The 57671-nt window shown below is 38.6% G+C and carries 47 protein-coding genes, 3 pseudogenes and 1 riboswitch (1 of these 51 running past the window's edge); of the genes and pseudogenes, 4 read left to right on the top strand and 46 right to left on the bottom strand.

Features of this window, described 5'->3' with window-relative positions; all coding sequences use genetic code 11:
• The 4 genes in view from prmC to O3633_RS00940 are tightly spaced (at most 10 nt apart) and all read right to left on the bottom strand, a layout consistent with a single transcriptional unit that may run on beyond the window.
• A protein-coding gene (prmC, locus tag O3633_RS00925) for a peptide chain release factor N(5)-glutamine methyltransferase (protein ID WP_049529567.1) crosses the window boundary here: on the bottom strand, positions 1-135 show its start. 702 nt of this gene lie to the left of the window's left edge; the window shows 135 of its 837 coding nt (coding positions 1-135); it begins with the start codon at positions 133-135; its stop codon lies off the left edge, out of view.
• On the bottom strand, positions 135-1214 hold the full coding sequence (gene prfA, locus O3633_RS00930) for a peptide chain release factor 1 (protein WP_001028810.1): 1080 nt from the start codon (positions 1212-1214) through the stop codon (positions 135-137). Before prfA ends, prmC begins: the two co-directional genes overlap by 1 nt.
• Before the next feature lie 10 nt (positions 1215-1224).
• On the bottom strand, positions 1225-1704 hold the full coding sequence (locus tag O3633_RS00935; protein ID WP_049529566.1) for a GNAT family N-acetyltransferase: 480 nt from the start codon (positions 1702-1704) through the stop codon (positions 1225-1227).
• Positions 1694-2293 (bottom strand): thymidine kinase, encoded by a 600-nt coding sequence (locus tag O3633_RS00940; protein WP_049504679.1) that lies wholly within the window; start codon positions 2291-2293, stop codon positions 1694-1696. Before O3633_RS00940 ends, O3633_RS00935 begins: the two co-directional genes overlap by 11 nt.
• A 123-nt stretch (positions 2294-2416) precedes the next feature.
• Here O3633_RS00940 and O3633_RS00945 point away from each other — a divergent pair, with 123 nt between their 5' ends.
• Complete coding sequence (locus O3633_RS00945; RefSeq protein WP_001117401.1) at positions 2417-2599, top strand: 4-oxalocrotonate tautomerase; 183 nt, start codon at positions 2417-2419, stop codon at positions 2597-2599.
• 122 nt (positions 2600-2721) lie between these two features.
• Entirely contained in the window at positions 2722-4095 is a 1374-nt protein-coding gene (gene mnmE / locus O3633_RS00950; RefSeq protein ID WP_371620071.1) for a tRNA uridine-5-carboxymethylaminomethyl(34) synthesis GTPase MnmE, read from the top strand.
• A gap of 290 nt (positions 4096-4385) precedes the next feature.
• On the opposite strand, the gene hemH is transcribed toward mnmE, so the two are convergent.
• Positions 4386-5480: a ferrochelatase gene (gene hemH, locus O3633_RS00955; protein ID WP_371620072.1), complete on the bottom strand. Its 1095-nt coding sequence runs from the start codon at positions 5478-5480 to the stop codon at positions 4386-4388.
• A 154-nt stretch (positions 5481-5634) separates the two neighbouring features.
• On the opposite strand from hemH, the gene pepT reads away from it, so the two are divergent.
• The gene (gene pepT / locus O3633_RS00960; protein ID WP_371620073.1) at positions 5635-6858 is read left to right on the top strand and encodes a peptidase T; all 1224 of its coding nucleotides are present in this window, start codon (positions 5635-5637) and stop codon (positions 6856-6858) included.
• A gap of 76 nt (positions 6859-6934) precedes the next feature.
• On the opposite strand, the gene O3633_RS00965 is transcribed toward pepT, so the two are convergent.
• From O3633_RS00965 to eno, 27 genes and pseudogenes are all read right to left on the bottom strand, one after another.
• Complete coding sequence (locus O3633_RS00965; RefSeq protein ID WP_371620074.1) at positions 6935-10147, bottom strand: pneumococcal-type histidine triad protein; 3213 nt, start codon at positions 10145-10147, stop codon at positions 6935-6937.
• Between the two features lie 7 nt (positions 10148-10154).
• On the bottom strand, positions 10155-11084 hold the full coding sequence (locus O3633_RS00970) for a metal ABC transporter solute-binding protein, Zn/Mn family (RefSeq protein ID WP_000747385.1): 930 nt from the start codon (positions 11082-11084) through the stop codon (positions 10155-10157).
• 228 nt (positions 11085-11312) lie between these two features.
• Entirely contained in the window at positions 11313-14393 is a 3081-nt protein-coding gene (locus O3633_RS00975; RefSeq protein ID WP_371620075.1) for a pneumococcal-type histidine triad protein, read from the bottom strand.
• Between the two features lie 347 nt (positions 14394-14740).
• Positions 14741-16147, bottom strand: a complete 1407-nt coding sequence (gene lacG, locus O3633_RS00980) for a 6-phospho-beta-galactosidase (RefSeq protein WP_371620076.1) — start codon at positions 16145-16147, stop codon at positions 14741-14743.
• A gap of 282 nt (positions 16148-16429) precedes the next feature.
• Entirely contained in the window at positions 16430-18121 is a 1692-nt protein-coding gene (locus O3633_RS00985) for a lactose-specific PTS transporter subunit EIIC (protein ID WP_371620077.1), read from the bottom strand.
• Entirely contained in the window at positions 18121-18438 is a 318-nt protein-coding gene (locus O3633_RS00990; protein ID WP_049529558.1) for a PTS lactose/cellobiose transporter subunit IIA, read from the bottom strand. The genes O3633_RS00985 and O3633_RS00990 overlap by 1 nt, the downstream gene beginning before the upstream one ends.
• A gap of 35 nt (positions 18439-18473) precedes the next feature.
• On the bottom strand, positions 18474-19310 hold the full coding sequence (locus O3633_RS00995; protein WP_006147554.1) for a PRD domain-containing protein: 837 nt from the start codon (positions 19308-19310) through the stop codon (positions 18474-18476).
• A gap of 233 nt (positions 19311-19543) precedes the next feature.
• Positions 19544-20524, bottom strand: coding sequence for a tagatose-bisphosphate aldolase (gene lacD, locus O3633_RS01000; protein WP_049529557.1), 981 nt, complete (start codon positions 20522-20524; stop codon positions 19544-19546).
• A gap of 1 nt (position 20525) precedes the next feature.
• Positions 20526-21455, bottom strand: a complete 930-nt coding sequence (locus tag O3633_RS01005; protein ID WP_049529556.1) for a tagatose-6-phosphate kinase — start codon at positions 21453-21455, stop codon at positions 20526-20528.
• Between the two features lie 10 nt (positions 21456-21465).
• Positions 21466-21981, bottom strand: coding sequence for a galactose-6-phosphate isomerase subunit LacB (lacB, locus tag O3633_RS01010; protein WP_001216925.1), 516 nt, complete (start codon positions 21979-21981; stop codon positions 21466-21468).
• Between the two features lie 148 nt (positions 21982-22129).
• Entirely contained in the window at positions 22130-22555 is a 426-nt protein-coding gene (gene lacA, locus O3633_RS01015) for a galactose-6-phosphate isomerase subunit LacA (protein ID WP_000029280.1), read from the bottom strand.
• Between the two features lie 256 nt (positions 22556-22811).
• Positions 22812-23705, bottom strand: coding sequence for an aldose 1-epimerase family protein (locus tag O3633_RS01020; protein ID WP_080982596.1), 894 nt, complete (start codon positions 23703-23705; stop codon positions 22812-22814).
• A 103-nt stretch (positions 23706-23808) separates the two neighbouring features.
• Positions 23809-25284, bottom strand: a complete 1476-nt coding sequence (locus O3633_RS01025; protein WP_049529555.1) for a PTS galactitol transporter subunit IIC — start codon at positions 25282-25284, stop codon at positions 23809-23811.
• 45 nt (positions 25285-25329) lie between these two features.
• Positions 25330-25635 carry a PTS sugar transporter subunit IIB gene (locus O3633_RS01030; protein WP_000590576.1) on the bottom strand — a complete coding sequence of 102 codons (306 nt, stop codon included), beginning with the start codon at positions 25633-25635 and terminating at the stop codon, positions 25330-25332.
• A gap of 39 nt (positions 25636-25674) precedes the next feature.
• Complete coding sequence (locus tag O3633_RS01035) at positions 25675-26151, bottom strand: PTS sugar transporter subunit IIA (RefSeq protein ID WP_049529554.1); 477 nt, start codon at positions 26149-26151, stop codon at positions 25675-25677.
• Between the two features lie 198 nt (positions 26152-26349).
• Positions 26350-26805: pseudogene (locus O3633_RS01040) on the bottom strand (hypothetical protein); the annotation flags it as partial.
• A 213-nt stretch (positions 26806-27018) separates the two neighbouring features.
• Entirely contained in the window at positions 27019-27216 is a 198-nt protein-coding gene (locus O3633_RS01045) for a hypothetical protein (protein ID WP_074189455.1), read from the bottom strand.
• A gap of 184 nt (positions 27217-27400) precedes the next feature.
• Positions 27401-27618 (bottom strand): annotated as a pseudogene (locus O3633_RS01050) (hypothetical protein); the annotation flags it as partial.
• A 298-nt stretch (positions 27619-27916) separates the two neighbouring features.
• Positions 27917-29740 carry a translation elongation factor 4 gene (gene lepA, locus O3633_RS01055; protein ID WP_371620078.1) on the bottom strand — a complete coding sequence of 608 codons (1824 nt, stop codon included), beginning with the start codon at positions 29738-29740 and terminating at the stop codon, positions 27917-27919.
• A 78-nt stretch (positions 29741-29818) separates the two neighbouring features.
• Positions 29819-30547 carry a metallophosphoesterase family protein gene (locus tag O3633_RS01060; protein ID WP_371620079.1) on the bottom strand — a complete coding sequence of 243 codons (729 nt, stop codon included), beginning with the start codon at positions 30545-30547 and terminating at the stop codon, positions 29819-29821.
• Positions 30548-32215, bottom strand: a complete 1668-nt coding sequence (gene recN, locus O3633_RS01065) for a DNA repair protein RecN (RefSeq protein ID WP_371620080.1) — start codon at positions 32213-32215, stop codon at positions 30548-30550. It abuts the gene before it with no gap.
• A 6-nt stretch (positions 32216-32221) separates the two neighbouring features.
• Positions 32222-32653: an arginine repressor gene (locus tag O3633_RS01070; protein WP_371620081.1), complete on the bottom strand. Its 432-nt coding sequence runs from the start codon at positions 32651-32653 to the stop codon at positions 32222-32224.
• The gene (locus O3633_RS01075) at positions 32646-33461 is read right to left on the bottom strand and encodes a TlyA family RNA methyltransferase (RefSeq protein ID WP_371620082.1); all 816 of its coding nucleotides are present in this window, start codon (positions 33459-33461) and stop codon (positions 32646-32648) included. The genes O3633_RS01070 and O3633_RS01075 overlap by 8 nt, the downstream gene beginning before the upstream one ends.
• The gene (locus tag O3633_RS01080) at positions 33454-34329 is read right to left on the bottom strand and encodes a polyprenyl synthetase family protein (protein ID WP_371620083.1); all 876 of its coding nucleotides are present in this window, start codon (positions 34327-34329) and stop codon (positions 33454-33456) included. Before O3633_RS01080 ends, O3633_RS01075 begins: the two co-directional genes overlap by 8 nt.
• Positions 34326-34538, bottom strand: coding sequence for an exodeoxyribonuclease VII small subunit (locus O3633_RS01085; protein WP_000043228.1), 213 nt, complete (start codon positions 34536-34538; stop codon positions 34326-34328). Before O3633_RS01085 ends, O3633_RS01080 begins: the two co-directional genes overlap by 4 nt.
• Complete coding sequence (gene xseA / locus O3633_RS01090; protein WP_371620084.1) at positions 34516-35856, bottom strand: exodeoxyribonuclease VII large subunit; 1341 nt, start codon at positions 35854-35856, stop codon at positions 34516-34518. Before xseA ends, O3633_RS01085 begins: the two co-directional genes overlap by 23 nt.
• 251 nt (positions 35857-36107) lie before the next feature.
• The gene (gene eno / locus O3633_RS01095; RefSeq protein ID WP_371620085.1) at positions 36108-37412 is read right to left on the bottom strand and encodes a surface-displayed alpha-enolase; all 1305 of its coding nucleotides are present in this window, start codon (positions 37410-37412) and stop codon (positions 36108-36110) included.
• Positions 37413-37576: 164 nt separating this feature from the next.
• Between eno and O3633_RS01100 the strand changes: the two genes are divergently transcribed.
• Entirely contained in the window at positions 37577-38023 is a 447-nt protein-coding gene (locus O3633_RS01100) for a DUF1694 domain-containing protein (RefSeq protein ID WP_371620086.1), read from the top strand.
• On the opposite strand, the gene O3633_RS01105 is transcribed toward O3633_RS01100, so the two are convergent.
• The 14 genes and pseudogenes from O3633_RS01105 to O3633_RS01170 form a co-directional block, all read right to left on the bottom strand.
• Positions 38020-39135 carry a glycerate kinase gene (locus O3633_RS01105; protein WP_371620087.1) on the bottom strand — a complete coding sequence of 372 codons (1116 nt, stop codon included), beginning with the start codon at positions 39133-39135 and terminating at the stop codon, positions 38020-38022. The two genes, O3633_RS01100 and O3633_RS01105, sit on opposite strands and share 4 nt — an antisense overlap.
• A 16-nt stretch (positions 39136-39151) precedes the next feature.
• Positions 39152-39793 (bottom strand): phosphoserine phosphatase SerB, encoded by a 642-nt coding sequence (gene serB, locus O3633_RS01110; protein ID WP_371620088.1) that lies wholly within the window; start codon positions 39791-39793, stop codon positions 39152-39154.
• A gap of 62 nt (positions 39794-39855) precedes the next feature.
• Positions 39856-41289, bottom strand: a complete 1434-nt coding sequence (gene glgA, locus O3633_RS01115) for a glycogen synthase GlgA (protein ID WP_371620089.1) — start codon at positions 41287-41289, stop codon at positions 39856-39858.
• Complete coding sequence (glgD, locus tag O3633_RS01120) at positions 41286-42425, bottom strand: glucose-1-phosphate adenylyltransferase subunit GlgD (RefSeq protein ID WP_371620090.1); 1140 nt, start codon at positions 42423-42425, stop codon at positions 41286-41288. The genes glgA and glgD overlap by 4 nt, the downstream gene beginning before the upstream one ends.
• Complete coding sequence (locus O3633_RS01125; RefSeq protein WP_371620091.1) at positions 42415-43557, bottom strand: glucose-1-phosphate adenylyltransferase; 1143 nt, start codon at positions 43555-43557, stop codon at positions 42415-42417. Before O3633_RS01125 ends, glgD begins: the two co-directional genes overlap by 11 nt.
• Positions 43547-45475 (bottom strand): 1,4-alpha-glucan branching protein GlgB, encoded by a 1929-nt coding sequence (glgB, locus tag O3633_RS01130; RefSeq protein ID WP_371620092.1) that lies wholly within the window; start codon positions 45473-45475, stop codon positions 43547-43549. Before glgB ends, O3633_RS01125 begins: the two co-directional genes overlap by 11 nt.
• Positions 45476-45871: 396 nt before the next feature.
• Positions 45872-48154: a type I pullulanase gene (gene pulA / locus O3633_RS01135; RefSeq protein WP_371620093.1), complete on the bottom strand. Its 2283-nt coding sequence runs from the start codon at positions 48152-48154 to the stop codon at positions 45872-45874.
• A 49-nt stretch (positions 48155-48203) separates the two neighbouring features.
• Positions 48204-49136: a diacylglycerol kinase family lipid kinase gene (locus O3633_RS01140; RefSeq protein ID WP_371620094.1), complete on the bottom strand. Its 933-nt coding sequence runs from the start codon at positions 49134-49136 to the stop codon at positions 48204-48206.
• A 3-nt stretch (positions 49137-49139) separates the two neighbouring features.
• Positions 49140-51098: an NAD-dependent DNA ligase LigA gene (gene ligA / locus O3633_RS01145; protein ID WP_371620095.1), complete on the bottom strand. Its 1959-nt coding sequence runs from the start codon at positions 51096-51098 to the stop codon at positions 49140-49142.
• A 94-nt stretch (positions 51099-51192) separates the two neighbouring features.
• Positions 51193-52452, bottom strand: a complete 1260-nt coding sequence (locus tag O3633_RS01150) for a nucleobase:cation symporter-2 family protein (protein WP_301559285.1) — start codon at positions 52450-52452, stop codon at positions 51193-51195.
• Positions 52452-53033 carry a xanthine phosphoribosyltransferase gene (locus O3633_RS01155; protein ID WP_371620096.1) on the bottom strand — a complete coding sequence of 194 codons (582 nt, stop codon included), beginning with the start codon at positions 53031-53033 and terminating at the stop codon, positions 52452-52454. Before O3633_RS01155 ends, O3633_RS01150 begins: the two co-directional genes overlap by 1 nt.
• A gap of 76 nt (positions 53034-53109) precedes the next feature.
• Positions 53110-53206, bottom strand: a riboswitch (purine riboswitch).
• Positions 53199-54182 carry a GMP reductase gene (guaC, locus tag O3633_RS01160; protein ID WP_371620097.1) on the bottom strand — a complete coding sequence of 328 codons (984 nt, stop codon included), beginning with the start codon at positions 54180-54182 and terminating at the stop codon, positions 53199-53201. It overlaps the preceding riboswitch by 8 nt.
• A 146-nt stretch (positions 54183-54328) precedes the next feature.
• Positions 54329-55680 (bottom strand): annotated as a pseudogene (locus O3633_RS01165) (McrC family protein).
• Entirely contained in the window at positions 55667-57607 is a 1941-nt protein-coding gene (locus tag O3633_RS01170) for an McrB family protein (RefSeq protein ID WP_371620098.1), read from the bottom strand. The pseudogene O3633_RS01165 and the gene O3633_RS01170 overlap by 14 nt, the downstream one beginning before the upstream one ends.
• Positions 57608-57671: the final 64 nt, after the last annotated feature.

Consider the following 57671-nt stretch of genomic DNA (forward strand, 5'->3'; position numbering starts at 1 on the left):
TTGCTGGAGTGCAAAGACAAAGTCAGTAAAAGAGAGATTTTTCAGGCTACGATAGACAAAGGAGAGGCTTTCTGCTTCCTCTCCTTGTGCTATCAACTTTTCCTCAAAATCCTTAAAAATTTGAGCTAGTTTCATTATTTGTTTAATTCTTCCAATTTTTGCGTTTGATCATAAAGAACCAAGGCATCCACAACTTCATCTAGTTTACCAGACAAAATAGTATCAAGTTTTTGAAGGGTTAAGCCAATACGGTGGTCTGTCACACGGTTTTGTGGGAAGTTATAGGTACGGATACGTTCTGAACGGTCTCCTGTACCGATAGTAGACTTGCGCTCTGCGTCCTGCTCATCTTGGGCAATTTGAGCAAAGTGATCTGCCACACGCGCACGGATGATCTTCATAGCTTTTTCACGGTTTTTCTGCTGGGTACGTTCTTCCTGCATTTCAACCTTGATATTGGTTGGCAAGTGAACGATACGAACGGCAGTCGCAACCTTGTTGACGTTCTGTCCACCAGCACCAGATGCGTGGTAGATATCCACACGAAGGTCTTTTGGATCAATATCATATTCTACCTCTTCCACTTCAGGCATAACGAGAACTGTCGCTGTAGAGGTATGCACACGCCCTTGGCTTTCTGTCACAGGGACACGTTGCACACGATGGGCACCAGACTCATACTTAAGCTTAGAGTATACAGACTGACCTGATACCATAGCAACCACTTCCTTGAAACCACCGACACCGTTCATAGAAGCCTCCATGACTTCAAAGCGCCAACCTTGGGCTTCAGCATATTTTTGGTACATGGTTAGCAAATCACCAGCGAAAAGTGCTGCTTCGTCTCCACCAGCTGCTCCTCGGATTTCAAGGATGATGTTCTTGTCATCGTTTGGATCTTTAGGAAGGAGCAAGATCTTCAATTTTTCTTCGTACTCTTCTTTTTCAGCTTTGGCATCTTTGAGTTCTTGCTTAGCCATTTCTTCCAAGTCCGCATCTCCGCCTGATTCTTTAATCATCTCTTCGGCATCAATGATATTTTGAAGGACTTGTTTGTATTCGCGGTAGGCAGTTACGGTATCACGAGTAGAAGCTTCCTCTTTTGAAAGCTCCATGAAACGCTTGGTATCAGAGACCACATCAGGGTCGCTCAGCAATTCTCCCAACTCTTCATAACGGTCTTCTACAGCTTGTAGTTGATCATAGATGTTCATTTTTTTCTCCTTATTTTTCAATTGTTAAATCGTATATGGCTACTACTTCGTTCTCAAATATTTCCCCAGTTTCTTTAAATCCATAACTGAGGTAGCAAGATCTTGCATGTTCATTTTCTGCTTCATAAGACAACCAAAGTTTATTGGATAAACCTGCTGGCGCTGTCCGAACATAGTCTAGCACCTTATCCATAATTGGTTTAAAATATCCTCGATCTTGAAAATGCTTATCAATCATGAAACGAAATAGTAAATAATTTTCATTACTAATTCCGATTTTTTTATCATAAGCTAACATCACAAAACCTATGATTGCATCATTATCGTAAACTGCCAATGGAGCTACAAAATCTCCATTTTTAGTGTAGACATATGCTTCAGCTAAACTAATTGCGTTGGTAGCAATAAATTGTTTTTGATATTCCTTAACATCCAAATGCAGAACATCAAAATAATTTTCCATTGTAACATCTCTTAGTTCAATTGTCATAGTCTTGTTCCTTTTTAGATGTTATCAGTGGTGCGAAATAATGTTTACGGCAAACCGAGATATAGGTTTCATTCCCACCTATCTGGATCTGCTCACCATCATAGACTGGCAGACCATTCTGCGTACGCAACACCATGGTTGCTTTTTTCTTGCAATACTGACAAATGGTCTTGATTTCGTCAATCTTATCTGCTAAGAGCAGAAGATATTTTGAACCTTCGAATAGTTCATTACGAAAGTCATTTTTTAAACCAAATGCCATAACAGGTATGTCTAACTCATCCACAACACGAGCTAAGTCGTAAACATGGTGACGCTTTAAAAACTGGGCTTCATCGACAAGTACACAGTAAGGCATTTCAGGTAAATCTCGGATAAATCCAAAGATATCCGTTGTTTCCTCAATAGCAACTGCTGGTCTTTTCATCCCAATTCGACTTGAAACATAGCCAACACCGTCACGCGTATCCAGAGCCGAAGTCATAATCACAACTCCCTTTCCTTGCTCCTCATAGTTATAGGCTACTTTGAGAATCTCAATCGTTTTTCCTGAGTTCATGGTCCCATAACGATAATACAACTGTGCCATGCTTCTATTTCACGTCCATTTCTAAATTTTTGCTACATTCTAGTATACCATATTTTCTCAAAGCTTTAAACGGCAAATTGTGGTAAAATAGAAGAAATCAAATAACTAGTGGAGGACGCAATTATGCCATTTGTACGCATCGATTTATTTGAAGGACGCACGCTAGAGCAAAAGAAAGCCCTAGCCAAGGAAGTTACGGAAGCTGTTGTTCGCAACACTGGTGCACCTCAGTCTGCTGTTCATGTCATTATCAACGATATGCCTGAAGGAACCTATTTCCCACAAGGTGAAATGCGCACTAAGTAAAGCTTAAGCAATCTGCTTAGGCTTTTCTTTATAAGTAACATTCATTGAAGAAAATACTAAAATTTGTTACAATTTTAAGAGATATTAGTCTATACAAACAAATAAACTATAAAGGAATTGAAATGATTACACGGGAATTTGATACCATTGCAGCCATCTCTACACCGCTTGGTGAAGGAGCTATTGGGATTGTTCGTTTAAGCGGAACGGATAGTTTTGCCATTGCGCAGAAAATCTTTAAAGGCAAGGACTTGAGCAAGGTTGCTAGCCACACTCTTAACTACGGCCACATTGTTGATCCTGTGACAGGGAAAGTCATGGATGAGGTTATGGTTGGGGCTATGAAGTCTCCAAAGACCTTCACTCGTGAAGACATTATCGAGATTAACACCCACGGTGGAATCGCCGTAACCAATGAAATTCTCCAACTGGCTATCCGTGAAGGTGCACGTATGGCAGAACCTGGAGAATTTACCAAGCGTGCCTTCCTCAACGGTCGTGTGGACTTGACTCAGGCTGAAGCTGTTATGGATATCATCCGCGCCAAGACTGATAAGGCTATGAATATAGCGGTCAAACAATTAGACGGTTCTCTATCTGACCTTATCAACAATACTCGTCAGGAAATCCTCAATACACTAGCACAAGTAGAGGTTAATATCGACTATCCTGAATACGACGATGTTGAAGAAGCCACTACTGCTGTTGTCCGTGAAAAAACTATGGAGTTTGAACAACTCTTAACCAATCTCTTAAAAACGGCACGTCGTGGGAAGATTCTCCGTGAAGGGATTTCAACGGCTATCATTGGTCGTCCAAACGTTGGGAAATCCAGTCTACTCAACAACCTCCTACGTGAAGACAAGGCCATTGTAACGGATATTGCAGGAACTACTCGAGATGTCATCGAAGAATACGTCAACATCAATGGTGTACCACTTAAGTTGATTGATACTGCGGGTATCCGTGAAACAGATGACATCGTCGAACAAATCGGTGTCGAGCGCTCCAAAAAAGCTCTCAAGGAAGCTGATTTGGTTTTACTTGTCTTAAACGCCAGTGAACCTCTAACTGCCCAAGACCGACAACTTCTTGAAATCAGCCAAGATACCAACCGTATCATCCTACTTAACAAAACTGACCTACCTGAGGCTATTGAAACTCAGGAACTTCCTGAAGATGTCATCCGTATTTCAGTCCTTAAAAATCAAAACATTGATAAGATTGAAGAACGGATTAACAATCTCTTCTTTGAAAATGCTGGCTTGGTCGAACAAGATGCTACCTATCTATCCAACGCCCGTCATATTTCATTAATCGAAAAGGCTGTTGAAAGCTTACAAGCTGTAAACGAAGGCCTCGAACTAGGAATGCCAGTTGATTTGCTTCAAGTTGATTTGACACGTACTTGGGAAATCCTCGGAGAAATCACTGGTGATGCTGCTCCAGATGAACTCATTACACAGTTGTTCAGCCAATTTTGTCTGGGTAAATAACATAAAAACTAGGTCAAAAAAATGCTAGTCACCTAAAAAGAGGTTGGGACAAAAAGATCCCGACCTCACTTTTTATTATCAATCATAATAATTTGACGCGGTAGCTGATTGAACTTTTTGTTCGTCTTTTAGACTCCAAGAAGCTCCTAATCATCCTCGCGGGGCTGGGACTACGAAATCAAGACTTTGTCTATCGATTTCTGTCCACCGCCTTTTCTTTCACCTTCTAAGTTATATCCTGCCTTAGCAGATATTTAAAACAAACCTTACCAGTTCTTTTCTATTTTCACTTAGTCTTTGGGTAATTTGCCAGCTTTTTCAAGCATTTTTTTGATTAAATAAGGCATCTTGACATTTTCACGACCTTTTTTCTCAATTAATTTTTTAACAAATTCTGGCATTTGTAAGTCTTGTGATTCATCTAAAATATTCTTAGTTTCATCCGAAGGGACTAATTCATCAAAGGTTTCTTCTTCTGGGAGGAATTCTTTAAATTCTTTATGTTCGTTAGCTCGGACAATATTGACCAAGGCATCAATCAAACGAGAATCTGTATTTGGCATTGGTGGACGATGGTAGTTCACCTCCAATTCCTGACACAAGTCTTGACATTCCACATCGTTGTCAAACAATACTTCAATATGCTCACTGATAAAACTAATAGGCACAAAAATATAATGCTCTGGATGTTCTTCCTGTTCTCTAAGATACTCCAATACATCTGGTTTAATCCAAGGAATACCAATATCGCTTTCACTCTGCCAAGTGTTGGTATATTGCTCTGGTTTCAAGCCTAATTTCTCAGCAATTAACTTGCTATTTTCGAAAATCTGGTCGATATAGGGATCACCAAAATCCAAGGCAAAAATGGGCACACTGTGGGCAGAAAAGATGACTTTAAAACTATCCTGTTTCACCTTTTCTTTTAAAATCTTAGCAATTTCAGTTGTCCAATAGTTTAATAGTGCTTCTTCTTGATACCAGTCCTTAATAACTAAAAACTGAATTTGTTTGCTTTCCAGAAACTTTTCGTACCCCATAACAGAGTAAAAGGAATAGTGTGGCTCCAAAATCAAGCAAATACACTTTTCAATTCCATCTGCTTCCATTTTCCGAATTATATCTGGAATAAAAGGGGTTGAAAATTTATTGGCAAAATAGACACTATATTCATTTCCTAATCTAGCTTCTACCAAGGCAACTTCTTCACGGGTAATTTTTTGAAGTGGAGTTCCTCCAATTCGAACATAATTATCATAGAGTGTTTGAATCTCGTGATCTTGAGGTCGAACTCCACGACGAATGTTGGTAAAAAAGTCGGCTACTCCTTCAAAGGTAATCTCTTCTGGTGAACCAAATGTCATCATTAAAATCGCTTTTTTCATATTTGCATCCTTGTGATATTTTTATCTTTTTTATTGTATCACTAAAGTAGCCATAAGTAAACGCTAACATAAGGATTTTATCTTCCTTCTGACTTTTGTTTTTCTCTTCTTTCTATGATACAATGGTTTTAAAAGAAGGAAATAAGGAGTTTTTATGAAATACCAAACATTGTTAGAGCGTTTTTTGACTTATGTCAAAGTTAATACACGTTCTGACGAACATTCAACCACTACACCAAGCACTCAGAGTCAAGTAGACTTTGCGACTAACATCCTCATCCCAGAAATGAAACGTGTCGGTTTGCAAAATGTCTATTATTTGCCAAACGGTTTTGCTATCGGTACTCTTCCAGCTAACGATCCTAGTTTGACTCGTAAGATTGGCTTTATCTCCCACATGGATACAGCAGATTTTAATGCTGAAGGTGTTAACCCGCAAGTTATTGAAAATTATGACGGTGGCCTTATCGAACTAGGTAATTCTGGTTTCAAGCTAGATCCTGCCGATTTCAAGAGTTTAGAGAAATATCATGGACAAACATTGATAACTACTGATGGAACTACCCTTCTCGGGGCTGATGATAAATCTGGTATCGCTGAAATCATGACAGCTATCGAATACTTGACTGCTCATCCTGAGATTAAACACTGTGAAATCCGTGTCGGCTTCGGACCTGATGAAGAAATCGGTGTTGGTGCCAATAAATTTGATGCAGAAGATTTCAATGTTGACTTTGCTTATACAGTTGACGGTGGACCTCTTGGTGAATTGCAATACGAAACCTTCTCTGCTGCAGGTGCAGAACTTCACTTCCAAGGTCGTAATGTTCACCCAGGAACAGCTAAAGGACAAATGGTCAATGCCCTTCAATTAGCCATTGACTTCCACAACCAACTCCCAGCTGGTGACCGACCTGAGTTGACTGAGGGGTACCAAGGTTTCTACCATCTCATGGATGTATCTGGTAGTGTTGAGGAAGCGCGTGCTAGCTATATCATTCGTGACTTTGAAAAAGAAAGCTTCGAAGCGCGTAAAGCTACTATGCAAGCTATTGCTGATAAGATGAACCAAGAACTTGGTAGTGATCGTGTTACTTTAACATTGACAGACCAGTATTACAACATGAAGGAAGTCATCGAAAAAGATATGACTCCAATCACCATCGCTAAAGCAGTCATGGAAAGTCTTGATATTACACCAATTATCGAGCCTATTCGTGGAGGAACGGACGGTTCTAAAATTTCCTTTATGGGAATTCCTACGCCAAATATCTTTGCTGGTGGTGAAAATATGCATGGACGTTTTGAATACGTCAGTCTACAAACAATGGAACGTGCAGTTGACACCATTATTGGAATTGTAGCTTATAAAGACTAAAGAGATCGGGAAAAATTCCCGACCTCTTTTTTTTTCAGCAGTCTACTTTTGACACGGTAGCTGACTGAACTTTTTGTTATTCTGCTACTTTTTCTCTTGTTTCTGGAGATGTAGTTGCAGCGATTAAGGTTGACTCAGCTTGTTTATCATTTGTTTCTTTATTTGCTGTTTCGGTGCTAGCTTCAGCTGGCTTGACTTTGGATTGAAATTCCTGGTTTAATGAGACAATTTCTTGTGCAAGAGCTAGAAGAGCTTGCTTGTCTTTGCTTGCTGCACTAAGCTTATCAAATAAGGCGTCTACTTTTTCAAAGTCAGCATCAGAACCATTATTCATTTCTAAATAAGTATGAAGGGCAATGACACCATTGTAAAGTTTTTGGTAGAGAACTAAAACCTCTGGGTCTTGTTTGACATTCTCACGTTCATTCTGAATGGTTTGTGAAATACGCTTCAGAAGATCTTGGACTTGCGTGTTTAATTCATCAAGGTCTGCATCGTCTTTATCTAGAGCAGCTTTCAGATTTTTAACTTCGTCAGCAAGTGAAGCTTTAACTCCCTCTTCTTTGACTTGAGCCACTAATTCTTCAGCTTTTGTTAAGAGTTCTTCTACTTGACCTTTTCGAACATGATTACTTTGTTCCTCAGGCTTAATATCATCATACAAACCTTTCAAAAATTCATAGACTGCCGTTTTAGCACTATGACCATCCACTTTTTCAGTGTCTAGGATCGTTTCAGAAGGTTTATGAGCAACTGATTCATTCTTCACTGCTTCTTCTACCTCTAATTTTGTTTGATAGATTTCAGGGAAGAGTTTGTTTAAGTCAGTCGCCTTGAGGAAGGATTGTGATTGATAAAGTGTCCAAGTTAAGTTAGCAACTTTATTTCTAAGAGTGTCATTTAAGTGATTATCAGATAAATGTTGATAGAAATACTTAATGTACTCGACTGTTGTAACTCCAGTACGATCATTAAAGTCTTGAAGAGCTTCTAGTTTAGCTTCAACTGCATCTAAACCAGCCTCATCTTGAGCCAATTTATTTTCTTGGAGTTGAGTCAAGAGATCCTTTTTAGGAAGTCCATAAGCATCCGTATCCAAGGTATTAATCTTATCTACTAAAGCTTGATATTTCTTGTCTAAAGGACTGATTTCTGTTGGTTTTACACTAGAGTCAACGTGGATGTACTGCTTGTCAAAAAGATCTAAAGCAGCCAGATAACCAGCTGTAGAGTTTGTTGAGAGCTTCTTCATATTTTCAGAGAATTGTCCCAAGGCAAGTTCAATCTGTCTTTGTAAAATTGGTTTATCCTTGTAAACTTCGCGACTTTCTGCTAAAAGTTGATCAACCTTATTTTGAACAGTAGCTTCATCAAAGGCACCTGGTTGATAGTTGGATTGTAAGGCAGGAATCTTATGTTTCAAAGCCACTTCATAACCTTTAGTCTGCACTTTAATGTAGTGATTATGGTCTCCGTGAGGAATGACGAAGCTGCCATTTTCCACCTGCAAACTATATGGAGAGATACCATCCCGAAGTGCAGTTGTATAGAGTTCGTTTAGGAAATCAAGTTCTGCATCGCCTGTTTGAAGCGGAATACGAACGTGTTCCTTTCGAACTGCATAAGGGTGAATGTGAGTTGGGTCATAAGCCTGGTCTGGATTTCCAAATACAAAGAATCCATTTGAAATTCGGATCGCTTCAAGCGGAACACCATAGGTTTTAGAGATATAAGCTATCTTTTCTTCATCGCTGGCATCTCGAGAGAAACTTTCTACAGTCTTGGCAAGAGGTTTTACAGGCTCTGCCTGATGGTGCCCATGTAAATGATCTTGCGCTGCCTTTATCTGCTCTGCTGACAAATCTTTTTTAAAGAAATAGTGAGCATGGTCTCCATGTGAAACCACAAAACCTTGCTCATCCTCACTAATCACTCTCTCAGCGGCAAAGCCGTGATCATGTTCATCTTCATGATGCTCGTGTTTCACTTCATTCTCTTTATGAGTGTTTTGATTATCTTTTGGAACTTCTGTTCGGCCATGACCATGCAAATGTTCTTGCGCTGCCTTTATCTGCTCTGCTGACAAATCTTTTTTAAAGAAATAATGTGCATGATCTCCATGTGAAACTACAAAACCTTGCTCATCTTCACTTATCACTCGATCTGCTGCAAATCCATGATCGTGTTCATCTTCATGATGGGTGTTATGAGTTACATTTTCATGGTCACGCTGAACTGTTGGTTTATTTTGATTTTCTAACGGTTTTGTTGGTGTTAGAACACCTCCAAGTGGTATCAAACGAGCAATTTTTTGCTCCAAAGCAGACATACTACTATAAGGAATGAAATGGTAGTGATTACCGTGTGGAATCGCAACTCCTGATGGTGTACGACTAGTAATTTTAGCTGGGTCAAATACCAAACCATCAGATTCTTGATAGCGTTGACTAACTGGTAAAGCATATAACTGAGCGAGAAGACTTTGGAGGCTATCCTCTTTATCTACTGGGATGCTTGTTGCTGGGCTATCAGCTTGAGAACTTGGTGTAACACTTGGATTTGGTTTATAATCAGTCAGGCTTGGTTGACTTCCTCTTCCAGCTAGATAGGCTTGAGCTGCTGCTAATTCACTTGAAGATAGAGCACTCTTTGGAACGTAGTGATAATGCCCACCATGAGGAACGATATAGGCATCACCTGTATCTTCTATGATATCTGCAGCATTAAAGACATAACCATCATCTGTTGTATATCTACCTTGTGCTCTGGCAACAAGAACTTCCTTACTTGCACTGCCACTATCTGATGTATGTTCTTGTTTTTGTTGCTCGATTTGGTCTTTCGTCCGGACATTATCAGCATGGCTTGCATCTTTTAGATAGACATAGTATTTGCCATCCACTTTGATGATATAGCCACCTTTAATCTCATTGACAATATCTTGATCACGCAACTGATAGTTTGGATCTTTCATGACCAGTTCTTCACTAAAGATAGCATCATAAGGAACCTTGCCATTATAATAATGGAAATGATCACCGTGGGAAGTCACATAACCTTGATCAGTGATTTTGGTAACAATCTGTTCAGCTTCTATGCCTTCCTTCTTGCTAACTTGGTCTGGTGTCAGAGTTTCATTCTTTTTAGCTTCAGACTCTTTACCATCAACGTAGGATACACGGTTATCATCTTTTTTCTCAGGTGCTTGATGTTGATTTAAAGCATAAGCACAGACACTTAAGGCAAGGACCACTGCAGATCCCGCTAGATATTTTTTATTAATCTTCATAATCTCCTCATTTCAATTCTTCAGCTAAGATAGCCATATTTTCTTCTAGATTTTCTAAGTAGGACTTGTCATTTTGTGGGTCTGCCTCTAAAGGATTGAGGGTTTTAAGACTCACACCTGTTGATTTGACAAGTGTGTCCGCTACCTTAGATGATGCATTGCTCTCTGTAAAGATGGTTTTGACCTTATAAGTCTTTACAAATTCCTGGATTTCAGTCAATTGTCTTGGGCTTGGTTCTTGATCAGGAGATATTCCTGCAATCCCAAGCTGATTTAGTCCAAATCGTTTTGCCAAATATGAAAAAGCTGTGTGTTGGGTCACAAATGTCTTTTGATTATCCTTTTCAAAGATGGGTTGGTATTTCTTTGTCAAATCATGAGCTTTAGCACTAAAACTTTGTGCGTTTTTCTGATAGGTATCCTTGTTAGCACTGTCTAATTCTGATAACTTATCAGCAATTATCTGTGCTTCTTCAGCAACTTTTTCAGGATCTAACCAAGTATGAGGATCATACAAGGTTTTCTCATCAATCCCATCTCCTGCCTGCATATCTTCTAAGCCAGGCACGCGCTCCAAGGTCATACCTTCTGATGCTTCTAAGACCTTTACCTTGGATTTTTGCAGGCTTGGATCTAAACTTCCCGCCCATGACTCTAGTGTATGAGAATGATAGACAAAAACATCGGCATCATAGATGGCTGCAATATCATTTGCAGAAGGTTCAAAGGAATGGATACCAGAACTAGACTGAATCATCCGAACATCATTCAAGTCACCAGATACTTCCTTGACCATGGCATAGATAGGATAAAAACTGGTCACAATTTTCATCCCTTTAGTTTCATCACTCTTGTCTTGACTGGTCTTTTGTCCACATGCTCCTATGGTAAGAGCAAAGAAGGCAAGTATAAGCCATAGGATACTTCTTTTTTTCATAACAACTCCTTAACTAGTATTTAACCATTTAATTAACTGGTAAATAGTTTAACTTTTTTTATTTAATAAGTCAAGATTTTTAGTCGTCAAAAATAAAATTATTGTTTTAGAACTTCTTGATTCAATTTTTAAGACTGCAAATTTCAGCTTTTTAATAAAGAAAAGGACATTATTCAATCAAAAATCGAACAATATCCTTTCGAGTAGATTATAATTAATAAAAATATTTTAAGGTTTTATTTGTTTTAGTGTCTTAATGTCATACATCACTAATTCACCATTTTTATTGTAAAACTGAACACCTTCTGGCTGAAAAATTAGAAACTTAGGATCGATTTGTGCAATTTTTGCTAACTTTTCTATATGTTCATTTAAAGTTACTTTATCCAATCCGTAGTCTGGTAAATCATCGTCACTTTCTTCTTTGGAGTTTTCTTTATCTTCAACCTTGTTTTCTGAAGGAATTTCGTTGGTTGTACCAGTCTCATTTACACCTATATTATTCTTCGGTTGCTCCTCAGTTTTATCTACAACCGTCTTATTTTTATCAATATTTTTAAGATTGTTTGAATCAGGTTTTAATTCTTCATTATTATTCGTAAACGTCCCATTTTGGGATTCTTTTTCTTTCATTCTTTTAGCTATCAACTCTTGAGCTTGTTTCCATTCTACTTCTGACAAGTCGGATTTAGTGATACTTCTCAATGAACCACCTCCCGCTCTTGGAATACTAAATGATTTGTCTTCCCATACAAAAGTTTCTTTTGCCAATACATCTTTCGGATCAAAAATATAACCATCTGGAGTTGCAAATCGACCTTCTGCAAGAGCTTTCTGAACTTCTTCAGCAGAATGGATAATTTGCCAATTCTGCATTCCAGCGTGTTTTTCAAGAGGCGTTACATTAGCAATAACAGATCCAGCATCATCATGACCTGGTTTTGACCAAACTTCAGGACGCACATCAGGATGTTGCATTACATATTTTATAGTTGCAATTTGCTCACTATTTAACCAAGAATAAGGTACGACGTGAATGTGATCGATATGAGGAATAATGAAAGAAGTTCCAGTATCATACGTAGTATTGGCTGCATGCATAGGCAAGCTAGATACATCAACAGCTAATCTTGGTTTAATTTCTGTTTCTACAATATCATAACGATAATTATCTTTATCTTTAAGCATTAGTTCCTGCTCAGAAAAAGCTATTTGAGTAAGATCGAGTTCTTCACGTGAATAAAAATAATCTTTACCACCTTCATTAATTATATAACCAACTTTACTATTTCTAGAAATTTTATTTGTTACTTTTTTATAATCAAACTTTGGTCTTTCCTCCTCATCTGAGTGAACTAAAGAAACGATGGAATCTGGATTTTTACCAGTTTCTTGAATCCATTTAGCAACTTCATCCAATTCGAATTGTTCTAATTCACCATATCCCATATAATGGAAATGATCTCCGTGTTTGGCAATAACACCTGATTTATCAACAGAATCGATGGAATCTTTGGTAAATATATATCCATCGCTCGTATCATAAGGTTTGCCATCTAAACCTTTTCCATAAGCTTTGATTGGTTGTCCTAAGAACTTATGAACTACTTCTTTTGATGCTAAAGGTTTAATATCTGTAACAATTTCGTTTAATCCATTTTGCCCTTTTAACGGAATCATTCTTGCAATCTTCTGCTCTAAATCAGACATTTGTGAATAAGGAATAAAGTGATAATGGTCTCCGTGAGGAACTGCGACACCGTTAGCTGTACGTTTGATAATTTGTGCCGGATCAAAGACTAGACCATCCGATTCCACATGGCGTTCTGATAAAGGTTTCGCATACAATTCACTTAAAAGTGTTGAAATGTCTTCCCCTTGATTTTGATGATAAGTTGGTGTGACAGTCAGATTAGGAGTCTCTGTCAAACTTGGTTGAGCTGGCTTAGAATTATCACTACTTGGTTTACTTGAACTTGTAGAGGAATGTGCACCTTGTTTACCATTCCAATAAGCTTGAGCAGCAGCCAATTCTCCTGCTGACAAATCACTCTTAGGGATATAGTGGAAATGATTGCCGTGCGGTACAACAAAAGCGTCTCCTGTATCTTCAATCACATCTGTCGGACTAAAGACATACCCATCATCCGTTGTATAGGCTCCTCCAGTTCCTCGATTCGGTGCCGGCGTATTGAAATTAAAGTTTGGTTTAATGGCTGAACTTGGTTTCTCAGAACTGCTTGGTTTCGGATTATCAGCATGACTTTGAATTGGCTGACCTCCAATTGGCAGATTTCGAGCCAATTTTTCTTCCAAAGCAGACATTTGCGAATACGGAATGAAATGGAAATGATCCCCGTGAGGAACTGCCACACCATTTGCAGTACGTTTTGTAATCTGTGCTGGGTCAAATACTAATCCATCAGACTCCACATGACGTTGGCTAAGTGGCAAAGCGTACAATTCTTGAAGGAGACTAGCTAAATCCTCATTTTGGCTCTCCGGAGCTGTTGCAGGATTTTGAGGAGTTTCAGATGGACTAGTTCTCACACTAGATCTTGTTTCTCCTCTGCTTGAACGATATTCAACGGTACTTAATTGGCCACCTTTTCCAGATAAGAAGGCTTGGGCAGCAGCTAATTCACTGGCAGACAAATCACTCTTAGGAATATAGTGGAAGTGATTGCCATGTGGAACGATATAAGCATCACCTGTATCTTCTATGATATCAGAGGCATTAAAGATATACCCATCATCCGTTGTATAGCGTCCTTGAGCTCTGGCTGCAACTACTGCTTGATCGTTAGAACCACCCCCGTGATTACTACTATGTTCCTGCTTCTGACGTTTAATCTCTTCTTTTGTACGAATATTGTCCGCATGAGCCGCATCCTTAAGGTAAACATAGTATTTCCCGTCTACCTTAATCACATAACCACCCTTAACTTCGCTGACAATATCCTCATTACGAAGTTGATAATTCGGATCCTTCATCAAAAGTTCTTCGCTGAAAATAGCATCATAAGGAACCTTGCCATTAAAGTAATGATAATGGTCCCCATGTGAAGTCACGTAACCTTGATCGGTAATTTTAACAACAATTTGTTCAGCATTAATACCTTCTCGCTGACTAACTTCATCAGGCGTCAGATTTTCAGTCTTAGTACTAGCCTGATTCCCTTCTATATAAGCCACACGATTAGGCTCTTTGCTAGTCTGTACCGCTTGGAAACGCCCCAGTTCATAACTTGAAAGGCTTAATGCTAAAAGAGCTACCGAACCAAGAACATATTTTTTATTGATTTTCATCTAAACACACTTCCTATTTCATTTATTCGTTAAATAAAGGACTACACCTTTTTCTAAAGAATTTTCTTAACTGGTTAAGTATATAACTGAAAAACGAAATCACTTTTAAAACTCCTCCTTCTATTTTCTATTTATCAAACAAGATTTGAGCGAGTGAGTTAGTTCTCCATATAATTAACCGGTTATTTAACTAGTTAAGATTTTACTCCTATCACATAAATCTGTCAAGAATTTTTTTAACTTTCAGGTAAAATCTAGATAAAAAGGGTTTAGCTCTGCCATATGCAAAACTAACCCCCATATTGTTTATATCAGTAATAGTAAGCTATTTTTATTCTTCGATTAGCTTATTCAATAATCTGTGTCTCAGCTAGTTTTTTGTACCAATGTGCAGATTTCTTTGGATAGCGTTCTTGTGTATCGAAGTCAACATAGAAGAGTCCATAACGTTTTTCATAACCATTAGACCATGAAAAGACGTCCATGAGTGACCAGATGAAGTAGCCTTTGACTACTGCACCATCTGCAATCGCATCAGACAATACTTCCAAGTGTTGTTTCACATAATCAATACGACCATCATCGTAAACAGTGTTGTCCACAAATTCATCTTTGTAACCAAGACCATTTTCTGTGATGTAGATTTTCTTGTAGTTTGGATAATCCTTTTTCACGCGCATGATTTGGTCATATAATCCTTGAGGATAGATAATCCAGTCCCAGTCAGTGCGAGGTACATAGTCAGGAGCTACACGACGACCAACACCTTTAATTTGGTACTTAGAGCTTCCTTTCTCCCCTTTACCATTATGAATGATTTCTGTTTCACCATCAAAGGCTTCCATCCAGTCACTCATATAGTAATTGATTCCAAGGAAATCATTCAGATCTTTAGCTGCTTCAAGCGCTACAAAGTCTTCGTCACGAAAATCTAGGCTACCACCATTGACTGATAAGATGTGGTTTACACCTTCCATGGTTTCATCGGAATAGTGTCCAAGGTAGGTGGCATCTAGAATAAACTTGTTATGGATGATATCTTCCAACTCAGCCGCCCGAACGTCTGCTGGGTTTTTAGGATCTAATGGATACTTAGTTGGAAGAGCGTGCACAACTCCAATTTCACCTTCATACCCTTTGTCTTTATACAATTTCACAGCACGCGCATGAGACACCATCATATTGTGGTGTGATTGGAAAACTTTGGCAAGGTCATACTGAATCCCTGGAGGGAATTTACCGACCAAGTATTGACCGTCACCGATTGGACCAATTTCATTAAAGGTTGTCCAGTAGTTGACTTCTGGGAATTCTTCAAAACAGAATGCAGCATAATCTACAAAGTGTTCGATGTTTTCACGATTCAAGAAGTCTCCATTTGAGTGAAGAGCTTCAGGTGTATCAAAATGGTGAAGAGTTACGAACGGTTCTACATGACGTTTATGACATTCTGCAAATAAGTTATGATAGAATTCTACCCCTTTTGGATTTACTTCACCATAACCAGTTGGAAAAATACGTGACCAAGCAATTGAAATACGGATACCGTTTACCCCATATTCCTCAGCCAACTTTAAATCCACTGGATATTTATGGTAGAAATCACTCGCTGGTTCAGCTGTGTACCAATAGTTATCTGCTAGGTATTTGTCCCAGGCAACAGGACCTTTACCATCTGTATGCGTAGCTCCTTCTGCTTGATAAGCCGCTGTTGCGCCACCGAAAATAAAATCTTTTGGAAGTGTTTTTGTCATTTTTTCACCTATTTCTTGATTGGATAAAATGAAAAGCGAGCGGAGAGGAGCTAGTGAGCTATCCATCTCCGTCTCACTTCTTGTACAAAGTCACCAAATAGTGACATAAAGGGGGAAAACAAATATATAATCCGGAGACTCTTTTACAGTCCCCAAGGTCAGTCGAATTGTGACATGAGGAGGTAAAAACGATATTTTTTTACCGACGAATTAATAAGGCGATTAGGAAATTCGCCATAGCGATTTCCGTGATGATAGGAGACTGTTTTACAGTCCCTGTCATCAATCGAATTGTGCCTGAACAAAAGCAAGGGCACCTTTCCCATCACGAGTCAATTTAATGTATTGAGCACCTTCTGTTTTTGCCAATTTGATTCCAAGTTTATCTGTTTCAGCCTTCATGTCCTCATAGTTTGATGCTACTTGAGGAGCAAGGATAACAAGGTCAAATTCTGGCAACATTTCACGGTGAGCACCGTAACCACCTGCAGCGGCCTTCACAGGAACATTGTATTCTGCAGCAGCTTTATTCAAAGCATTTGCAAGAAGTCCACTAGTTCCACCACCTGCACAAAGTACAAGTACGTTAGTTTCTTTAGTAATTGTGTTTTGAGCACCTTCAACGCCAGCTTTTTCAAGGATGGCATCAGCTTTTGCTGTATTAAAGTTTGCTGCTACTTTTTCTTTCAATTCATCGTTTGATTTACCAGAACGTTCTTCTTCAAGAATTTGTTCATCATAAACTTTAAGGAATGGGTAGTAAATGACTACGTCCACTACAATGAGTAATGCAGCAAGGATGAATGATAGAAGTTGGAAGTTAGTACCAAGGACTAGACCAAGTGGTGCTGGAGTTGTCCATGGTAGGTTAGCAGTAAATGAGTTCATTCCAAGTGTTTCGATAAAGAATTTGAAAATCCAAACGTTTGCAATTGGAGCAAAGATAAATGGAATGAAGAAGATTGGATTCAATACCAATGGAGCACCGAACAAGATTGGTTCGTTAACACCAAAGAATGTTGGAACTACAGATGCACGTCCGATTGCACGGTTACGTTTAGATTTTGTTAACCACATGAACATAAATGGAACAACAAGAGTCGCACCAGTACCACCCATCGTAACGATAAACATTTGGGTACCTGAAGTAAGAATCTTATCAGCATGCATTCCTTGTTGAATCAAGTTCAAGTTTACTTCAGCATTTGCATAAGTAATAGCTGCGATAGCTGGTTCAACGATTGAAGGACCGTGGATCCCTACGAACCAGAAGAAGGCGAAGGCACCAAAGATGATTGTTATTCCAAGGTAACCATCAGCAGCAGAGAAGAGTGGTGCAAAGAATTTACCAATTGATTCTGCAACACTTGCACCAACAAAATGGCGTGCAAGTAAGTCTAGAGCATAAAGAGAAACAACTGAAAGTGTGAAAGGAATAACGTCTTTAAAGACTTGTGAAATATTCGGTGGAACTTCGTCAGGCATGCGAATTGTCACATTGTTTTTCACACAGACTTTATAGATGCTTACTGTTACAAATGCAGCAAGAAAGGCTGAGAGCAAACCTTTAGTTCCTAAGAATCCAGTAGCAAAACCGTTCTCAATAGGGTCAGCTGCTAACATCAACAAACCAACAATAGCTGCCAATAGTGTTGACATGTAGTTGATTTGATTTGTTTTTTCCATGCTACGGTTTACAGAGTCTGTTAACGATTTTGCAGTTGTACCAGCAACCAAGACAGCTAGAATCCCCATTGAATAGCTGTAAGGTTTCATAAGAAAGGCAACAGTTTCGTCAGACCATTTGAAACCCCATGAGTTTGGTACAAAAGCAATCAAGATAAAGATACTTGAGAAAAGGATAACTGGCATTCCAGCGATGAAACCATCACGAATAGCACGCAAATAGATGTTACGTGACAGTTTCTCAAAGAAAGGCTTCCCTTTCTCGATAAAAGCGATTAATTTATTCATTATTTAACTCCCCGTTTGTAAAGTTCGATTAAGTGATGCATTAAATCTTTTAGCAAGATTGTTGTCATCAAGTGATCTTGCCCATGTATCATAGTGATACTATAGGCAATATCCTCACCCGCAGCCTCTTTAGTCAATAGGCTTGTTTGAGCATGGTGAGCATCTGCAATGCAAGCATTAGCTTCTTCAACTAAAGCGTCTGCTTTATCAAAATCACCAGCTTCAGCAGCCTTCAAAGCTTCCAATAATTTTGAACGAGCATCACCTGCATAGGCAACGATTTCAAAACCTAACAATGTTACTTCTTCTCTATTCATGATAGAATTCTCCTTATATATTTTTTAGTAAAGCGTTATGACAATAAACGTTGGATGTGTAGAACAAGATAAACTCGTTCACTCTTGTAGAGGTCAAGACTAGTTTCCTGAGCAATGACCTCATAAATTTTACTACCAATCTCGAATGCTTCTGGATAGGTATTCTTTATATGTTCTTCCATATCAAGCAAGGATTGATTATCATCGCGACTACGATCCAGATAATCCAAAAAATAATTTAGATGAATCATAAAGCGGTCGTAGAAATTATTATTTTCAGGTGTTCGCTGGATTTTATAACTCTTCAAAACGCTTTCGACCCTCTTTAAAATTTCTTTTCTCTTATCAATCGACTCAACAACTTCGACTTCATTCTCACCTTCAGCGTTGATGAAATGATAAGCGATACGAATGATTTCGTCTTCAGGAAAATTTTCTGTCAGTTTTTGACGATAAATTTCAAAAGCTTCTTGTGCAATTTGAAAAGCGATAGGATATTTAGCTGAAATGTCAGGCAAGTTACTATCCTTATAGCGTCCTTGGCTAATAGCCTGATAAGAACAATAGATATGGTCTGTCAGAGTGACGTATAGATACTCTTGGACAGGATATTGATATTTTTTAGAAAGATTATCAATAATCTCATAAGTGACCGTAATAAAATCAAGCGGTACATCCTTGAGAAGAGCCATAAAATTTTCTCGCGACTCTTCTGTTTTCATCCGAAAAACTTTTTCAACCTGATCCTCAGAAATCAAATCTCCCTTCTTCTTACCGAACGAAATACCCTTACCAATTACGATCAACTCCTCTCCCTTGCTATTCCGCACGAGAGAAACATTGTTGTTCATTGGATTTAATATCCGATACATGGCAACCTCCTTGCCCTATTATTTAAGTTTTGTGAGCATAAAAAATGACCACAAATGAACTCAGAAAATATAGCTCTGAGTCATCTGTGATCATGCCTAATATTACTTAGTAACACTCACTTTGTATTAACTTGTGACTTAAGTATAGCACAAGATTTTTATTTTGTAAACCTTTACATACAACTTTTTTAAAAGTTTTTTAGCTAGGTTTTAGGACATAAAAGGGGGAAAATTTAGACACGTTCAGTCCATGAAGTAGCTGTTGTTTGAAGAACCTTGTTAAGTTCATCGATATTTTCAAAACCAGTTGTACGAAGCCATTCGCGAGCTGCTGCTTCACCTTCTTTGATGTAAGGCTCTACTGAACCAGCCCAAGTAGCACGTCCACAAAGTACGCCATTGAAACGAGCACCTGAATCATGAGCAAAGACAAGTGTTTCTTGGAAGAGTTTAGCGGATACACCTGCACTCAAGTAGATGTATGGAAGGTTAGTTGCTTCGTCTTGCGCTTTGAAGAAAGCAGCTGCTTCTTCACGACTGTAAACAACTTCGCCGTCACCAAATCCTTCAACGTATTTCACATTTACTGGAACTTCAACTTTCAATACATCGATGTTGAAACGTGGATCAGAGAATACTTTCATAGCTTCAATAACTTTACGAGGTTTTACTTTAGCGTATTCTACAGAACCTGCGTCCGCAATTTTTTCATCGTAAGCCAAGATTTCCAAGAAGAATGGGATATCTTCAGCAACACATTCAGAACCTACGCGTTCGATGTAAGCTTGTTTTTGTTGGTTCAATTCATCTGAACTATCTACATCATAGTAAAGCAAGAATTTAACTGCATCAGCACCTTGTTCTTTGATACGTTTTGCAGACCAAACATCCAAGCAGTCAGGCAAACGTTTTGTGCTTGAAGTATCATATCCTGTTTTTTCATAAGCAAGGAGAAGACCAGCTTCTTTATCCAAAGCTTTAGTTGCAGGTAGTCCGTATTCAGGGTCAAGAAGCATAGATGAAGCATATTTCGTCAATTCATCAGCTACCAAAACTTTCAATTCTTCCATTTGTGCAACTGTTGGTGCTTCATCTTGATATTGAGCCATCAAACGTTTCAAAGCTCCACGTTGGTCAAAAGCAAGAGCTGAAATAATACCGTTTTTGTCAGAAAGTTTTTCTAAATACGCACGTTTTTGTGTTGATAAAACCATTTTATACCTCTTTTACTGTTAATTGATTAAATAGTGTTTGATAATTGGACATATTTACATGACCAGTCATTTTTTCTTGAGCATTTAACATACCAAGAACATTGGCTTTTTTAAGCAAGTCTTGATCAGATTCTTTATGGGACAATCCTGAAGCAATACCTGCAACTGTTGAATCACCAGATCCAACTGGGTTTACAACCTGGATTCTTGGAATATTTACTTTATAGAAAGTGTCCCCGTGTTTTGCAAAGGCCCCATTGGCACCTAGGGAAACGATGATCCACTCGATTCCTTCAAATAGGGGCTCTTCAAGAACCTCTTTTAATTCATCCAAGTCTTTAGAAATTTCTCTTCCTAAAAGTTGAGACAATTCTTCATTATTTGGTTTGATGACTGTTGGTTTATGTGGAGATTCAAGAACCGCCTGAAGTGCAGCTCCTGAACAGTCCAAGACAACAGGTTTACCAGCTTGGTTAGCAAGTTCAACTAGACTAGCATAATAGTCAACAGGAAGTCCTGCTGGTAGACTACCTGAAATGGCTACTACCTCTACAGTTTCTAAAAGTTCCTTGAAATGAGCCAAGAAATCTTGTCCTTCTTTTTCTTGAACTTCAGGACCTTTTTCTAGGATTTCTGTTTGATTTTCTCCATGTAGAATTGCGATACAATTACGAGTTTCCCCTTGGATAGAAAAGAAACGTTTGCTTACTTTATCATCAATATTTTCTACTAAAAAATCACCTAGTTTACCACCGACAAGTCCTGTTGCGACTACAGAATCACCAAATTCTGATAGAACTCGTGTAACATTGAGACCTTTACCACCCGCTGTTTTCGTAACATCGACAACACGGTTGACAGTGTCAATTTTCAATTCATCCAAAGGATAGGAAATATCAATGGATGGGTTCATTGTGACTGTTAAAATCATAAGTCACCTCTTAGTCGTGGTATTCACCGCGATCCCATTTTTCAAGGAATTCTGTAAAGAAATTGGCATCAGTTTGATGGTCGTTATGAGTTTCAACGTGTTGGATTTTAGCGATCAATTTTTTGTTTTCTTCAGATGGTTTGTATTCAGCATTGATGAAAGCTTCAATGATATCACACATGAGCAACTCACCAGTGATTTTACCACCAAATCCGATAACGTTGGCATTCAATTGTTCTTTTGCATAAAGTGCTGTTGTCATATCACGAACCAAAGCAGAACGAACACCTGGAACCTTGTTAACAGCATTATTGATACCTACACCAGTACCACAGATACATACACCAAGATCAGCTTGGCCACTAACTACTGCTTCACCAACTTTTTTACCAAAAATTGGGTAGTGTGTACGAGCGTGATCATAAGTACCAAAGTCGATGACTTCATGTCCTTTTGATTTCAAAAATTCTGAAACCGCCATTTTTTCATTTGTTACGATGTGGTCACATCCAATTGCAATTCTCATTAGTTATTCCCTCCGATTAATTATATAAATCTAATATCATTTATCCTTACTCAAGAAAAATCAAGATTAGCTTAGGAAGCGAGCTGCGAGCATAACTGAGGTTAGCTAAAGTGAGCTGACGACAGATTATCTTGATTTTTGAAGAGTATTAGCACATTTTGTTCAACATGTCGACCCTGATTTGGTGACGACCGCCATCATACTTACCATTTACAAAGCCTTTAGCGATGTTCTTAGCCAATTCGTCACCAACAAGTTGAGCACCCATAGTAATCATACGTGAGTTGTTGTGACCACGAGTCATATAAGCTGAACGTTCGTCAGATACTTCTGCAGCAACCATTCCTTTGATTTTAGTTGCAACCATAAATGGACCTGCACCATAAGCATCAATGACAATACCAAGGTTTTGTTCTTCTTTTTTAACTTCTTCAGCAACTGCAAGAGTTACATCAACGAAGTCTTGACCTTCAGCTGTAACATCCACAACGTGGAAGTTTTCTTTTTCCAAGAAATCTTTAACGACTTCTTTCAATCTCAAACCTGCAGCATCTGCACCAATAACAATAGACATATTGTATACTCCTTTTTTATAATAGACCAGTAAATATTTTTGGTTCTGGAAAGAAAATGACCATCACCAAATAGTTACTAGTAGTTTTGTTGACTATTTTAGATTAAGAATGAATCATCTATTCACTCTTAGTAACTTCTCCTTGGAGAAATTGGAAGAATAACTTGTCAAAACAAACACAAATTGTTCTTTCTAAACATAATATACTACTATTGTTTAAAAAAGTCAACAGTTTATGTTTGTTTTTGTTTATTTTTTAGAAAACTTCTATATCAAAACCAATTTGATCACTTTGACCTGGATTTAAGATTCGAACATTTTTCTTATCTTCTAGATGATCTCCCTCTTCGAGTGAAGTTGACAAACCTGACCAAGGTTCCAGAGCAAGGAAAGGACCTTTATTAAGCGTTGACCAAACGATGAGGTTTGGAAACTCTTCAAAGTCCAGTTTTAATCCCTTATCATGCTTACGTGACCGTAAGGAAACAGAGCGAGAGGTTAATTCATCTAAAGTCACAGCATCATAGCTAAAGAAATCATAGTTTAGATCCAATTCTTTTTGGTCTTTTAACCAGCTACTTCTATTTTGAAAATCTAACATCCCTGTTTCTGGGAATGGTTTAGGAACTGTACAAGTTTCTGGCATTTCAAATTCAAGATAGTAGTCTTCATAAGCTTCATCATCAAATAAAGGACAGTTAAAGCCTGGATGTCCACCAATAAAATATGGCATTTTCTTATCTGTTTCCTTATTGGTAACTTGATACTGTGTTCGAATAGTCTTTCCAGTAACTGTATAAGTTATTTCTAGTCGAAAATGATAGGGATAATTCTCATACATGTCTTGGTCATCTTCGATAGCAAAGGTGACAGAATTCTCTGTTTGTTCTACTAATTCAAATTCTTTTTTTCGAACCAAGCCATGACGAGGAATTTTTCCTGCAACTTGACTACCATCTTCTTGCTCATACAAGACAGTATCATTTCTAACAGATCCACAAATTGGAAATAGAACCGGTGCTTGTCCACTCCAGTAAGTTGGATCTCCTTGCCACAAATACTCAATTCCATCTTTGTCTTTTATTGAAGAAAGTGCACCACCAAAAGTTTGAAACTGTACACTTAACTGTTCTGTTTTTAATTCAATCATTAGAATTACCTCCATTTATTTAAGGCCTAAAAAAACTAGACTGTCGACTCCAGATTTGGAAACTGACAACCTAGTTTTTACAATTTACATTTTTAGGAGCGAATTATTTTGCATTTGCTGCGTATTCTTCATTACGTTTGATCATTTGTTTTCTGTACCATGCAAAGATACCAACGTAGAATACTAGGAATACTAATGCGCCAAGGATAGCTTTGATATCACCAGTTGTAGCGTTACCAATTGCCCAACCAAATAGTTTTTCGATTGGTCCTTCAAGAGTTGAGTGAGTAATCAATTGAGTTTGGCTTACACCTTCTGGGAAGGCACCTACACCTTTAGCAAGTTCTGTTGCAAATGGTGCGATAAGTGTACCTGAAAGAAGGAAGAGTGGCAACAAGAGTGTTCCGAAGATAATCATACGGAGCAATTTACCACGAGTAACTACCAAGAGAGCTGGAGTTACACCCATTGCGATGATACCAGCAAGTGGCAAGATACCATTTCCGACATTTGAAAGAAGCACAGCTTCAACCAACATGATTGGTGCAAGTACGTTGGCACAAGCCCAGATTTCAGCACGACCAGCGATAAATGGCCAGTCAAGACCGATGTTGAATTTACGTCCTTGAAGACGTTTAGTAGCAACGTTTGTAATACCTTGTGAAAGTGGTTCTACGGCTGCGATGAACCATGAACCGATCAATGAGAAGAGCTCCAAGCAGACACCGGCAGTCAAACCAAGTGACAACCAACCTTTAATAACAAGTTCCCATGAAGATGCATCTTCTACTCCAGCAACTGGATGTGGAGTTCCCATCAAACCGATAACGATACCAAGGATGAATCCGATGAAGAATTTAGATCCCCAGAAACCGATTCTCTTGTTCAATTTAGCAGCGTCAAAGTCAAATTTATCAAGACCTGGGAAGAGTTTATCAAAAATCTTATCCAAAACCATGATAACTGGGTTCATCATGTAGTTCATGTGAGTTGAAGTCATTGGTGATGAACTTGGTGCGTTAAGAAGGTCATCAAATGTTGGTTTCATCAAGTCAGAGTTGATGATTTTAAGAACCCCAACAAGAACAACTGCTGCAGTCGCGATGAAGAGTGAAACTCCTTGGCTAACTCCATTGTTGTCAGCGTACCATTTAATCAAAAGACCAGTGATAGACAAGTGCCAGATATCAAAGATATCGACGTCAAGTGTATCAGTTTTCTTCATTGCAAGCATTACAATGTTGACAATCAACATCACAAGCAAGAAGTAAAGTGTCCAGGCAGAACCCCAAGTGATTGTAGCAAGTGGTGCCCAACCAACGTCGGTGATGTTCAATTGAATACCAGTATTTTCAACGAATTTTGCAAGAGAAGCTGAGAAAGCTCCATTAAGCATTCCGATGATCGCACCGATACCTGTAAGAGCGATGGCAAGTTTAATACCACCTTCAAGTGCTTTGGAGAATTTCACTCCGAAAAGCAAGGCCAATACTGTCAAAATGATCAGCATGATGATTGGGCCACCCATAGCCAAGATAGGTTTAAAGAAATCGTTGGCCAGATTGATAATGAAATCCATAATGTTCCTCCCTTTATTTTTTATGGAATATTTACAAATTAATAATTAACTTAGACCATGTTCTTTGATAGCTGCTTCAATATTGTCATAGACTGGAGCGCTCATAGCAGGAATACGGAACAAGATTGGTCCTGCTTCAACAACTGGAATACCTGGTTCAAAACCTAAATCTGTAGCAGCGATTGGTGTGAAGATATCATAACCTTTAATCAAGTCTTCATTGACATCTTTTACCATAACGGCATCACATTGAACATCGTACCCACGGTTAGAAAGTTCTTCTTCAAGAGCACTTTTAATTTGGTGGCTTGAGTTAACACCTGCACCACAAGCAGCAAGAATTTTAATCATTTGGATTTCCTCCGTTTTTATATAAAAATTATTAACAAATTAAGCAGTCGCTTCTGAGATATATTGGAACAAGGCTTCAGGTTCCGTAATCTTAGACAGCGCTTCAAGATGACCATTGCCTGTAAAGAAGTCCATCAACTGCGCAAGAATATTTGTTTGACTTGAACTTGAATTGTTGATGATAAAGAACAACAATGAAACTTCTACTTCCTTATCAGGAGCGATCATATTGTGGAATGTTACTGGTTTTTCTAGACGAACCACGACAACATTTTCAGTTAGATTATGAATTATATCAGTATGAGGGATAGCTACATTAGGCAAATCCTTCCCTAAAAACTCCATATCCAAACCAGTTGGGAACGATTTTTCACGTTCAATCAAGGCCGATCGATAGGTCTCTGTAACAACTTTCTTTTCTTCCAGTAGGGTTGCAACTTGATCGAAAAGTTGCTCTTGATTATCTGCTTCTAAGCAAAAGACTAAGTCTTTGTCAAAGAAATGATCTAATCCCATGACCTTCTCCCTTCATATTCAACTTTTATGGTACAAGTATAACACTATATGAAACCGTTGTCAATCTTTTTTGTTGTATTTTGTTTGATTTTTATTTTTTTTGTTTACGTTTTAAACATTTGCTAATTTCAAACATATTTTTTATAAATTTCTTGATAAGTAAAACAAAAAACAGGAATGAATCCTGTTTTCACAATTTTAACTCTTTTTATTGATCCAACTTTCTTCCACCATTGGAAGGAGATTTTTTAATACCTCTGGAACACCTTCAAGAGAAACATATCTAAACTTACCATCATCGGATTTAAAAACCCAGATAATTAAATATTTACCATTTTTAGCAATACAGTTTACTACGTAAGCCTCATAGCCACCGATAGTTGATTTTGACCCCCATACCTTGGAGAAATCTTGACTTTTCTGTTTAGATTCATAAATGCTAGTTGAAATTTGAACAGTTTCTAGCGCTGCGTATTCGCTTTCACTAATACCAAACTGCTCAGGTTTAAAGGTATTGAGAGTTACAATGTTGACATCCGTTCCATCACAGTACTGAATGTCATCTCCACCTTCAATTTCTTTGAAATGAACCCATGATTGAGGAATTTTCATATATCCATAATCATCAGATCCAGCTATTTGAGTTTCTTCCGTCTGGCTAGATAAGAAAGGCGATGATTAAGTGCCATTGGCCCGGACGTGATTCGCAACCACGTAAAAAAAGCCTCAGCATTCGCACTGCTTGGGCTTTTCCATTACTCCTGGCTTAGAAAACTATCACTTTTTTGCAGAATTCGTATAACACATTTACGGAGCAGGTGCAAGAAAATGCGTTTTTTGAGAGGTTCTGACTAAAAATACGTCTATTTATTTTTTATTTTTTTTTATTGTAGAGCAGACCCAAGCGAATGAACATAGGTTGTAAAAAGCAAATGAAAAAACTGCGAGGATAATAGCTTCTGTGTCTAAATAACCCATTTCGAGACCTCTTTTCAACAACAACAAGCCTGTAGTTTCGATAACGATCAAACATAAAAATATATAAAAAATTTTCGCATTAAGCATATTGTTACCGCCTTCTCTTCATATAATTTTATTGTAGAATAAAAATTGAAAAAATCAAAAAAACATAACCCCCATCTAACGGCTGGTTTGCACCAGAACGCTATAAGCCCAAATTACCAGCCAGCGCCTAAAGACGCTGGCTTCGTTCTTGACTCGTCACTTGCCTCTTAAAGACGCTTGAGTATTACTTACCACTTTCTCTAAAGAGATCCTCATATTCTTTTACACTTAATTTATCTAGTGCTATATCATCTTTACTCGTTCTCAAATTTTCATACTCGTGATGAAATCATCCACTGGATAATTTCTTTAATCTTGAATATATTTCTTAATTGTGGCTTCATTAAGTACATAATATCCTTCCGCCCAGAAATGTCGATTCCCAAACTTGTATAGTTGATTGAAATAAGATATGAACAAAGAGATTAGGAAAGTCAAATCAATTTCTAAAAATGTTTTAGAATCTGTAGTGTGCTATTCCAAGTTCAATCTGCTATACTTGAGGTTGGCGCGTTTGTCAAACATTAAGAAAAGAGGCTGGGCAAAAAATCTTTAAAATCAGAAAAAACCATAATATCAGGTGTTGAAAACCTTGATACTATGCGTTATATTTTTTCATTTTCGAAGAAAATTGACTTTTTACCCAGCCTCTTAAAAAATCATTATTTTATATTTATCTTATTTTTTCTTGAGATCTCAACTATTCTTCATCCATGCTCAATACGCTAAGGAAGGCTTCTTGTGGAACTTCTACTGATCCGATAGCTTTCATACGTTTCTTACCAGCTTTTTGTTTTTCAAGAAGTTTACGTTTACGTGAAACGTCACCACCATAACACTTGGCAAGAACGTTCTTACGAAGGGCTTTAATATCTGTACGCGCGACAATCTTGTGTCCAATAGCTGCCTGAATTGGAACCTCAAATTGTTGACGAGGAATGATTTTCTTAAGCTTATCAACAATGAGTTTCCCACGTTCGTAGGCAAAGTCTTTGTGAACGATAAAGCTGAGAGCATCCACCTTATCACCATTAAGAAGGATATCCATTTTAACCAACTTAGATGGACGATACTCTGACAATTCATAGTCAAAGCTTGCATAACCGCGTGTTGAAGATTTGAGCTTATCAAAGAAGTCAAAGACAATCTCAGCTAGTGGGATTTGATAGATAACATTGACACGACTGTCATCAATATAATCCATGGTCACAAAGTCACCACGTTTGCGCTGAGCTAGCTCCATAACTGCTCCAACGAATTCCTGCGGTACCATGATTTGCGCCTTGACATAAGGTTCTTCAATGGTCGCAATCTTTGTAGGATCTGGGAACTCGGATGGGTTAGACACATCCATAGACTCCCCATCAGTCTGATTAACCTTGTAAATAACAGACGGAGCCGTCATGATGAGGTCAATATTAAACTCACGTTCCAAACGTTCCTGAATAACATCCATATGAAGAAGTCCAAGGAAACCACAACGGAAACCAAATCCAAGAGCCTGGGATGTTTCTGGTTCGAACTGCAAGCTAGCATCATTTAGTTGCAATTTTTCAAGAGCTTCACGAAGATCGTTGTATTTATTTGACTCGATTGGATAGAGACCTGCGAAAACCATCGGATTCATCTGCTTGTATCCAGATAGGGGTTCTGAAGCAGGGTTTGCCGCCAAGGTAACGGTATCACCGACACGTGTGTCCTGAACTGTCTTGATAGATGCCGCGATATAACCAACATCACCTGTCGCAAGAAAATCACGTCCTACAGCTTTAGGTGTGAAGATTCCGACTTCAGTAACATCGAAGGTCTTACCATTGCTCATGAGCTGAATCTTGTCACCCGGTTTGACCACCCCATCCATGACACGAACTTGGAGGATAACTCCACGGTAGGCGTCGTATACTGAGTCGAAAATCAAGGCTTTCAATGGTGCTGACACGTCACCAATTGGGGCTGGTACTTTTTCGACAATTTGCTCGAGAATTTCTTCGATACCGATACCCGCCTTGGCTGAAGCCAATACTGCTTCGCTAGCGTCTAGACCAATGACATCTTCGATTTCTGTACGCACGCGCTCTGGATCCGCTGCTGGTAGGTCAATTTTATTGATAACTGGGAGGATTTCCAAATCATTATCCAAAGCAAGATAGACGTTTGCCAGGGTTTGAGCCTCAATCCCTTGTGCGGCATCGACTACTAAGATAGCACCCTCACAAGCAGCTAGAGAACGTGATACCTCATAAGTGAAGTCCACGTGTCCTGGTGTGTCAATCAAGTGGAAGATATAAGTCTCACCATCTTTAGCCGTATAATTAAGCTCGATAGCATTAAGCTTGATCGTAATTCCACGCTCACGCTCTAAATCCATACTATCAAGAAGTTGGGCTTGCATTTCACGACTGGAAACTGTCTCTGTCTTTTCCAAAATACGGTCTGCTAGTGTTGACTTTCCATGGTCAATATGGGCGATAATAGAGAAGTTACGAATCTTCTCCTGTCGTTTTTTCAATTCTTCTAAGTTCATCATTCTCTTCCTTTCAGGGTATCTATTAATTATAAATTGTTTTTAACATTTTGACAAGACCATACCCTGTTAGGAGTACTAATCTTCAGCAAAAAAGCCATCATTTTCAATGAAGTAATGTTCTGTCATGCCTTGGTCGGTAAAGACAATCCCATGAAGAACACCGCCGTAGACAGCCCCTCCATCCATTCCAATTTTACCGTCTTCTGTTATCCAGAGTTCAGATGTGCCAGGTTTTTGATCCAACAAACCATAAACAGGAGTATGTCCAAAGACAATGGTTTTCCCTGTATGATTAGGTGCTTCGTGAAATGGTTTTCTGAGCCAAACTTTCTTGTAATCTGTCGTTTCATGCCAATCATCCAAAGTCAAATCAATACCTGCATGAACAAAGATATACTTATCCGTTTCAATGACAAAAGGCATTTGACGGATAAACTCCACTAAGTCTGCTGCTTCTGTCTCAACTCGTTTAGCATCTGCTACTCCATCTACTGGTGCATCTAGTGGACGGCCTAAAATGGAATTAATGGTTGTATCCCCACCATTTCTTCGGTAGTGATCGTAACTCTCTTCTGGATTGTCTAACCATGTTAAAAACATATACTCGTGGTTCCCTGATAAGCAGATAGCTCCTTGGTTATCAACCAAATCCTTGACCATTTCAAGAACATGGCGGCTATCTTCTCCTCTATCAATCAAATCTCCAAGAAAGAGTAATTGAGTCTTGCCATCCCATGTTTTAAGTAAGTCTTCTAACATTCCAGCTTTTCCGTGGACATCACCAATTACATAATAGTCTGTCATTTATTTCTCCTTACTTTGTAATAATTCTCTCGCTTGATTCAATGCTGCTTCTGTCACATTCTCTCCAGCCAACATCTTAGCGACTTCTTCAATCCTTTCTTCAACTGTTAACAAGCGAACAGTTGATACCGTTGAATGTTCATTGCTAATCTTTTCAATAAAGAACTGATAATCTGCGATAGCAATAACTTGAGGAAGGTGAGATATGGCCAACACTTGTCCGTACTGTCCAATTTTATGAATCTTTTGCGCGATGGCTTGAGCTACACGACCTGAAACTCCCGTATCCACCTCATCAAAAACGATACTGGTCTTGCCTTCCTTACGAGAAAAAGCGGACTTGATAGCCAACATCAAACGAGACAACTCTCCACCAGATGCCACCTTTACTAATGGTTTAAAATCTTCTCCAGGGTTGGTTGAAATGTAAAATTCAACACTCTCATTACCTTCACGACTGAATTTTCCTTGACTAAAACGAACTTGAAATTCAGCTTTTTCCATGTATAGGCCTTGCAATTCTTGCTTGATTTCAGCTTCTAAGTCCTTCGCTATTTTATGGCGAGCTTGAGCAACTTGACCTGCTAGATCCACAAGATTTTTTTCAAGTTTCTTGAGTTCGATTTCCATATCTTCAGAAGATAAATTATTTCCTGTTAGAAGATTGTATTCGTCTGTAATCTTGGCAAAGTATTCAAGGACATCATCTACACTACCACCATACTTACGGGTAATGGTGTGAATCAAATCTAGTCGGTTTTCAACCTGCATCAGACGATTACCATCAAAATCTAAATCATCAATAATGGATTCCAAGCGCTTGGTGATATCTTCTAAAACATAATAAGACTCAGAAAGTGTTCCTGAAATCTCACGATACTCTGGATCAAACTCTTCAATACTTTCCATATCGTTCATAGCCGAACGAACATTTGCCAGACTAGAAAACTCTTCATTATCCAACATACTGTATGCATTAGTCAAAGTATCAGCGATATGTTTATGGTTCAGTAGTCTGTCTCTTTCTTGATTGAGGGTAACATCTTCACCAGCTTTCAAATTAGCTGCTTCAATCTCAGCCATCTGAAATTCCAACATCTCAATTCGCGCCTTATGTTCTTGCTGATTTTTTTTGATGTCAAGCACTTGCTTGCGCATACGACGATAGTTGTCAAAGCTCATCTGATAGGCTTCTTTTAATTCAAAGAAAGAAGTATCTCCAAACTCATCCAACATCTGGATGTGTCGATTAGGACGCATTAATTCTTCTTGGTCATGTTGACCATGAATATCAACTAGCTGTTGACCAATTGTCCTTAATACTGAAAGATTAACCATCTGTCCATTGACACGACTGATGCTACGGCCGTTTTGTAAAATTTCGCGACGAATAATGATTTCATCACTCAATTCTAATCCTTGTTCATCAAAAATTTCTTCTAGCGCGCGATTACTTTCAATTGAAAAAAGACCTTCAATTTCTGCTTTTGGAGCCCCATGACGAATAACTTCTGTTGTAGCTCTGGCTCCTAACATCATATTCATAGCGTCGATGATGATTGACTTACCTGCACCTGTTTCACCAGTTAAAACTGTCATCCCTTTTTCAAAATTCAGAGAAATTGATTCGATGATAGCAAAATTTTTAATCGAAATTTCAAGTAACATATAATCCTACCAATTTTTAACTTGTTCAAAAATATCCTTGGCTGTTTCTTCACTTCTCAATACCATCAAGATGGAATCATCATCAGCAATACAGCTAAAAATTTGGTCAGAAAAAACAGTCATCAACTGACTCTTGACGAAAATAGTATTTCCTGGAATGACTTGCAAATTGATCATATATCCCATTTGTTCAGCATGAACAATATTGTTTTCTGCCAATTGCAAGCTTCTAACGATTGATTTTGGTAATTCATAAATGTAAGTATTGTCTTTCAATGGAATTTTTACAATACCTAATTCTTTAATATCTCGGGAGACTGTTGCTTGAGTAGCAGAGATACCCGCTTCTCTCAAGTGTTCAACGATTTCTTCCTGTGTTCCGATTTGATAATCTGTAACAAATCTTCTAATCTTCTCAAGTCTCTCTTTTTTATTCATCTTTAAATTCTCTATGTGCTTTCTCCACTATTTTTTCTATTTCAGAACTAACCTGATTGATTGCGTGATCTTCTTTTCGCAAATAGGCTAAAAACTCGATATTCCCATGACCACCTTGAATAGGAGAATAGTCCAATCCTAAGACTGAAAATCCTTCATCAACTGCCATTTTAGTAACTGCTTCTAAAACATTTTGGTGAACTTTAGCATCTCTGATAATTCCATTCTTGCCAATCTGTTCTCGACCAGCCTCAAATTGAGGCTTAACTAGAGCCACAACCTGACCTTGATCGGCTAAAACACGGTGTAAGGCCGGCAAAATAAGGCCTAAGGAAATAAAACTGACATCGATACTTGCGAAACTTGGTTCCTGATTAAAGTCGCTCTTTTCAGCATAACGGAAATTAAACTGCTCCATACTGACAACACGAGGGTCTTGGCGTAATTTCCATGCCAGTTGATTAGTACCAACATCAACTGCAAAAACTTGTTTAGCACCATTTTGCAACATGACATCCGTAAAACCTCCAGTTGAAGCTCCGATATCAATGGTCGTTTGTCCCTCAACTGATAGATCAAAAATATCTAGCGCCTTCTCAAGTTTCAAGCCACCACGACTGACATACTTAAGTTTCTCGCCCTTGAGTTTCAACTCTGTATCGTCAGGAATTTTTTCTCCTGGTTTATCAAATCGTTCGCCATTTATAACAGCAACTACCAAACCAGCCATAACACCTCGTTTGGCTTGTTCTCTCGTTTCAAATAAACCTTGTTTGTAAGCTAATACATCTACTCTTTCCTTAGCCATTGATTCTCAAACTTTCTACTATTTTCACAATTGGTTCCTTATCAAAGCTCACAACTTGGCTAATCTCTTCTAGTTTCGCATTAGCTTGATCCAAGGTTTGATTGCAAAACGCTTTCGCCTGTTCTAATCCCAACAAAGCAGGATAGGTTGACTTTTCGGCTTGCAAATCTTTCTGGGGTGTCTTGCCGATTTCCTCAAAACTTGCTGTAACATCAAGCACATCATCTCTCACTTGGAAAGCCAGGCCAATCAACTCTCCAACTGTTTTAAGCTGCTTCTGAAGATTTTCATCCAATCCAGCAATGATACCAGCCGCTTGGAAAGGAAAGGCTAAAAGTTTACCGGTCTTATTAGCATGGATAGTCTGAAGTTCCTCTAAATTCAAGTGTTTTCCTTCGCCTTCCATATCCAAAACTTGTCCAGCTACCATCCCCATACTTCCAGAAGCAAGTGATAAATTAGCTATTAAATCAACCTTTGTTTGACTCGGCAAATCAGCTTGAGCAATTAAAGCATAGGGATCCAAAAAAAGCGCATCCCCTGCTAAAATAGCTAGAGCTTCACCATACACCTTATGGTTGGTCAAACGCCCCCGACGAAAATCATCATTATCCATAGCAGGAAGATCATCATGGATCAAACTTCCTGTATGAATCATTTCTAGTGCCGCTGCTACTTGAGCATGTTCCTGAGTGATAGGCACTTGTAAGGAGTCCAAAACTTCTAAAAGCAAATATGGACGAATCCGTTTACCACCAGCATGGACGGAATAGAGAATAGATTCTCTTAAACTGGACGCAAATTGTTGGTCGCCATAAAAGTCTTCAAGAGCTGACTCGACTAAAGCTAGTTTTTCCTGCTTGTTCATACCAGTTCACTTTCTGTTCCATCTTCTTGCATAACCTTGACCAAGGTCTTTTCAGCCTTATCAAGTGTTGCCTGCAATTCTTTGGATAAGAGCATTCCTTTTTGAAAAGCAGAAATAGCATCTTCCAAAGCAATTTCACCATTTTCTAAGCTTTGAACAATAGTCTCAAGCTCTGCTAGATTTTCCTCAAATTTCTTTTGTTTTGACATCTCTTACCTCTAATTCTACTTGACCGTCCCGCATCAACAGTGATACTTGGTCATTCTCTTTCAAATCTTTCGCAGAAGCCACTACAACTTCTCCTTTTTTGACAATTGCGTAACCTCTGGCTACAATTCGACTAGTATCTAGCATAAGGAGAGCTTCTGATAGGCGTTTTACTTCTGCTACTTTTGCATCATAGGTCACAGCCATCTGGCTACGCATTAGTTTTTGCAGTTGGAAAATACGATCCTGATAACGCTGGATTTTGATGATTGGTGATAATTGTTCCAAACGGTGGATTTGTTCTTGAACCTTTTGTTGATTTCGAACCAATTCAGCATTCAGTCCTTGCTTCAGTCGTAGCTGTAACTGATCCAAGCGTTGTAGATAACCGTCATATAAACGCTCTGGTTGTCTGAAGATGACCGATTGACTGAGGATTCTCAAAGCTTCTTTTTTCTTTGATAAAGTATGTTTAACAGCTGTAGTCATCCGCTTCTCTTGATTCTGAAGATAGGTCAAAAGGTCTAACTTTGTTACTGGTGTAGCGAGTTCAGCAGCAGCTGTCGGTGTCGCCGCTCTCTTATCCGCAACAAAATCAGCCAAGGTAACATCTGTTTCGTGGCCAACACTCGAAATAATCGGTAAACGAGATTCAAAAATTGCTCGAACTACAATTTCTTCGTTAAAGGCCCAAAGATCTTCAATGGATCCACCACCACGGCCGATAATCAGAACATCTAAGTCATCTCGTTCATTGGCTCTCGCAATGTTACGAGCAATCTCCTCTGCAGCACCCTCACCTTGAACTTTAGTAGGATATAGGACAATTTCCACACCTGGGAAACGTCTGCTAACGGTAGTAATAATATCCTGGATAACAGCACCACTTCGACTGGTCACCACACCTATTTTTTTTGAAAATTGTGGTAAAGATTGTTTAAATCGCTCTTGAAACAAACCTTCTTCTGCCAGTTTCTTCTTAAGTTGTTCAAATTGGATAGCCAAGGCACCGACACCATCAGGTTCAGCTTTTTCAATAATAATCGAATAACTCCCGCTCGGTTCATAAACTTGGACACGACCAACTACATTGATCTTCATCCCTTCTTCCAAGTCAAATCCCAAACGTTGGTAGACACCCGACCAAATTGTCGCCTGAATAACCGCTCGGTCATCTTTAAGAGAAAAATACTGATGGGTTGGACGCTTACGGAAGTTAGAGACTTGACCGGTTAAATAGACCCGTTCCAAGTAGGGGTCTTTATCGAATTTCATTTTTAAATACTTGGTCAAAGTTGTAACCGATAAATACTTTTCCATCTCAACCTCCTTCTTTTCTCTAGTTTTTCCTGGGTATTATTATACCAAAAATATGCTTAAAAATCTTGAATTCCCACCTAGAATAGTGAAAATACAGGGAATTTATGTGTGAAATAATTTCTTAATATTTTTTGCTCCCTGAACAAAGAAAAAGCCCCTCGGAAAATATCCGAAGGGCTTAAAACGTTGTTAAATCAACGGCCGAACTTTTGAGTTTCAAGGTTCGGGATAAAATAGTTCACTGAACTATTTTATTTTTTCAAGTTGTAGAATGATTTCAATCCACGATATTCAGCTACTTCACCAAGTTGGTCTTCGATACGAAGCAATTGGTTGTATTTAGCGATACGGTCTGTACGTGAAAGTGAACCAGTCTTGATTTGTCCTGCGTTAGTTGCAACTGCGATGTCAGCGATTGTTGAATCTTCAGTTTCACCTGAACGGTGTGATACAACAGCAGTATAACCAGCTTCTTTTGCCATTTCGATAGCGTCGAATGTTTCAGTAAGAGTACCGATTTGGTTAACTTTGATAAGGATTGAGTTAGCAGCGCCTTCAGCGATACCTCTTTCAAGGTAAGAAGTGTTTGTTACGAAGAAGTCGTCACCAACCAATTGAACTTTACCACCAAGACGTTCAGTAAGAGCTTTCCATCCATCCCAGTCGTTTTCGTCCATACCATCTTCGATAGTGATGATTGGGTATTTGTTTACCAATTCTTCAAGGTAGTCGATTTGTTCTGCAGAAGTACGAACAGCAGCTCCTTCACCTTCGAATTTAGTGTAGTCGTATACTTTACGTTCTTTATCGTAGAATTCTGATGATGCACAGTCAAATCCAATAAATACGTCTTTACCTGGAACATAACCAGCAGCTTCGATAGCAGCAAGGATAGTTTCAACACCGTCTTCAGTTCCTTCGAAACGAGGAGCGAATCCACCTTCGTCACCTACGGCTGTTTCAAGACCACGAGATTTAAGGATTTTCTTAAGAGCGTGGAAGATTTCAGCACCCCAACGAAGAGCTTCTTTGAATGTTGGTGCACCAGCAGGTACGATCATGAATTCTTGGAAAGCGATTGGAGCATCTGAGTGAGAACCACCATTGATGATGTTCATCATTGGAGTTGGAAGAACTTTAGTGTTGAATCCACCAAGGTAGCTGTAAAGTGGGATTTCAAGGTAGTCAGCAGCAGCACGAGCTACAGCGATTGACACACCAAGGATTGCGTTAGCACCCAATTTACCTTTGTTAGGAGTTCCGTCAAGTGCGATCATAGCACGGTCGATAGCTTGTTGGTCACGTACATCGTAGCCGATGATTGCTTCAGCGATGATGTTGTTTACGTTGTCAACAGCTTTTTGTGTACCAAGACCACCGTAACGAGATTTGTCACCATCACGAAGTTCAACTGCTTCGTGTTCACCAGTAGAAGCTCCTGATGGAACCATACCACGTCCGAAAGCACCTGATTCAGTGTAAACTTCTACTTCAAGTGTTGGGTTACCGCGTGAGTCTAGGACTTCGCGAGCGTAAACATCAGTAATAATTGACATTTTTTACTCTCCTTATTGAGTTAAATTTTTTACACCTCTATGATACCTTAAAAAGACTCCTTTTTCAAGGAAAAACGTTATCTTTGTGCAAATTTTCCTTAAGTTTATAAAGTAATCGCTTTCTTTTATCTGTTTTCTCCTTTATTTTATGATATACTATTTTTATGACTGATCTATCTAAACAAATCCTAGAAAAGGCCAATGGTGGTCTTAAACTAAATCCTGATGAACAAAGACGTTTTCTCGGAACATTTGAAGAACGTGTCCTTGGCTACGCAGACCTTGAAACAGCTGATGATGATAAATTTAAAAATGGATTTTTAACAATTATAGAAACCTTTAAAAAAGAGACTCAACCTCTATTTGTCAAAATTTCTCCTCAGGTAGAGTTTGATAAACAAGTTTTTTATCTAAAACAATCCAAAGATGCTGACTGCCAAGCGACCATCGTTTCTGAAGATCATAACTCTTCTCCTTTTGGCCTAGTTATCCATAACGATGCCCCTGTTCAAACAAGTGAAAAAGACCTCAGAAAGGCCTTTTCAGACTTATGGCAGGAAAAAGAGATGAAAAAAGCTCCTACTTCTCTTTGGAAAAAGTGGTTTGGTTAATTTTTCTTCAAAGCTAAAATTTGACCAATGTTTGCAGCTGTATCTTCTAAATAGATAGCGGCATTTTTTAGACTATCTTCCAGTGGTTCACTTTTTTCTAATATAGAAAAAGCAGCGATGACATTCTCAAATGGTAAAGGAGGTAAATCCTCAGCTAAACTACCACAAATAGCAATAACTGGAACACCATTTGGTGTTCTTTTTGCTACCCCGATTGGCGCCTTGCCTGAAAAACTTTGAGCATCCAATCTACCTTCACCAACGATAACTAGATCTGCATCTACAACCTGTTCATCAAAGTTTATCAAATCCAAACAAGTTTGGATACCAGATACGATCTCTGCTCCAGCAAAAGCACATAAGCCAGCTGCAATACCGCCACCTGCTCCAGCACCATCCAATTTTAACATTTCAGGTGCAACTTTGTGGTAAAAGTTTTCAATAGCATCATCAACTTTTTGAAATTGAGCTGGATTTAATCCTTTTTGCTTTCCAAATGTATAGGTAGCACCGTGAGTTCCACAGAGTGGATTGGTCACATCTGCTAAGATTTTGATACGCACATCAGCAGGCATGGTAACGACATTTTTGTCCAAAGTCTTACTAATTTCAAATAAGGACTGGCCACAAGCCTCAAGTTCTATCCCGCTTTCATCATAAAACTGATATCCGAGTCCTGCAGCAATCCCAATTCCACCATCGTTACTGGATGTTCCACCAACTCCGATATAGATCTCTTTCATTCCTTGTTCGATTAAATAAAGGATCAGTTGACCAATCCCCTTTGTTTGAATCTTCAGTGGATTTCGTTTTTCTATAGGAATTTTAGCAAGCCCAACTAAATCGGCCACCTCGAACAGAGCAAGTTCTCCTTTTTGAACATAAGTCATTTGAACTTCATCTCCAAAGGGACCTGTCACTAAAGCAGTTTTTTCTACAAGACCAAGTGAATTTTTAATGGCATCTACTGTTCCTTCTCCTCCATCGCCAACAGGTAAGAGCAAACATTTCGATTCAGGTAGAACCTTTTTAAGGCCTCGTTTAATAGCTTTAGCTACTTCACTTGCAGGGAGACTCTCCTTAAAAGAGTCAGGTGCTATAACAATTTTCATACACTCATCTTTCTAATCAAAGGAAATCTATCAGATTCAATACTTTTGTTAAATCTCTATCTTCAATTTGAAGGGGAATTTCCTCTTTCACGATTTCTTTGGCACAGAAGCCAATGCCGATTCCAGCTCTCTTCAACATTGCTAAATCATTAGCTCCATCTCCAATAGCAATTGTTCTATCAATTGGTACCTCTAATTCATCAGCCCATCTTACTAGGGTTTCTTTTTTAACTTCTCTGCTGATAATAGGACCAACAAGATTTCCAGTTAAATGACCATCTCTGATTTCCAGTTGATTAGCAGCAAATAATGAAATTCCTAAATCTTTTGCCAATCTTTCGACAATAGGTATAAATCCACCTGAAACTAGACCGACCTCAATATCATGTTTTTGAAGAATTTTAACGAACTCTTGGGCATTCTTGCTAAAATGAACCTGTGTATAAAGATATTCAAATTTATCGACAAATAGTCCTTTTAATAAAGAAGCTCGTTTTCTCAAGCTTTCTTCAAAATCTAGTTCTCCCCTCATAGCTTGAGCTGTTAGAAGGGCTACTTCTTCTTCACAATCTGCCTCTTTCCCTAATAAATCAATAACCTCTTCTTCTATCAGTGTTCCATCAACATCCAGTACACAGAGTCCTTTAATTTTTTTCATATAATTGCCTTACTTTCAGAATCTCAAAAAATCGTATGAAGGTATCATACGATTTTAACTATTTAGTTTGCTAAACTGTGATACAAATCAAGATATGACTTGCAGGCTGTATCCCAAGAGAAATCACATTCCATAGCTTGAACTTGCATATTTTTCCAAACATCAGGATGGTTGTGATAAACATCCAAAGCTGTTTGCAATGCCCAGTTGAGCCAGTATGGAGTTAGGTTGTTAAAGCTAAAGCCTGTACCTGTTCCTTCAATTGGATTAAAGGCTTGAACAGTATCTCTAAGTCCACCCACCTCGTTTACTAAAGGAAGTGTACCATATCTCATGGCCATCATTTGTGAAAGTCCACACGGTTCAAAACGACTTGGCATGAGGAAAATATCACATGCTGCATAAATCTCTTGAGCTAATTTCACATCGAAAGTAATATTGGCAGAAAGTTTTTCTGGGAATACTTGACTAAACCAAGAGAAGGCTTGTTCAAATCCTGGATCTCCAGTTCCCAAGAGAACAATTTGAATATCCTCTTGAAGCATACGATGCAGGCTTTCAACCACCACATCAAAGCCCTTCTGACGAGTCAAACGTGACACGATACCAATCATTGGCACATCAGGACGTACTGGAAGACCAACTCTTTCTTGAAGTTTCGCTTTATTTTGAGCTTTTCCTGACAAATCAGTTTTATTAAAATGATACTCAAGTAAAGCATCCGTCTCTGGGTTGTATAAATCAGTATCAATTCCGTTTACAATACCAGAAACCTTACCAGATTCCATACGGAGAATCTGATCAATACCGCAACCAAACTCTGTAGTCATGATCTCATAAGCATAGCTCGGTGACACGGTTGATACACGGTCTGCATAGAGAATACCAGCCTTCATCCAGTTAAGACAATCATTCCAACGAACTGTTCCATCAGCGTAGCGCTCAAATCCAACCCTGAACAAGTCCCAAAGCATACTTTCAGAGAATTGGCCCTGAAATTCCAAGTTATGAATGGTCAAGACCGTCTTGATTCCTTGGTAAGCTTGAATCCATCTGTATTTTTCTTTTAACAAGAACGGAATCATCGCTGTATGGTAGTCATGAGCGTGGAGGACATCAGGGATAAAACCAATACGCTCCATAGCTTCAAGGGCAGCAAGTTGGAAGAAAGCAAAACGTTCACCATCATCGAAATCTCCATAAACATGTCCACGGAAGAAATAAAATTGATTGTCGATGAAGTAGAAAGTAATACCGTTTAAAACAGTTTTCTTAATTCCACAAAATTGTCTGCGCCAACCAACATAGACTTCAAATTGAAGGACATCTTCAATCTGATCACCAAACTTGGCTTCAACCATGTCATAGTAGGGTAAGATAACAGCAACTTCATGCCCAGCTTTTACTAATGATTTTGGAAGTGCTCCGATAACGTCTCCCAATCCACCTGTTTTTGAAAAGGGAGCGCCCTCTGCTGCTACAAATAAAATTTTCATGAAAGGACATCCTCTGTTACTTTTTCGCCTTTTTTGATGACAACTGGTTTTTCTGCTGTACCTCGAATAACAACTCCCTCAGCTATTTCAGCACCCTTATCTACAATTGCATACTCAACTTGTGCACCTTTTCCAACGACAACGCGAGGGAAGATAAGAGACTCTTTAACCAAGCTGTCTTTATTGATACGAACATTACGCGAAATAACAGATTTATCCACTTCACCCTCAATGATACTACCAGAAGCAAATTGAGATGTGTTTACTTTAGAACCTGGTGCATAGTAGGTAGGCTCTTCGTTTTTCACTTTAGTGTGAATCTTTTGATTTGGTGAGAACAAAGAGTAGAATTTATGCTGATCAAGCATATCTAGATTTGCTTGGAAGTATGTTTCTACCGAATGAATATTTGCTAGGTAACCTGTATATTCATATGCAAATGCACCTTCTTTGGCTGCCAAATCACGAAGAACATACCGTAATTTTTCTGGATACTCTTTTTGAGCTTCTTCTTCCAAACGCTTAATCAACCATTGAGTGTCCACAACAAAGATATCTGTTGACATGTTGTAGTATTCTTGGTTTGATTTTTTATCAAAGAGTTTGTGAGAAAGCACGTGGTCAGTTTCATCGATACCAAGGATTGCATTTACTTCTGAAATGTCCTTCTTAGGCAATTTCTTATAAACAACTGTAATTGGTGATTTTGTTGTATTATGCAAATGGAAAACTTGATTGAGATCGATATTCACCAAAACATCACAGTTCAAGGAAACTGTTTGGTCTGAACCTGAACGTTTTAAGTAAGTTAAGAGTTGTTGATAGTACTCTTTACCAACTGTACTGCTTTCTACACGAGTATTGTAGATTCCAAGATAGTAGTGGCTAAGAAGGGTATTCAAACCCCACTCACGTCCTGAACGAATATGGTCAAATACAGAGCTGATGCTATCTTGTTGGAAAATCCCAAAGATACTACGAACGCCTGCATTAGCTAAACTTGAAAGCGGGAAGTCAATCAAACGATACTTTCCTCCAAATGGTAAAGTTGCCACTGGACGGTTACTTGTCAAGGATGACATATCATGGAAACCAACGGTATTTCCTAAAATCGCTGAATATTTATCAATCTTCATCTGTTACTACCCCCACTACTTCGTTATATCCGACTACTTGTACTTCTTCTGTACCATCAATTTCCACGCCATCAGCAATGACTGCTCCTTCACCAATGATTGCACGTGTAATTTTAGCACCTCTACCGATAACTGCACCACTCATGATGACAGAATCAACGACTTCTGATCCCTTACGAACTTGAGCTGCTGTAGATAGGATAGAATGCTTCACCGTACCATTTACATAACATCCATCTACTACAAGAGAGTCTTCTACCTGAGCATGTTCTCCAAGGAAGTTTGGTGGAGCAATGAGGTTACGAGAATAAATTTTCCATTGGCGGTTACGGCTATCTAGAGCATTCTCTGGAGAAATGTATTCCATATTTGCTTCCCAAAGTGATTCGATAGTACCTACGTCCTTCCAATATCCATTAAACTCATAAGCATAGACACTTTCGCCTGTTTCAAGATAATTTGGAATAACGTTTTTACCGAAATCTGACATGTCAATGTTAGCCTTCTCAGCTGCAACTAGCATATTGCGAAGTCGTTTCCAGTCAAAGATATAAATCCCCATTGATGCTTTAGTTGATTTTGGTTCAGCTGGTTTTTCTTCAAATTCAACAATGCGATTGTTGGCATCTGTATTCATGATACCAAAACGGCTAGCTTCTTTTAGCGGCACATCCAAGACAGCTACAGTCAAGCTGGCATTGTTATCCTTGTGTGATTGGAGCATATCATCATAGTCCATTTTGTAGATATGGTCACCTGAAAGGATCAAAACATACTCAGGATTGATACTGTCGATATAGTCGATGTTTTGGTAAATGGCATGACTTGTACCTTCAAACCAACGGTTCCCTTCACTTGCAGAGTAGGGTTGAAGGATAGAAACTCCGGTGTCAATACCATCTAGACCCCAACTAGAACCATTACCAATGTGGCTGTTGAGAGCTAGTGGTTGATACTGTGTGATAACCCCAACATTGTGGATACCTGAGTTGGCACAGTTTGAAAGAGCGAAGTCAATGATACGGTAGCGCCCACCAAATTGCACAGCTGGTTTTGCAATGCTTTGAGTGAGTTTACCGAGACGAGTTCCTTGCCCACCAGCAAGGATTAAAGCTAGCATTTCATTCTTCATTTTCTACTCCTTTTTGAGTTTTATTAGCGACTTTCTTAGTAGGTTTTATGCGACGTTTGATTTTCCAAATACTTGCTCCCATAGCTGGCAAGGTAAATGTCAAAGTCTGCTCATAATCCTTCCACAATCCTTCTTGAGTTTGAACAGTTTGGTTATGTTCTTTCCACACACCACCCCATTGTTCTAACTCTGTATTCCAAATTTCTTCATAAATACCTGCAACAGGAAGACCGATTGTGAAATCAGGTCGTTCAACCGGTGCCATATTGAAGACACAGACTAGCATCTCGCCTTTCTTGCCTTTTCGGATAAAGGAAAGAACACTCTGATCTCTGTTATCCGCATCAATAATTTCAATACCATCATATCTTGTATCAATTTCCCAAAGACAACGGTGGTCTTTATAAAGCTGATTCAACTGTGATGTAAAGTACTTCATCTTGGCATTCATCGGATCTTCTAGGTTAGACCACTCTAATTGCTCTTCGGATTTCCACTCTAGGAATTGACCAAACTCACTACCCATGAAGAGTAATTTCTTACCTGGGTGACAAATTTGATAAGTGTAGAGGTTTCTCAAACCAGCGAACTGATTGTAACGATCACCCCACATCTTATGCATCATACTCTTCTTACCATGTACAACCTCATCATGTGAGAATGGTAGGAGATAATTTTCATTAAAGACATACATGAAGCTGAAAGTCACAAGGTTAAAGTCATACTTGCGGTAAATTGGATCTTCTTCGTAGAAACGTAGGATATCATTCATCCAACCCATGTTCCACTTGTAGTCAAATCCAAGTCCACCCATTTCCTTCATACCGGTAATCTTGGTACCTGAAGAAGACTCCTCTGCAATCATCATAACATCCGGATGAGCTAGCTTAATAACATCGTTCAAACGTTGTAGGAAATAATAGCCTTCATAGTTGAGATTGCCGCCGTCTTTATTTGGTGTCCATGGAGCATTGTCATAATCTAGATAGAGAATATTACTTACGGCATCTACACGAATACCATCTAGGTGATAGAAATCAATCCAGAACTTAATACTAGAAATCAAGAAAGATTGGACTTCATTTTTGCCTAAATCAAAGTTCAATGCACCCCAACCGTAGTTGTGTGCTTTGTTATGGTCTTGATATTCAAAAGTTGGTGTTCCGTCATAATAAGCTAAAGCATCATCATTGATTGTAAAGTGACCTGGCACCCAATCCACAATTACACCGATATTGTTGATATGACATTCCTCAACGAAGTCTTGAAACTCTTCAGGACGACCATAGGCATGCTCTAAAGCGAAGTAGCCCATGAGCTGATAACCCCAACTCAAACCAAGTGGGTGAGCCATCAAAGGCATAAACTCGATATGAGTATAGTTCATCTCAACAAGATAGGGGATGAGCTCTTCTTTGAGTTGAGCAAAGCTATAAGGTGTTCCATCAGGATTTCTCTTCCAAGATCCTGCATGCGCCTCATAGATATTGACCGGTCTTTCGAAAAATCCCCAACGTTTTCTCCGAGCTAACCAGAGACCATCCTTCCATTTTTTCTCAGGAATTTCTATTAAAACTGCCCCTGTTCCTGGACGAGCTTCATAGCGTACTGCCAAGGGATCAATCTTCATAAGCTGATGACCATTAGCACGAGTAATATGATATTTATAAATATGCCCCTCTTGAGCTAAAGTTGTAAAAACTTCCCAAACTCCAGATTCATTACGAACCATGGGGATTTGATTTTCAACCCAGTTAGTAAAATCACCAACTAGATGGACAGCCTGCGCATTTGGCGCCCAGACACGGAATGTATAACCATACTCACCGTCTCTTTCTTCACGATGCGCTCCTAAATAGTGTTGAAGATGGAAATTTTCACCACTAGTAAAAGTTCTTAAAGCCTCAAATTTATCCATTGAATCCCCCTTTATTTGTAAGCGTTTTCTATGTCTCTATTATACTATATTTTAGGAAAACTTTCAACTAATTTCCGAATTCTACTAAAATTTTTTTCGAAAATCTTCATATATTTATCTTAACATTTCTAAAATTTTCATAAATGATGATAAGTAATGGAATTTTCTATTAGCTACTGTTACGAAAATAACTCTCATTATCTTTATATAAAATAACTTACTTAAAAAACTGAACGTTTTTAGTTTTTGATAACATAATATTCGTAGATAACTCTTTTTATATAATTTTACCAAATTTTCTGAAATTTTCAACCATTTTTAGTAATTGTTCCATTTTTATTTTTATGTCTAGAAATATAAAAAACTCAAGCATAAATCTTGAGTTTTGGGTTATTTTTAGGATAAAACATTCATAACTGCCACACTGACGTCGTCAATAACATTTTCTTGATTAGAACGGCTATTAGTTACCAACATTTCAAGGTTGCCTGCATTTTCATAGTAATATGAAGCCCCTTTAGCATTGAAAACAACCAAGAAGTGCTCTTCAATTCCCTGAATCTCGTAGACAATCCAACCACTATTTTCAATGGCTGTGTGAACAAAGACATGACGGTAGACTTCTTCATAGGTAGGGTATGAAAAGGCACTAGTTTGTGTTTTAAGACGGATAATCTGACGGACAAACTCGATGCTATCTTGACGCTCATTGATCAAATCCCAGTTGACTTGGTTGACACTATCAGGAGCATTGTAACTGTTCATTGCTCGCTCACGATCTGCGTGGGTCAACTCTCCATTTTCGCCTGTAGCTACGAGTTTAGTACGGCCAAACTCTTGCCCCAGTTCCATGAAGGCCATCCCTTGCATGAGGAGGTTCATAGCCGTTGCTGTTTCTACTTTCTTCATGATGCGTTTATCACTCTCCGATGGATGAAGGGTTCTAAGTAAATCATGCAAATTGTAGTTATCGTGGGCTTCTACATAGTTAAGAACCTGATTGGGGCTGAGATATGAACCGAGCTCACGACTTCCAAGAATAGCCTTTGCGAGGATCGGCTCAGTACCTGCTCCACTGACGAAGCCAGATTTGATAGAGCCATAGACTTCACAACCTTTGATCGCATCACGTTGATTATCATTAAAGAATCCAATGTTTGGCAACTGGTAGGCATTGTCTTTCTTAGCCTTGTCATAAGGAGCAAGACCTGTTCCCATATCCCAACCTTCTCCATACAGGATGATTTTCGGATCGACTTCGTCCATAGCCCAACGAATCATCTGCATGGTTTTGACGTCATGTATTCCCATCAAATCAAAGCGGAAACCGTCAATATTGTATTCTTTTACCCAGTAGAGAAGAGAATCAATCATATATTTACGGAACATTTCATGCTCACTGGCAGTTTCGTTACCGACTCCTGTTCCATTTTGGTAGGTTCCATCATGGTTCATTCGATAGTAATAATCAGGAACCGTTGTTTGGAATGGTGCATCAACGGTTGAGAAGGTATGATTGTAAACAACGTCCATAATAACACCGATACCAGCATCGTGATAAGCTTGGACCATGGCTTTCAAATCACGGATAGCTTGACCTGGATCATTTGGATTTGTAGACATGCTAATTTCTGGAGCATTGTAGTTTTGTGGATCATATCCCCAGTTATAAGTTACATTTCCATCAGCATCGTATTCTTTATGACGGTCAGCAATTGGTTGCAACTGAACATAGTTGACACCAAGTTCTTTGATGTAATCAAACGCAGTCGATTGACCATATTGGTTAACTGTTCCAGTTTGCGCTGCACCTAAGAAGGTTCCTCTTAATTCTGGCGCAACACCAGATGTTTCAGACTTAGTCAAATCACGGATATGCATTTCATACACAACTGCCTGGCAAGGATTTTCCAAACGCCAAGTTGCTTCTGTACCATGCTTAACCTCAAAACCTTCGACCTGACGATCTTGGTTTGAGACAATGGCTGAACGTTTTCCATCAGGACTTGTCGCTATTGTATATGGATCACGAGTTAATGACTGGTGATGAGGAAAGTCAATTTGGTAGTGGTAAGCACAACCTGCTAAGCTTTCTGGAACTGATAAACTCCAAACACCAATTGTATTATACTTGTGACTATAGGAGTAACTATTTCCTCGCTCCATTTCAAAGGTTTTAAGGATAGGTGCGTCGTTACTTGCAGATTCATAGACTACTACTTGGACAGATGTAGCGGTTGGTGCCCATAGGCTAAATCTTGTTTCAGTTTCAGAAACTTGACATCCCAACTCTCCTTGATAACCCCAGTGGTGGTCAAAACTAGCGCTATTGATTGCCTTGTCGAAGGCAAAAGGATTTTGGTCTTTATAATGAGTACTTGCAATAGCTGGATTTTCAGAATAATAAACTGTATCATCTCCATCCAAAATCCAAACTTCTGTCAAAAGTGGATAATAATTGAAGCGAATAGGATATTCTTTGCTGACACCATCTTTTTCAACAGTAAAAGTCATGGTCTCAAGAGCTACTTCACTCGATTGAGTCAGTGAGAATTTTGCTCCAAAATATTCTTCTTCTTTGATAAGTTCTGCTGAATCTAGAGGCTTTTTGCTGAAACTGCAAGCCTCGTAAGCTTCATCTTTACGATGATAATGAATAAGTACAGGATAATTGTACATGTTTCTCCCTAATTTCTAAATAAATTTGATTTTATATGTGACTAATAATTTATTGATTAAGTGCCTCACGATTCACAAAAAATTCAATGTGATTATGGCACACTTCCAAATCTACTGGTGTGTCGCCACCGTATTCTCCATCAAGATTGAGCATAAAAGGCTCTTCATGATCCAAAGTTTCAATTCGGAGTTTACTCGTTTTAAGGTATTCAACATTGATATCTGAAACGTGTTGGCCTCCGTTCATGGCCTGCACTAGCAGACTCAACATATCTAGTATTTTATCCGTCTTTACTAGAATAAGCGTGAAATTGCCATCATCCAGTTTGGTATCAGGTGCAAATTGCTCAAATCCACCAATAGAATTGGTCAAGGCAACAAAGACAAGAGAAACTTCTCCTGTAAAAATTCCCCAATCATGGTAAATACGAACAGGACGGGCTTTGGATTTTGGAAACATCTCGAAGCCTTTAGCAACGTAGGCCAGATAACCCAAACGCGTCTTTAGCTCACTCGGAACACTAAAAGTTAACTCCGTAAGAGTTCCTGCCGCAGCAATATTGATGAAATACTTATCACCAAAGGCACGACCAATATCAATTTGCTTGGTTTCATTTTTAGCAATGATCTTCGCTGCAGCAACTGGATCCCCCATAGGGATTTTCAATGCTCTTGCATAGTCATTGGTAGTCCCAGTAGGAATGATGGCTATCTTTGGACGATGTTCCAGAGGTGCAATTCCATTAACCACTTCATTGATAGTACCATCGCCACCAGCTACCAAAACCAAATCAAAGCCAGCTTTTGCAGCTCTTTCTGCTTCTTTCTGGGCTGATAAGTGTTCAGGTTTGGTCTGAAAAGCACTTGTTTCATAGCCTATGCTCTCTAACACTTCTAGAACTTCTGCGATATTTTGCTTAATAATTTCCTGGCCTGAGGTCGGATTATAAATGAGACGTGCGCGTTTTTTTACTTCTTTCATAGCTTACAAACTCTCAAGCCAAGCTTCATCACGAATCTCTATTCCCAGTTCTTGTGCTTTTTGGAGCTTGCTTCCTGCATCTGCTCCTGCTACAACAAGGTCTGTTTTTTTCGACACACTACCAGTAACCTTGGCTCCTAGACTTTCTAATTTATTTTTAGCTTCTGAGCGATTCAAACGCTCTAGCTTTCCTGTCAATACGACAGTTAAACCAGACAAGGCTGCATTTGCTGCAACTGTCTGTCCTTTGTAATCTAGATTAACACCTGATTCTTTCAATTCCCTTAAAAGGATTTCAGAACCCTCTGTAGCAAAATAGGTCTGTAGGCTTTGAGCAATGACACTCCCCAAACTTTCAATATTTGCAATTTCTTCAGGATTGGCTTGTGCTAGCGATTCAATTGAGTGAAAGTTTTGTAAAAGCAACTGACTTGCCTTACTTCCTACATGACGAATCCCCAAACCAAACAAGAGTTTTTCAGCAGAATTTTCTTTGGATGCTTGAATAGCTTGGTAGAGCTTTTGAGCAGATTTTTCCTTGATACCATCTAGCAAGAGCAAATCTTCGACAGTCAAACGATAAATATCTGCAACATCCTTAACCAAATCGGCAGCAAATAGTTTCTCCACGATCGATGGACCAAGGCCAGAAATATTCATAGCATCACGCGATGCGAAGTGCGTCAAGCCTTCCTTGATTTGAGCAGGGCATCGCGGATTGATACAACGAAGGGCAACCTCATCTTCAAAATGCAAAAGCTTACTGTCACAACTTGGACAGTTTGTTGGAATATCTAGTCTTTCCTCTGACACTCGCTTGGATTCTACCACTCGTAGAACAGCTGGAATGATATCACCTGCCTTATAGACAATGACTGTGTCATCCTTACGGATATCCTTTTCAGTGATATAGTCAACATTATGAAGGGTTGCACGACTTACAGTTGTACCTGCAAGTTGCACTGGAGTAAGATTAGCAGTCGGAGTCACAACTCCTGTACGGCCAACAGTCCAGTCAACAGAAAGAAGTTTCGCTTCTTTTTCTTCTGCTGGGAATTTATATGCTACTGCCCATTTAGGTGCTTTGACTGTAAATCCTAGTTGCTCCTGACCAGCTAGATCATTGACCTTAATCACAACTCCATCGATATCATAAGGCAACTGATCTCTTTCTCGACCAATTTCTTGAATAAACGCCCAAACCTCATCCATACTATGAGCTAATAGACGTCTTTGATTAACCACAAAGCCTAATTGTTCTAAATGTTTCAAAACCTTCTCTTGACTATCCCGAGTTGAAGGACTAGCTTCCTGATAAAGGAAGGTTGCAAGATTACGTTTGGATACTACTGCTGTATCTAACTGACGAAGGGTTCCTGCAGCAGCATTTCTTGGGTTGGCAAATTCTGGCTCCCCATTTTCTTGACGAGATTGATTGACCTGGTCAAAAGAAGCTCTCGGCATATAACATTCACCACGAACAGTAATATCTAATTTTTCTGGTAATGATAACGGAATGTCTTTCACTCGTTTAAGATTTTCAGTGATGTTTTCACCTATGGAGCCATCACCTCGAGTTGCCCCAGCAACAAAAATTCCCTGCTCATAAGTCAAGGAAATCGATAAACCATCAATCTTCAACTCACAAATATAAGTGACATCATCCAATTCTTTACGAACACGCGCATCAAAGGCGTCGAGTTCTTCACGTGAAAAAGCATCCTGCAAACTATAAAGAGGATACTGATGACTATATTTCTCAAACCCATCAAGAATCTTTCCACCAACACGATGTGTCGGACTTTCTGGTAAAACTTGGTCAGGATGAGCTTTTTCTAACTCTACCAGTTCACGATAAAGACGGTCATACTCACTATCAGATACAGATGGATTATCACTTGTATAATACTCTGTCGCATAGCGATTGAGCAGTTCAACGAGCTCTTTCATTCTTTCATTCATAGAACCATTTTACCATAAAAAGGACTCTATAAACAATACTCAAGCTCTAAAAAAAGAAAATGAGAAGGATATTTCTATCACTTCTCATTTATTTTTATTTTTTACGATTCAAAATAGCATTCAAGACGATGGCTACTGTACTTGCAATGACAATACCATTTGAAAAGAACATTTGTAATTCAGTCGGTAAAGTATTGAAGAGATTGCTTCCGTTCAATCCTACCCCAGCAGAAATAGAAACTGCTGCAATGAGGAAGTTGTGTTCATTGTGCTCAAAGTCTACACGCGCCAAGATTTGCATCCCTTGAAGAGATACAAAACCAAACATGACCAGCATTGCTCCACCAAGAACAGGGCTAGGAATAATCTGAGCCAAGGCACCAAACTTAGGTAAGAGACCAAGTAAGATAAGGAAACCAGCTGCGTAGTAGATTGGCAAACGAGTACGAATACCTGAAAGTTTCACCAAACCAACGTTTTGTGAAAATCCTGTATATGGGAAGGTGTTGAAAAGTCCACCAAGCAGAACAGCGAGACCTTCTGCACGATAACCATTGCGAAGACGAGTGCTATCGATTGGATCTTTAGTAATATCAGAAAGGGCAAGATAAACACCAGTTGATTCTACCATAGATACAGTAGCGATAATACACATCATGACAATAGAAGAAATCTCAAATTGCGGAGCACCGAAGTAAAATGGAGTTGGGATATGAACGAGTGGAGCTTCTGCTACCGGTGAGAAATCAACCAAGCCCATTGTTGCAGCGATAATGGTACCTGCAATCAAACCAATCAAAATGGAAATAGATTTGATAAATCCTTTGGTAAAGATATTGACCAAAAGAATAATGAGGACTGTAATCATGGCCAAGGCTAAACTTTGTCCAGTTGGTTTTTCAACGTTATTTCCCATATTTCCGATGGCAACAGGAATCAAGGTCAAACCAATCGTCGTAATGACAGATCCAGTTACGATTGCAGGGAAAAGATTGGCAACCTTAGAGAAGATACCTGAAATCAGGATAACATAAATCCCTGAAACAATCAAAGCTCCGAACATAGCACCGCTACCATGACTCTGACCGATCATGATAAGAGGAGCAACAGACTGGAAGGCTACCCCAAGAACAATAGGTAAACCAACACCAAAATGTTTATTGAGTTGCAATTGTAAGAGAGTTGCAACCCCACACATAAAGATATCTGTTGAAATAAGGTAAGTCAACTGTTGAGCTGAATACCCTAAAGCACTTGCAATCATGATTGGTACCAGGATTGAACCTGAGTACATGGCTAGCAAGTGTTGCAAACCAAGAACGGCTGCCTGTGAGTGGTTTTCCTGTTGTTTCATTAGATGTCTGCCTCCTTAAAAATAACTTTTCCATTTTCAAAACGCTCTAATCGCGCGAGTGATACTACTTGATGGCCTGATTTTTCTAGCAGTCCACGACCATCTTGGAAAGATTTTTCAATCACAATTCCGATAGCTTCAACTGTAGCACCAGACTGTTCAATAATCTGAATCAAACCTTTAGCTGCTTGACCATTAGCCAAGAAATCATCAATAATCAATACTTTATCTTGAGGAGATAAGAACTTCCCTGCAATGGATACGGTACTAGTTACTTGTTTAGTGAAAGAATAAACTTCAGCTGTTAAAATTCCTTCATTCATAGTGATATTTTTTGCCTTCTTAGCAAAAATCATGGGTACATCTAACTGTTCAGCCACATAAAGGGCTGGGGCAATTCCAGATGCCTCAATGGTTACGACTTTGGTAATACCAGCATTTTTAAAATGCTCTGCAAAAGTACGACCAACCTCGCGCATCAAGGAATAATCAACTTGGTGGGTTAAGAAGGAATCCACCTTAAGAATATTCTCACCAAGAACGTTTCCGTCCTTTAAAATTCGTTCCTCTAATAATTTCACAATAACCTCCGAAATAAAAAGAGACTTACCAAGTAAGCCTCTAGGAAATAAAGAAATAGATTTAACACCTATCCTTATATCTCTGCAGCTTACTCATTGTTAGGTATTTACGGTACCTTGTAGAAACGCCACGCCAATTCGCGACATAAATAAGTAATCATATTTTTAGTGAGCATCTCCATTCCAGATAGAGTTCTTCACAATGACATAGTCAACGTGACGAAGATCAGCAACCTTACGACCTCCAGCATAAGAAATCGAACTTTGTAAATCCTGTTCCATCTCAGTTAAGGTATCCTGTAAATGCCCTTTGGCAGGAAGAAGGATTTTTTTACCTTCGACATTCTTATAGGCACCTTTTTGGTATTCTGAAGCCGAACCATAGTATTCTTTGAATTGTTTACCATCAACTTCAACTGTTTTACCAGGACTTTCGATATGACCTGCAAATAGTGAACCAATCATAACCATACTTGCACCAAAGCGGATTGACTTGGCAATATCTCCGTGTGTACGGATACCACCATCGGCAATAATCGGTTTACGCGCAGCTTTAGCACACCAGCGAAGGGCCGCTAACTGCCAACCGCCAGTACCAAAACCAGTTTTAACCTTAGTGATACATACTTTACCTGGACCGATTCCGACCTTAGTAGCATCTGCACCAGCATTTTCAAGTTCACGCACAGCTTCTGGAGTTCCAACGTTTCCAGCGATGACAAAAGTCTCTGGCAATTCTTTCTTGATGTGCTGAATCATTGAAATAACGCTATCAGCATGACCATGAGCAATATCAATAGTGATGTACTCTGGTGCATCAGCCTTTAATTGACTAACAAAGTCGTACTCGTAGTCTTTAACACCAACAGAGATAGAAGCAATCAAACCCTGATCGTGCATACGTTTGACAAAAGGAATGCGTCCTTCTTCATCAAAACGGTGCATAATGTAAAAATAGCCACCCTTGGCAAGCTGTTCAGCAACATCTTCATCCAAGATCGTCTGCATATTAGAAGGGACAACTGGCAACTTAAAGGTATGTTTCCCCAAGGTCACATGTGTGTCAGCTTCTGCTCGACTTTGAAGAACACACTTGTTTGGGATTAGCTGAATATCTTCATAGTCAAAGATTGGAAATTCGTTTAACATATATCTCTCATTTCTCTTCTTTAGACTTTCCTAAAGTTAGGAATAGCCTCGTCTTTTCCAGACAATTACTCTAACAAGTTTACAATAATGTCCGTTTTTTGTCAATTATTATGACTGAAAACAAATAATGTTCGTGTTTTTTGTTTTCAATCAAAGAGATAACTAGACATTTTCCCTGAATTTGTCTTACCTTTTAAATTTCTACCTAGATTTTCGATAAAGACTTTTTCAAAGGACTCCATCTTCCTGACAAAATCTTGATAGCTTTCGACTTGTCCAGGAACTTGGATAGACCATTTCTTCAACAAGGCTCCATAACCTGCTAGGTTACCTATCTCATTATCAACTACCTTTTTCTTGCTAGGAAAAACAAGCCCAGCCTGTTCAGCTTCTAAAATATAAGAATAGGAAATCAACTGGAACAAGTCCTCACGATTGATTCCCTTTTCAGTCAATTCCAGTTTTTTATATTTAGCATCTAGTACGATTTTATGGTTTTGATGATAGAAATCTGGAAATACTTTTCGTTCACGGTCAGAAAATACTAAAATACCGTCTGTCTTATCCTTATTTCGTGGATGGGTGAAATCTTTTGGCAACAAGGTATAAACATACTCTTCCCAAAGCCAGGCAACATCAAAAAGAATACCATGGATTTTTTTCTCTTGGTATCCTAAACCATGCTTTTCTCTATTTAGGATCATCAGGCAAAGCTCTTGCAACTTTCTGTACTCTCGAAAATAGGCATGACGAAGAGGTTTGGTTTGATTTAGTCTGATAATCTTAGCTCGATTAGCTAGTTTATAAGTGGATGTTACTCGCACGATTTCTGCCACATTCTCACGACTAGTTGAGAGATTTTCAAGAACTTCTCTCCCTATACTTTTCTGATTCTTTATGAATTCAATTGTGTGACGGATCAGTTGCATCATCGGATTGTCAAAAGTAAACTCTCTTGTTGTATAGGCAACATTTCCCGTGAAAGGAAGATTTTTCTTGAGATGATTTCCTACATCAACTACTCCCTTAACATGGCTGTCATTATAAGAAAATCTCTGGTATTCCTTATAAAGACCTTTTCGGAGAGCTGCTTGAAGATACTTAGGAAAGAGGTAGATTAAAAGCTGATAGAGTTTATCTTCACGCGACAAAGGAACATCTAAACTAGTGAGATTGATATTTAGAACTTTCTGCAGTAGATAATGCAAAAAAAGTCATCACTTTCGTTTGAAAAACGAGAAGAAATGGTTAATCTCTCCTGACCGTAGCCAAGAAATCCAATGACATTTCCCGTCTTAATTTTCTGATTGACTGTTTCCAATATCTTTTGGTCCTTATCCAAGTCAGGAGAATATTGCAAGTCATTTGGAAAAATAAAGATATTGTCTTCTTGAGAAAGATTATCTAGTGTTCTATCTAAGAGAAGTTGGCTTATTTTGGGATATTCTGCAACAAAGTCTTCTTTAATAATCTTATGCTGATTATCAGTGATCCGCATTTTCATTTCCATCGCCTTCATTGTTATCAGTAACTACCTGATCTTTTTGTTCATTGCTTGTCTTGTCAAAGGACTTTTTCAAATTTTCTAGAATTTCAGCTTCCTCGTAAGAACCGCGCAAGTAATCTTCCAAGAGTGGTTTCAGATAATCAGACCAGAGGTCTTCATAATCAAAATTTACTTCCTTTAACTTAAGGAAATAACTTGGTCCGATATGATAATGACTGTTTAATTCCTGAACCTTTTCGATGGCAGTATTCAAATTTCTTAGGCGGGTTTTAGCTTCTTCCGCTTTATCGCCAAGAGTATTATCGAGCATTCCTAGTTGGCTTTCAGCAGTAACTTCAACAAAACGGAAACGACGGCGCATTGCAAAATCAAAAGTATCCACCGAACGGTCAATATCATTCATAGTTCCAATGATGTAAACATTCTCAGTAATATAAAATTTGTCATTAGTCTCATGTAAATTAGAGTACTGGGTAGAAACACTTCCCTTTTCACCACGATAGCCAGGATCAATAGAGAAAAATAGTTCACCAAAAATCTTAGAAATCTCACCACGATTGATCTCATCGATGATGAAGACGAATTTTTTGTCTGTATCAACCTCTGTTGGGGAAAGGTAGTCTTTCAGACCAAATCTCTTTCTCAATGTTTCTAGGACAGTTCTTCCACCACTTTTGTAGTATTCTTGCTTATTATAATTTTTATCTTTATACAACTCGTAAACATATTTGCGAGGTAGTGACCATCCTGGAACACCACTATCATAATTTACTGACAAATTTTGTCTACTATTAACAGATAAGTAAGATGTTTTTGTTATATATTCTTTTTCTTCAGCAACATTTATATATTCTAAGTAAGAATCCCAAGCTTCATCAAAATTATCTTGACCTCCAATCTTCTTAGAATCTATAGCATTCTGACAAAACTTCTTAAAAATACCTTCTTTTAATTTAAAAAATATACTGCCATCCTCATTTGAATCCGGTCTTAAACCCTCAACAAAATCCGTATAATCATAAGATGGATGAAACTGTACAAAGCCGATTTGATCTTCGTTGCCATCCGTTAATTCTTTAGCAATTTCTTTAGCAAGATAAGTTTTTCCCGTTCCTGGTGCACCACGGAGAATGAGGTTTTTGGATTGTAGTAGAGTTTGACTCAATGGATGATAAACCTTATATTCTAGAGACATTTTTTCTTCTTTCTTTTCTTTTTCGTCTAAAAATTGTGTTGAATATTCAAATAAGATACTTCCCAACAATGATGGTTCCAGCTCAGGATATTTTTGCAATACGAGTTGACAAATCTCATGATTCTGAAGATAAGGGCCCCCTTGATTTTTTTGAGGAAGTAGCTTGTCCCAGAATCTCTTTTGACTATTAAGATTTATACCTAAGAAAGAATATCCCTCAGAATAGATACAAAGAAGTTTTGTAACAACTGCAGAACGCCCAATAAATTCATTCTTTGAATTTTTCATGTCAAAGATAGGATTATTGAAATCTAATTTTCTACCAGCTTGAATGATCTCATACAAATCCGATTTTAATTTGTTAAATCGGTCTTCTAGTTCTGATTCTGGAATGATTTTATTTGCTTGATTCTTATAGCTTTTAGTATCCTCATTCCAATAAATACCAAATTTTGAAGAACCTCCACCTCCAATTCCCATAAATAAGGATTTGTATTTTCCCCTCTCAAGACCGTAGCAAAAAGAATTGCTTTGAGCTCCTTTCCCAATGACATATTCATCGATAGACATGTTTAAAATTCTATCAAGAGGCCACTCTTTAAGAAATTCTTCACGTAATTGTTCATTGTAAATACTATATTTAGATGCATCTTCTCTTAATCTTATTTTATTTTCTTGGTACCAAGCATAAAAATCTTCCAAACTAACTTTTCTTTTCAGCATCAATCTTACTCCTTTTATAATAATGTTCGAATAAAAACTATACATTTCATATATAGAATATCAT

The sequence above is a fragment of the Streptococcus sp. 27098_8_22 genome (assembly GCF_041432415.1).
In the GTDB taxonomy this organism is placed as follows: domain Bacteria; phylum Bacillota; class Bacilli; order Lactobacillales; family Streptococcaceae; genus Streptococcus; species Streptococcus pseudopneumoniae_M.

What these genes read in the sequence shown, in the direction of transcription:
- O3633_RS01170 (WP_371620098.1), bottom strand. Translation starts at nt 57,607, where the DNA reads ATGCTGAAAAGAAAAGTTAGTTTGGAAGATTTTTATGCTTGGTACCAA.
- O3633_RS00990 (WP_049529558.1), bottom strand. Translation starts at nt 18,438, where the DNA reads ATGAATAGAGAAGAAGTAACATTGTTAGGTTTTGAAATCGTTGCCTAT.
- eno (WP_371620085.1), bottom strand. Translation starts at nt 37,412, where the DNA reads ATGTCAATTATTACTGATGTTTACGCTCGCGAAGTCCTAGACTCACGC.
- O3633_RS00965 (WP_371620074.1), bottom strand. Translation starts at nt 10,147, where the DNA reads ATGAAGATTAATAAAAAATATCTAGCGGGATCTGCAGTGGTCCTTGCC.
- O3633_RS01025 (WP_049529555.1), bottom strand. Translation starts at nt 25,284, where the DNA reads ATGGATTTCATTATCAATCTGGCCAACGATTTCTTTAAACCTATCTTG.
- xseA (WP_371620084.1), bottom strand. Translation starts at nt 35,856, where the DNA reads ATGGAAAAGTATTTATCGGTTACAACTTTGACCAAGTATTTAAAAATG.
- recN (WP_371620080.1), bottom strand. Translation starts at nt 32,215, where the DNA reads ATGTTACTTGAAATTTCGATTAAAAATTTTGCTATCATCGAATCAATT.
- O3633_RS01100 (WP_371620086.1), top strand. Translation starts at nt 37,577, where the DNA reads ATGACTGATCTATCTAAACAAATCCTAGAAAAGGCCAATGGTGGTCTT.
- O3633_RS00945 (WP_001117401.1), top strand. Translation starts at nt 2,417, where the DNA reads ATGCCATTTGTACGCATCGATTTATTTGAAGGACGCACGCTAGAGCAA.
- O3633_RS01125 (WP_371620091.1), bottom strand. Translation starts at nt 43,557, where the DNA reads ATGAAGAATGAAATGCTAGCTTTAATCCTTGCTGGTGGGCAAGGAACT.
- guaC (WP_371620097.1), bottom strand. Translation starts at nt 54,182, where the DNA reads ATGTTAAACGAATTTCCAATCTTTGACTATGAAGATATTCAGCTAATC.
- O3633_RS01060 (WP_371620079.1), bottom strand. Translation starts at nt 30,547, where the DNA reads ATGACAGACTATTATGTAATTGGTGATGTCCACGGAAAAGCTGGAATG.
- prfA (WP_001028810.1), bottom strand. Translation starts at nt 1,214, where the DNA reads ATGAACATCTATGATCAACTACAAGCTGTAGAAGACCGTTATGAAGAG.
- glgA (WP_371620089.1), bottom strand. Translation starts at nt 41,289, where the DNA reads ATGAAAATTTTATTTGTAGCAGCAGAGGGCGCTCCCTTTTCAAAAACA.
- O3633_RS01030 (WP_000590576.1), bottom strand. Translation starts at nt 25,635, where the DNA reads ATGATTAAAATTCTTGCTGCTTGTGGTGCAGGTGTTAACTCAAGCCAC.
- O3633_RS00940 (WP_049504679.1), bottom strand. Translation starts at nt 2,293, where the DNA reads ATGGCACAGTTGTATTATCGTTATGGGACCATGAACTCAGGAAAAACG.
- pulA (WP_371620093.1), bottom strand. Translation starts at nt 48,154, where the DNA reads ATGTACAATTATCCTGTACTTATTCATTATCATCGTAAAGATGAAGCT.
- O3633_RS01140 (WP_371620094.1), bottom strand. Translation starts at nt 49,136, where the DNA reads ATGAAAGAAGTAAAAAAACGCGCACGTCTCATTTATAATCCGACCTCA.
- lacA (WP_000029280.1), bottom strand. Translation starts at nt 22,555, where the DNA reads ATGTCTATTGTTATTGGTGCAGATGCTGCAGGTTTGAGATTGAAAGAA.
- O3633_RS01150 (WP_301559285.1), bottom strand. Translation starts at nt 52,452, where the DNA reads ATGAAACAACAGGAAAACCACTCACAGGCAGCCGTTCTTGGTTTGCAA.
- O3633_RS01005 (WP_049529556.1), bottom strand. Translation starts at nt 21,455, where the DNA reads ATGATTTTAACAGTCACAATGAACCCATCCATTGATATTTCCTATCCT.
- O3633_RS01070 (WP_371620081.1), bottom strand. Translation starts at nt 32,653, where the DNA reads ATGAATAAAAAAGAGAGACTTGAGAAGATTAGAAGATTTGTTACAGAT.
- mnmE (WP_371620071.1), top strand. Translation starts at nt 2,722, where the DNA reads ATGATTACACGGGAATTTGATACCATTGCAGCCATCTCTACACCGCTT.
- serB (WP_371620088.1), bottom strand. Translation starts at nt 39,793, where the DNA reads ATGAAAAAAATTAAAGGACTCTGTGTACTGGATGTTGATGGAACACTG.
- O3633_RS01020 (WP_080982596.1), bottom strand. Translation starts at nt 23,705, where the DNA reads ATGATTGAATTAAAAACAGAACAGTTAAGTGTACAGTTTCAAACTTTT.
- O3633_RS00975 (WP_371620075.1), bottom strand. Translation starts at nt 14,393, where the DNA reads ATGAAAATCAATAAAAAATATGTTCTTGGTTCGGTAGCTCTTTTAGCA.
- O3633_RS01075 (WP_371620082.1), bottom strand. Translation starts at nt 33,461, where the DNA reads ATGGCTAAGGAAAGAGTAGATGTATTAGCTTACAAACAAGGTTTATTT.
- ligA (WP_371620095.1), bottom strand. Translation starts at nt 51,098, where the DNA reads ATGAATGAAAGAATGAAAGAGCTCGTTGAACTGCTCAATCGCTATGCG.
- hemH (WP_371620072.1), bottom strand. Translation starts at nt 5,480, where the DNA reads ATGAAAAAAGCGATTTTAATGATGACATTTGGTTCACCAGAAGAGATT.
- O3633_RS00995 (WP_006147554.1), bottom strand. Translation starts at nt 19,310, where the DNA reads ATGTATCGGATATTAAATCCAATGAACAACAATGTTTCTCTCGTGCGG.
- O3633_RS01085 (WP_000043228.1), bottom strand. Translation starts at nt 34,538, where the DNA reads ATGTCAAAACAAAAGAAATTTGAGGAAAATCTAGCAGAGCTTGAGACT.
- O3633_RS01035 (WP_049529554.1), bottom strand. Translation starts at nt 26,151, where the DNA reads ATGGGATTAGATCATTTCTTTGACAAAGACTTAGTCTTTTGCTTAGAA.
- lepA (WP_371620078.1), bottom strand. Translation starts at nt 29,740, where the DNA reads ATGAACTTAGAAGAATTGAAAAAACGACAGGAGAAGATTCGTAACTTC.
- lacB (WP_001216925.1), bottom strand. Translation starts at nt 21,981, where the DNA reads ATGAGAATTGCAATTGGATGTGACCACATCGTAACAAATGAAAAAATG.
- O3633_RS00970 (WP_000747385.1), bottom strand. Translation starts at nt 11,084, where the DNA reads ATGAAAAAAAGAAGTATCCTATGGCTTATACTTGCCTTCTTTGCTCTT.
- O3633_RS01045 (WP_074189455.1), bottom strand. Translation starts at nt 27,216, where the DNA reads ATGCTTAATGCGAAAATTTTTTATATATTTTTATGTTTGATCGTTATC.
- glgB (WP_371620092.1), bottom strand. Translation starts at nt 45,475, where the DNA reads ATGGATAAATTTGAGGCTTTAAGAACTTTTACTAGTGGTGAAAATTTC.
- O3633_RS01080 (WP_371620083.1), bottom strand. Translation starts at nt 34,329, where the DNA reads ATGAACAAGCAGGAAAAACTAGCTTTAGTCGAGTCAGCTCTTGAAGAC.
- lacD (WP_049529557.1), bottom strand. Translation starts at nt 20,524, where the DNA reads ATGGTTTTATCAACACAAAAACGTGCGTATTTAGAAAAACTTTCTGAC.
- lacG (WP_371620076.1), bottom strand. Translation starts at nt 16,147, where the DNA reads ATGACAAAAACACTTCCAAAAGATTTTATTTTCGGTGGCGCAACAGCG.
- O3633_RS00985 (WP_371620077.1), bottom strand. Translation starts at nt 18,121, where the DNA reads ATGAATAAATTAATCGCTTTTATCGAGAAAGGGAAGCCTTTCTTTGAG.
- pepT (WP_371620073.1), top strand. Translation starts at nt 5,635, where the DNA reads ATGAAATACCAAACATTGTTAGAGCGTTTTTTGACTTATGTCAAAGTT.
- glgD (WP_371620090.1), bottom strand. Translation starts at nt 42,425, where the DNA reads ATGAAGATTGATAAATATTCAGCGATTTTAGGAAATACCGTTGGTTTC.
- O3633_RS01105 (WP_371620087.1), bottom strand. Translation starts at nt 39,135, where the DNA reads ATGAAAATTGTTATAGCACCTGACTCTTTTAAGGAGAGTCTCCCTGCA.
- O3633_RS00935 (WP_049529566.1), bottom strand. Translation starts at nt 1,704, where the DNA reads ATGACAATTGAACTAAGAGATGTTACAATGGAAAATTATTTTGATGTT.